Origin of the sequence: Pseudoalteromonas sp. MM1, from assembly GCF_030296835.1 — a bacterium.
Taxonomy (GTDB): Bacteria; Pseudomonadota; Gammaproteobacteria; order Enterobacterales; family Alteromonadaceae; genus Pseudoalteromonas.
Map to the genome: position 1 here is coordinate 1 of NZ_AP027922.1, position 57,671 is coordinate 57,671.

Genomic DNA, 57,671 nt, shown 5'->3' on the forward strand with positions numbered 1-57,671 from the left:
TTGATGTGCGGGAATAAAAATTATACCTCTGGGAGTTTAACTGTGTATCTGTCGGTTTGGCAAAGTTGTTTATATGTATTGCAAGATGAGTTGCCTTCGCAACAATTCAGTATGTGGGTAAGACCACTACAAGCAGAAAGTACCGAAGATACCTTAACGATTTACGCACCTAATCGCTTTGTTCTTGATTGGGTAAGAGAAAAGTATTTAAACCGTATTAATGAGTTACTGGTAGAAATTTGTGGTGATGAAGCGCCCGAGTTACGTTTTGATGTTGGTAGTAAACCACTACTAAATACTCAAGCGGCGGCGCCAAGTGTTGAAGCCCCTGCATCACCTAGTTCACAGGCTCCTGCTAAACAGCAACCTGTAGAACAAAAAGCAGCAGTAGAACCAGCGCCTAAATCAGGCTATAAATCTAATATAAAAGATAACTATACCTTTGACAGCTTTGTTGAGGGTAAATCTAACCAGCTAGCAAAAGCGGCTGCAACACAAGTTGCAGATAACCCTGGCTCTGCCTTTAACCCGGTATTTATTTACGGTGGCACAGGCTTAGGTAAAACTCACTTATTACATGCAGTAGGTAATGGCATTATGGCTAACAAGCCCGATGCTAAAATTGTTTACATGCATTCTGAGCGCTTTGTGCAAGACATGGTAAAAGCACTACAAAATAATGCCATTGAAGAATTCAAACGTTATTACCGTAGTGTAGATGCGCTAATGATTGATGATATTCAATTTTTTGCTAATAAAGAGCGCTCACAAGAAGAATTTTTTCATACTTTTAATGCATTATTAGAAGGTAATCAGCAAATTATTTTAACCTCTGACCGCTACCCAAAAGAAATAGAAGGTGTAGAAGACAGACTTAAGTCACGTTTTGGTTGGGGTTTAACAATTGCTATAGAGCCGCCAGAGCTTGAAACGCGCGTAGCTATTTTGATGAAAAAAGCGCAGCAAAGTAAAATTAATTTACCGCACGAAGTTGCCTTTTTTATCGCTAAAAAACTGCGCTCAAACGTACGTGAATTAGAAGGCGCGCTTAACCGTGTAATAGCCAATGCTAATTTTACCGGGCGTCCAATTTCTATCGACTTTGTAAAAGAAGCGCTGCGCGATTTATTGGCACTACAAGATAAACTTGTCACTATAGACAACATACAGCGCACCGTGGCCGAGTATTACAGAATTCGTGTGTCAGATCTGTTATCAAAGCGTCGTAGCCGCTCTATCGCAAGGCCGCGGCAAGTAGCTATGGCATTATCTAAAGAATTAACTAATCACAGTTTACCTGAGATTGGTGACGCATTTGGTGGACGTGACCACACCACTGTATTACATGCGTGTCGTAAGGTTAAATCACTCCGTGATGAGAGCCACGAAATAAAAGAAGATTATCAAAATTTAATAAGAACGTTGTCATCTTAGGGCTGACTTTATTATGCAAATAACCATTTCAAGAGAACAATTTTTAAAGCCATTAGTGCAAGTATCGGGTGCCATTGAGCGTAAACATACGTTACCTATATTATCTAATGTACTGTTAGTGGTAGAAAATGGGCAACTTTCAATGACAGGCACAGACCTTGAAATTGAACTCGTTGCAGGTGTTTTTGTTGGTGATGATATTGCCGATACAAAGTTAACACTACCTGCTAAAAAATTACTCGATATTTGTAAAAGCCTACCAGATGGCTCTGAGCTTACGTTGAGCTTGCAAGAGCATCAACTGCTATTAACAAGTGGTAAAAGCCGCTTTTCACTGACTACACTTGCCGCGGAAGATTTTCCTAATTTAGAGCAGTGGGATGGCGAGGTTGAGTTTCAACTAACGCGTTTAGAGTTACGTAAGTTGCTCGAAAGCACGCATTTTTCAATGGCTAACCAAGATGTACGTTACTACTTAAATGGTATGTCGTTTGAAGTTGATAACGCGGATATTAAAACAGTCGCCACCGATGGTCACCGTTTAGCAATCGCACAAAAAGAATTAAGCCAATCGTTAAATACGCAGCGCCAACTAATAATACCGCGTAAAGGTGTGCAAGAAATTATGCGCCTTATGGTTGCCGATGAAGAATTAGTTACTATTCAATTTGGCGCTAATCATATTCGTATTATTGATGTGGAATTTACTTTTACCAGCAAGCTAGTGGATGGCCGTTTCCCGGATTACCGCCGAGTATTACCGCGTGGTGGAGATAAAGTAATTACCGCTAACCGTGAATGGTTACGTAATGCGTTTCAACGTGTGTCTATTTTATCTAACGAAAAATTTAGAGGTGTGCGTTTAAACCTTGCCAATGGCTTACTTAAAATTACGGCTAATAACCCTGAGCAAGAAGAGGCTGAGGAAATAGTAGAAGTAATGTATGAGGGTGATGAGTTAGAAATTGGTTTTAACGTATCGTATGTATTAGATGTACTAAATACATTAAAAACAGAAGATGTACTATTTACATTAGCAGATTCAAATAGCAGCGCACTTATTGAAGGTGCGGGTGATGAAGAAGCTATGTACGTGGTTATGCCTATGCGATTATAAGATACCAATTATAAATGAGTTTAAGTCACTTGAGCCTCAAGTATTTTCGTAATATTGAGGCACTGACGCTAGAACCAGTCAACGGCGTTAATATAATTTATGGTGAAAACGGCAGCGGAAAAACCAGCCTTTTAGAGGCTATTTATTACCTTTCTCACGGCAAATCTTTTCGAACACCTAAACATAAAAGTATTATTCAACATCAGCAAGATCAGTTTGTAATACATGGCCGCAAAGCGCTACACGACTTGTCTATCCCTATTGGAATTAGTAAAACCCAAAGTGGTGAAACTAATTTAAAAATACAAGGCAAGGCCAGTAGAAAAATCTCTGAACTTGCACAGTTAATGCCTGTGCAGATTATTACACCTGAAAGCTATTCATTGTTTTTTGGTGGCCCAAAAGAGCGACGTAAGTTTTTAGATTTGGGTTTGTTCCACGTGGAACATGAGTTTTTTTATTTATGGCAATCGTTTAATAAAGTGCTTAAACAACGCAATGCATTATTAAAAAGCAAGCCAAAGAATTATTTTGACCAAATTAGGTTTTGGGACAAAGAATTTGTTAGACTGGCAGAACAAATAAATAAATTAAGAATGGCGTATATAAGTAGGTTTAAGCAGCAGTTTTTTGATAAAATGTGTGCAGAATTAACGCTTATACGCGATTTAGAAATCAACTTTAATGCAGGCTGGAAAGACAGTGAGTCTTTAAGTGATGCATTAGAGCAAAACTTTGAGCGAGACGCTCGCCAAGGTTTTACAAGTAAAGGCCCTCATAAGGCTGACTTTAGTTTTAGTGTCGCTGGCAATAGTGTAGAGAATACGTTCTCGCGCGGTCAATTGAAGTTATTGCTTTATGCGTTAAAAGTAACGCAAAATAGTTTAATTGAGTCAGAGACAGATAAGCAATCTATATTGCTAATAGATGATTTACCTTCAGAGTTAGGCGAAGATACAAAAGAGAAAGTGGGACAATTATTGGCTCATTGCAGTTCTCAAATTTTTATTTCTTCAATTTTGTCTGAAAGTATTTCTGCTGTGGTGGAACCCATGCAACGAGAACTACAAATGTTCCACGTGAAACATGGCAACCTAATAACAAGATAAGTGGGATTAACCATGTCTGAGAATTACGATTCGTCGAGTATTAAAGTACTTAAAGGATTAGACGCAGTAAGAAAGCGTCCTGGAATGTATATAGGGGACACCGATGATGGCACAGGCTTACACCACATGGTGTTTGAGGTCGTTGATAACTCTATCGATGAAGCCTTAGCAGGTCATTGTGATGATATTTATGTAACGATTCACTTAGACGGTTCAGTCTCTGTAAGAGATAACGGTCGTGGTATTCCAACTTCTATTCATGAAGAAGAAGGTGTGTCTGCTGCCGAAGTTATTATGACGGTACTGCATGCTGGTGGTAAGTTTGATGATAACTCTTATAAAGTATCAGGTGGCTTACACGGTGTTGGTGTATCGGTAGTAAATGCATTATCAGAAAAACTAACACTTACTATTCGTCGTGAAGGCAAATTACACGAACAAACTTACAGTATGGGCGTACCAAACGCTCCATTAGCTATTATTGGCGACGCTGACACAACGGGTACTGAACTACGTTTTTGGCCAAGTGGTGAAACATTCACAAACCTAGATTTTCATTATGATATTTTAGCTAAGCGTTTACGTGAGCTATCGTTCTTGAACTCTGGTGTAAGTATCATCTTAACTGATGAACGCGAAGAAAATAAAACCGACCACTTTAAGTATGATGGCGGTATTCAAGCGTTTGTTGAGTACTTAAACCGCAATAAAACACCTGTACATAAAGGTGTATTCCACTTTACTCACGAGCGTGAGGAAGATGGTATTAGCGTTGAAGTTTCAATGCAGTGGAACGATGGTTTCCAAGAAAACATTTACTGTTTTACAAACAACATTCCACAACGTGATGGTGGTACTCACTTAGCCGGCTTTAGATCTGCGCTAACACGTACACTTAATAACTACATGGAAAAAGAAGGCTTTAACAAAAAAGCTAAAACAACCAGTAACGCAACGGGCGATGATGCACGTGAAGGCTTAACTGCAGTTGTTAGTGTTAAAGTACCTGATCCTAAGTTCTCATCACAAACTAAAGACAAGCTAGTATCAAGCGAAGTTAAGTCTGCGGTTGAGCAAGCAATGGCTGAAAAGTTCTCTGATTTCTTACTAGAGAACCCAATGGATGCCAAAATTGTAGTTGGTAAAATTATTGATGCAGCACGAGCTCGTGAAGCGGCGCGTAAAGCCCGTGAAATGACTCGTCGTAAAGGCGCTATGGATTTAGCTGGTTTACCTGGTAAATTAGCAGACTGCCAAGAAAAAGATCCATCATTATCTGAACTATACATAGTGGAGGGTGACTCAGCTGGCGGTTCAGCCAAGCAGGGTCGTAATCGTAAAAACCAAGCAATTTTGCCACTTAAAGGTAAAATCTTAAACGTAGAGAAAGCACGCTTTGATAAAATGCTTTCTTCACAAGAAGTAGCAACGCTAATTACAGCACTAGGTTGTGGTATTGGCCGTGATGAATATGATCCAGAAAAACTACGTTACCACAGCATCATTATCATGACCGATGCGGACGTGGATGGTTCTCACATTCGTACATTGCTACTAACATTCTTCTACCGTCAAATGCCAGAAATTGTTGAGCGTGGTTACATTTACATTGCACAGCCACCACTTTACAAAGTGAAAAAAGGTAAGCAAGAGCGTTATATTAAAGATGATCCTGCACTTGTAGATTACCTAACATCACTTGCACTAAACAATGCAGCGCTTTACACAAGCGAATATGCAAGTGCAATTGAAGGTGAAGCGCTTGAGCAAATAGTACAAGATTACCAAAACACAGTTAAAGTAATTGAGCGCTTAAAACGTAAATATCCTAATACGGTAATGGAGCGTTTAATTTACCAAAGCGAGTTAAAAGTTGAAGACTTATCTAACGAAGCTAAAGTAATTGAGTGGACTAAAGAGTTAGTTGACGACTTAGTAGCACGTGATGAAGATGCAACAATTTTCCACGCTGGAACAGAGCATGATGCAGAGCGTAACTTGTACTTCCCGGTTGTGAATATTCGTCAGCACGGTGTGGATAAAGCACACGTATTACATTACGACTTTATCGCCTCGCGCGACTACCAACGCATTGCCGTTACTGGTACGAAGATCGCTAACATCTTAAAAGAAGGCGCATATGTTCAACGTGGTGAGAAAACAAAACCTGTTGATAACTTTGTGGATGCTTTGGAATGGTTGATCGCAGAATCTAAGCGCGGGATCTATATTCAGCGCTATAAAGGATTAGGTGAAATGAACCCTAGCCAACTGTGGGAAACCACAATGGATCCTAGCGCTCGTCGTATGTTACAAGTAACAATTGAAGATGCTGTAGCGGCAGATCAATTGTTTGCAACGTTAATGGGCGATCAAGTTGAGCCTCGTCGAGACTTTATCGAAACGAACGCTCTTCGCGTAGTTAACTTAGACGTGTAAAAAATTATACTTACATCTTAAAAGGAGCCTAAAGGCTCCTTTTTTATTTTAACAACCGCACAAACTGCTTAAAACCTGCGTGTGCACAAGGTATACTGAGGGTAATTTTCACGCTACTTTCAGATAGTAAAAAGCCAAATATGCAAAAATATGACGTTAAAACCTTTCAAGGTTTGATCCTGGCTTTACAGGATTATTGGGCGCAGCAAGGCTGTGTCATTATTCAACCACTTGATATGGAAGTGGGCGCAGGGACATTTCACCCGCAAACATTCTTAAAATCTATTGGCCCAGAGCCAATGTCGAGCGCATACGTACAACCGTGTCGCCGTCCTACCGATGGCCGCTATGGTGAAAACCCAAACCGCTTACAACATTACTACCAATTTCAGGTGGTACTAAAGCCATCACCAGATAACATTCAAGAGCTTTACTTAGGCTCTTTAGAAGCGATGGGCATTGATACCCTAACGCACGAAGTGCGCTTTGTAGAAGATAACTGGGAATCGCCAACATTAGGTGCATGGGGCTTAGGTTGGGAAATTTGGTTAAACGGCATGGAAGTAACGCAGTTTACTTACTTTCAGCAAGTAGGGGGCTTAGAGTGCTCTCCTGTAACCGGTGAAATTACCTACGGCCTAGAACGTTTAGCAATGTACATTCAAGGCGTAGACAGTATTTACGACCTAGTATGGGCAGACGGTCCATTAGGGCGTGTTACATACGGTGATGTATTCCATCAAAATGAAGTAGAGCAATCTACTTACAACTTTGAACACGCAAACGTAGATGACTTATTTGCACAGTTTGATAAGTGTGAAGCTGAGAGCCAAAAGCTAATTGAAGCTAACTTACCACTACCTGCGTACGAGCAAGTAATGAAAGCATCGCATGCATTTAACTTACTCGATGCGCGCCATGCAATTTCGGTTACTGAGCGTCAACGTTATATTTTACGTGTAAGAGCGTTATCAAAAGCATGTGCACAAAGTTATTACGATGCACGTGAAGCGCTTGGTTTCCCGCTGTGTAAGGATAAGTAAGCATGACAGCACAAAATTTATTAGTAGAAATTGGCACCGAAGAGCTGCCACCAAAAGCACTGCGCAAATTAGCAGAGGCCTTTGCCGCTAACTTAACAGCAGAGCTTGAAACACTAGAACTTGGGCATGAAGGCGTAAGCTGGTATGCATCGCCTCGTCGTTTAGGCTTGCAAGTAAAAGCATTAGAAGCAAAGCAGCAAGATAAAGAAGTTGAAAAACGAGGCCCTGCAACAAAAGCAGCATTCGATAGCGAAGGTAACCCAACTAAAGCAGCTATGGGTTGGGCACGTGGTTGTGGTATTGACGTAAGTGAAGCACAAACACTTGAAACCGATAAAGGTGCTTGGTTACTACATATTGCTAAAGTAGCAGGACAAGAAACCAAAACGCTAATGAGCGATGCCATTGCAAAGTCGTTAGCAAAGCTGCCAATACCAAAGCCAATGCGTTGGGGTGCGAATAAAACACAATTTATTCGTCCTGTTCATACCGTAACTATTTTATTTGGCGATGAACTAATTGAAGGTGAAATATTAGGTAAGCAAGTAACTAATCAGTTACAAGGGCACCGTTTTCATCATCCAGAAAAAGTCGCCATTAACCATGCAGACGACGTTTTTGACGTATTAAAATCTGCCTACGTTATTGCTGATTACGAACAGCGTAAAGCGCAAATCCGTGCACAAATAGAAGACGCTGCAAGCGCAGTGAATGCGGTTGTTGCAATGGATGAAGACTTATTAGAAGAAGTTACTTCACTGGTAGAGTGGCCAGTAACGTTAACGGCAACATTTGAAGAAGCATTTTTAGATGTACCAGCCGAAGCGCTAATTTACACCATGAAGGACGATCAAAAATACTTCCCGTTATTAGATCAAAACGGCAAACTTTTAAATAAGTTTTTGTTTGTATCTAACATCGAAAGTAAAGATCCAAGCGTGGTAATTTCAGGTAACGAAAAAGTAGTGCGCCCACGTTTAGCTGATGCGCAGTTCTTCTTTGAGACTGATAAAAAGAAAACTCTAGAAAGCCGCTTAGAGTCGCTAGATACCGTTTTATTCCAAAAGCAGTTAGGTACGCTTAAAGATAAATCTGTACGTATTAGCGAACTTGCAGGATATATTGCTGAGCAACTAGGTGCCGATAAAGACCTTGCAAAACGTGCTGGCCTATTAAGTAAAACAGACTTAATGACCGAAATGGTAATGGAATTTACCGACGTACAAGGTGTAATGGGTATGCATTACGCGCGCTTTGACGGTGAGGCAGAAGACGTAGCTATTGCACAAAACGAGCAATATATGCCGCGTTTTGCGGGCGACAATTTACCTACAAATCTAATCAGCTGTGCAGTAGCCATTGCTGATAAGTTTGATACGCTGGTGGGTATTTTTGGTATAGGCCAAGCACCAAAAGGCGACAAAGACCCATTTGCACTTCGTCGTGCCGCTATTGGTGCACTGCGCATCATGGTAGAAAAAGAACTTCCGCTGGATATTTTAGACTTAGTAGCAAAAGCACAAACACTGTTTGGCGAAAAACTAACTAACCTAAATGTATCAACCGACGTATTTGACTTTATGCTAGGGCGTTTCCGCGCATGGTATCAAGACGAAGGCATTGAAGTAGACGTAATTCAAGCTGTGCTTGCACGTCGTCCTACTAAACCTGTTGATTTTGATCGCCGAGTTAAAGCGGTAAGTCACTTCCGTACGTTAGAAGCCGCAGAGGCACTTGCAGCAGCTAATAAGCGTGTAGGTAATATATTAGCTAAAAATAACATTACCACCGCAGGTGATGTGAATGAGAGCTTATTAAGTGATGACGCAGAAATAGCACTTGCCTCACAAGTTGCTAAGTTTGCCACCGAACTTGCGCCGCTTTACAGCGATGGTAACTACCAAGAGGCATTGAGCCAATTAGCCGGTATTCGCCAAAGTGTTGATAACTTTTTTGACAACGTAATGGTTATGGCCGACGATGAAGCTGTAAAGCAAAATCGTCTTGCGCTATTAAGCCAGTTAAGCCGCTTATTTTTAGATATTGCAGATATATCTGTACTACAAAAATAACATAGCTTAAGCCAATAAAAAGCCAGCGTACTGCTGGCTTTTTAGTTTTAACAGAACCAAGGACACCCATTAATGATGCCAATGAAACGAATTTTAACTCTGGCTATTGCCGGCCTACTTACCGCGTGTACTAGCCAAGTGTCGATTAACGATGTATTACCACAACAAGAGCTAGATAAAACAATTTACCTAAGAGGCGACTTTACACTGTGGGATGCCGAGCCTCAGTATCAGTTTATGCCAGTGGGCGGCGCACTTTACCAAGCCGAAGTTAAATTTAGTACGCCAGGTAAAGTGTACGAATTTAAAATAGCCGATGCCGATTTTAGTGAAGGCTACAACTGTGGCTATAGCGATGCACAACCTGCAGGGCAAAAACTAACACTTGGCCAAGCAGTGCTTGCCGACTGTAATACCATTTATAATTATTTTAGCTACTCGCCAGCAATAAAAGGCACCTACATAGTAAGCATTGATTACAGTGATTATGATGAGCCGAAAGTGACGATTACTAAGAAATAGCTGTTAGTTGAGAGCTGTCAGCTTTTAGCTGCCCGAGTGTGTTTATAGATTTGTGACAAGGATGTTGTAGGTTGGGTAGAGTGAAACGAAACCCAACATGTGTGACGAATAAAGCTGTTCGATGGTTATCAAATACGTTGGGTTTCGTAAAACTCAACCCAACCTACATCAAGAATAATTTTTATTGATTTCTATAAGCAATCAATCAAATTTATGAGCTTAGTTAGTCTAATTACAGTCGTAAATCAAAAGCGTGATAAAGGATAAGTAGATTTTAAGTAGGTTGGGTAGAGTGAAACGAAACCCAACATATGCGGCGAATAAAACTGTGCTAGTGGTTATCAAATTCGTTGAGTTACGTAAACTTGTCTTGATTACAATTAACAAAACTAATCTATACTCTTATTTATCTGTTTATTTTATGGATAAAAATATGCGTTATAAGCGTATGTTAGAGGCGGGTGCATGTTATTTTTTTACGGTAAATTTAGAAGATAGATCTCAGCCTTTGCTTGTGGAAAATATAGAGTTATTACGCCGTGTATATTTAAAGGTGGCAAAAAAGCATCCAATAAAGACGATTGCAATTGTTATCATGCCCGATCACCTTCATGCTATTTGGCAATTACCTAAAGGTGATAGTAATTACGCAATGCGTTGGCGACTTATTAAATCAGGCTTTTCTCGAGAGCTGCCATCAACAGAGTTTTGTAATAAAAGTCGAATAGCCAAAGGTGAGCGCGGGATTTGGCAGCGTCGCTATTGGGAACATAAAATTAGGGATGAAGAAGACTTAAACAACCATATTAATTATATTCACTACAACCCGGTGAAACATAACCATGTTATTAAAGTGAGTGATTGGCCATTTTCAAGCTTTCATCAATACGTTAAAAATTCTAAACTAAGCCAATATTGGCATTGCAATAGTGATTCATGCACTTTGTATGATGAATAATATTTCGGTGGTATAAAACAAGTTGGGTTTCGTAAAACTCAACCCAACCTACATTTGGCTTATGTTCTTAACGATGCGTTAAATATTAAAAAAACCAACTTACTAAACCAACTTTCAAACCTTAAAGCCCTTTCTTCACCACATATCTATACGGTGATTCTTCAACATCTTTAGCCACCAGCGTGTGATCCATAAACGTACAAAAGCTTGGAATATCACGAGTGGTTGATGGGTCGTCGGCAATGATAAGCAGTGTTTCGCCGTCATTAATTTTGCGAATAGCAGCACGTATCATCATTACAGGTTCTGGGCAGCGCAGGCCCATGGCGTCTAATTGGTGATCGGGGTTATCAAAGCTCATAAAAAGTTACCTGTAAAAATAGTCGCGGCTTGGTTAGGTCGGGTAGTTTAGCGCAAATAAACCTGTGGGTTAACTATTTTGCATCTAACGAATCAGCTCAATAAAGTAAAAAACAATCTGGCTTAAATTTAATACACCCGATCACATTATTCATTTAGCTGGTGGCACAATAAAAAAAGGCGAACTGATTTGCATCAGTTCGCCTTTTTAATCACCAAGATGGTTTACATGTTTAAGCTAATAGTTAGTCTTGAACACGTTCAAATACAGTCGCTATACCTTGGCCTAAACCAATACACATAGTTGCTAAACCGTATTTTGCATTTTTATCTTCCATTAAGTGAATAAGCGAGGTGCTAATACGCGAACCCGAACAACCCAGAGGGTGACCAAGTGCGATTGCGCCGCCGTTTAAATTCACTTTTTCGTCTACCACGTCTGCTAAACCTAAGTCTTTAAGTACAGGTAGTGACTGTGCTGCAAAGGCTTCGTTAAGCTCTGCTACGTCAATGTCATCAATAGTAAGGCCAGCTTGCGCTAATGCTTTTTTACTTGCTGGTACTGGGCCGTAACCCATGATTGATGGATCGCAACCGGCAACCGCCATTGCTTTAACACGTGCACGAATTGGTAAACCTAGCTCTTTTGCTTTTTCTTCGCTCATTACTAACATGGCTGATGCGCCATCAGAAAGTGCAGAAGATGTACCCGCAGTAACCGAGCCAGAAGCTGGGTTAAATACTGGGCGAAGTTGAGATAAACCTTCAACGGTTGTTTCAGGACGAATTACTTCATCATCTTCAACTAGAATAAGTGAACCATCGGCTGCATGTCCTTCCATTGCTAAAATTTCGCGGCGGAAGCGTCCTTCAACTGTTGCAGCATGTGCACGTTGATGTGAGCGGTATGCAAATTCGTCTTGCTGCTGGCGGCTAATTCCGTGAATAGTAGCAAGGTATTCTGCAGTTAAACCCATAGAGCCAGATGCTTGTGCAATTGAAGTTGCTAAGCCTGGGTGAAAGTCGTTACCGTGAGTCATAGGAACGTGACCCATGTGCTCAACACCACCAATTAGGTAAGTGTCGCCAGCGCCTGTCATAATTGCGCGAGCAGCGTCATGCAATGCTTGCATTGACGAGCCACATAAACGGTTAACGGTTGTAGCTGGTACTGAGTGTGGAATACCTGCAAGCAGTGATGCGTTACGTGCAACGTTAAAGCCTTGCTCTAATGTTTGCTGTACACAGCCCCAATAAATATCGTCAATTGATGCAGGATCAACTGCTGGGTTGCGCTCTAATAACCCTTTCATAAGGTGAGCACTTAAATCTTCCGCACGCTTGTTTTTAAATACGCCACCCTTTGAGCGACCCATTGGTGTGCGGATACAATCTACAATTACTGGATTATTCATGATATTAACCTTCCACCTTATAGAAAACATGACCTTCTTCGGCCCATTTGCGAGTTTGCTCTGATACTTGGTAAATCGCACCTAGGTGAGCATATTTGTCTGCTGCTGCAACAAAGTTAGCTAAACCCGTTTGATCTAAGTAACGGAACGCGCCGCCTCTAAATGGAGGGAAACCAACGCCGTATACAAGGGCCATATCTGCTTCTTGAGGAGAAGCAACAATGCCTTCTTGTAAACAAAGTAGTACTTCGTTGATCATTGGGATCATACAACGGTCAATGATTTCTTGTTTATCAAATTCTTTAGGTGCATCAGTAATTGGCGCTAGTAGCTCAACTGCTGTTGCATCGGTTGATTTTTTAAGGCGACCACGACGGTCTGTTTCGTACTTGTAAAAGCCTGCTTTGTTCTTTTGACCAAAACGTTTTTCGTTAGCAAAAACAGTAACCGGATCTTTTTCTGCACGTGCCATACGCTCAGGGAAACCGTCTGCCATTACGCCAGTACAATGATAAGCCGTATCAATACCTACAACATCAAGTAGGTAAGCTGGGCCCATTGGCCAGCCAAATACGTTTTCCATTACTTTATCTACTTTTGTAAAATCAGCGCCTTCAACCACTAATTTGCTAAAGCCTGCAAAGTAAGGGAATAAAACACGGTTTACAAAAAAGCCTGGGCAATCGTTAACAACAATAGGTGACTTGCCAAGTTTAAGGGCGTAATCAACGACTGCGTTAATTGTTTTATCAGAGGTTTTTGCACCACGGATAATTTCTACTAATGGCATTTTTGGCACTGGGTTGAAAAAGTGCATACCACAGAAATTTTCTGGCTTATCGAGTGCTTCTGCAAGCAAATCAATACAAATAGTCGATGTGTTTGATGTAAGTACAGTGCCTTCAGGCATGTTCTTTTCAAGGTCGGCTAATACTGATTGCTTAACTTTAGGGTTTTCTACTACGGCTTCAACAATAATGTTGGCGTTTTGTAGGTCGGCATCGTTAAGTGTTGGCTTAATTTTGCTAAGCGTTGCCAACATTTTTTCCATTGGCATGTGGCCGCGTTTAACTTTAGCACCAAGTAGTTTAGACGCTTCACCCATACCTAAATCTAGCGCATCCTGTTGGATGTCTTTCATTACAATAGGGGTACCTTTATAAGCCGACTGGTATGCAATACCGCCACCCATGATACCTGCGCCTAATACAGCAGCTTGTTTAATTTCAACATCGCTGTGCTTAGCAAGTTTACGTGCTTTGCCTTTAATGAACTGGTCATTTAAGAAAATACCGGTTTGTGCTGCAGCTTCGTTAGTGCGTGCAAGTTTTGCAAAGTTAGCATTTTCGATTGCCATTGCTTCGGTACGATCACAGTTTGCCGCTGCTTTAATAGTACGTACTGCCATAACCGGAGCAGGATAGTGGCCTTTGGTTTTACCCATTACCATACCTTCAGCCATAGCAAAGCTCATACCTTGCTCAACACGGTTTAATTTCAGTGGCTGTAGTTTTACGTTGCGTTTTGCTTGCCAATCTAGCTTGCCAGCAATAGCTAATTCAAGTGTTGCTAGGCTTGACTCTAAAAGTTTGTCAGCACTAACTACCGCGTCAAACGCGCCTACTTTAAGGGCATCGGCTGCGCGGTTTTCAGCGCCTGAGGTAATCCAAAGCATGGCGTTATCTGCGCCGATAATGCGTGGTAAACGCACTGTGCCACCAAAACCAGGCATAATGCCTAGTTTAACTTCTGGTAAGCCCATTTTAGCTGTTTCGCTTGCAACACGATAATCGGTAGCAAGTGCCCACTCACATCCACCACCAAGTGCCAAGCCATTTATAGCGCTAAGGGTTGGGAATGGTAAATCTTCGATTGCGTCAAAAACGTCGGTTGCGTTTTTAATCCACGTTACTAACTCTTCTTCTGGTTTAGTAAATGTTGGTAAAAATTCGAAGATATCTGCACCAATAATAAAGTGATCTTTATCACTGGTAAAAATCATGCCTTTAATATCAGAATTAGACGCTAATTCTTTTAATGCGGCTGCACAATCTGAAAGAGTTTGCTGAGATAGTGTGTTTACAGAGCCTGCAACACAAAACTTAAACTCGGCGATGTTTTCCTTTAGGAAGCTAACTTCAAAGGAATCGCTTTTATATAACATTATTATTCTCCCTAGTTGACGAACTAAGACTGGTACGATGAGTTTGCATTTCGACCAGTGTGCTTGCTTTAAAATTAAAATGCAACGAAAAATTTAACTCGGTTACAAACGGTTGGTTAAAATATAGCTGGTTTGGTGCTAAGGTGTACTGGAATGTACTAAAGGTACTCATTAATTATTATGAGTGCGTAAAGTAAATGTTGTTCATACTTTATTAAAGGCACTCTCATTATTGTTTTAGTGTCTCAAACTGGAAATTATTAACCCTGACAGGTCGTTAAACCTAAAGGATATTATGAAAAAAATTTTATTAAGCGCTTTGGCAGCTGCCTTTATTCTTCCTTTTAGTTCTGCCCAAGCGAGTATAGATAATGACGCGTTTTTAGATGCTGAAAAAAAAGTGCGCTATGGAAGCTACCAAGACTTTAAAGAAGCAATAAACGGGTTAGAGCATCCGCTAAAGCCCTATGTCGAAAAAACATACTGGCAACGCCATCCCAATTTTAAATACCAAAGCGAGATAGAAGATTACCTAACCATTTATGAACATACTCCGCTGGAGTGGCCGGTTCGTAAAGCATGGCTAGAGTATCTTGAAAAAAACAATAAAAAAGCGGCCTATATTCGTAATTATCGCGAAACCTCAAATGCTGAGCTTACCTGTACTTATTTAGACTTTCAGCTTGATTTAGGGGCGCCAGAAAAAGCCATTTTTAATCAGGTTACCGACTTATGGGCGGTGGGGAAATCGCAACCGAATGAGTGCGACTCGCTATTTTCGCTTTGGCGTAAAAAAGGTTATTTAAACAGCGAGCTGGTATGGAAGCGCATAACGCTTGCAGCGCAAGGTGGCACACAAAACCTATTACCGTATTTAAAAACGCTGCTACCTAAAAATGAGCGTTACTTAGCTGACTTATATTTAAAAGTACGCCGCGACCCAAGTGCAGCGGCTGGTTTATACCGTTATAAAAATAAATCGGCTAAAGAGAGTGAAATAGCTATTTATGGCGTTAAGCGTTTGATTTGGCGCGATAAAGAGCTGGCTTTAAGAGCCTGGCAAAAGCTTGAAAAAATGTTTAATTACAGCGATGAAGAAAAAGCAGATTTATATTACTCGTTTGCTTTATCGCTTGCCTCAAGTGGGCATAAACAGGCCAGTTTTTGGCTCAATAAAGTGCCTAAAGCACGCCAAGATAAAAAGTTAATTCAATGGCAACTTGGTAATATGCTCAAAACCCAAGATTGGGAAGGTATAGCGGCCTTTTTTACGGGTAAAGACGATTTAAGTTTAGGGCAGCAATATTGGCTTGCTTATAGCTATGCTAAGCGAGGCGAGCAACAAAAAGCAGACGAAATTTGGGCTAAAGTGGCCGCTAACCGCGACTACTATGGTTTTTTAGCGGCGGCACGATTAGGGCTGCCGGTTGATTTAAATAATCAGCCTTTGGAGGTTGATCAAAAATTGGTAGATAAAGTAATAAATGCGCCGGGCTTTAAACGGGCAAAAGCACTTTACGAACTCGAGCGTTTTACCTCTGCACGGCGAGAATGGAATTACTTAACGAACACCTCTACCGATGAAGAGAAACTAGCCGCCTCAAAAGTGGCAGCGCAAAACAATTGGCACGATAACGTTATTTTCACGCTAGCTAAAATAAAAGCGTGGGATTATGTTGAGCTGCGTTTTCCGTTTGCATTTCAGGATATATTTGAGCGCTACAGTAAGCGTAGCAAAATAGATCCCGCGTGGAGTATTGCCATTGCACGGCGTGAAAGCTCGTTTGCACCCGATGCGCGTTCGCATGCAAATGCGCGTGGCTTGATGCAGCTGCTACCTAGCACGGCAGAATACGTTAACAAAGCATCAGTATCGAGTACGCGTTTGTATCAACCTAAAACCAATATACGCTTAGGTACTAGCTACTTACAGTACTTAAAAAAGAAAAACAAAGGTAACGAAATACTCGCTACGGCATCTTATAACGCAGGGTATCATCGTATTAAGCGTTGGTTACCAGATGAAGCGATACCCGCAGAGCTTTGGGTTGAGCTGATCCCCTATAGAGAAACGCGAGATTACGTAAAAAATGTGTTTGCTTACAGGCAGGTTTACCACACCCGAATGGGCCGAGAAGGAAATGTACTTGCGCCGTTACTCAAAATGAAAATGGGCGGGTAATACCAATCGGCTTAAATATTTAGTTATCTTAGCATGCTAAATAAAGGGCTAATAACTTAGCACAACGGGTATTAGCATAGGGGGATATTTACATGTTAAATATCCCCCTTTTTTGAGCGCTTTACGTTTAAGTGGTAGACTCAAAGCAAGTTAAATTTAACAGATGGATTAACAATGGATAAATTAGCCGTTTTATATGCAGAGCATATTGCCACATTACAACAACGTACGCGTACAATTTGTGACCGTGAAGGGCTCGAGGGTTTAGTTATTCACTCAGGCCAAGCTAAGCGCCAGTTTTTAGACGACATGTATTACCCATTTAAAGTTAATCCGCACTTTAAAGCATGGCTTCCTGTTATTGATAATTCGCATTGTTGGATTGTGGTAAATGGTAGTGATAAACCTAAGCTTATTTTTTACCGCCCAGTTGATTTTTGGCACAAAGTACCCGACGAGCCACGCGATTTTTGGGCTGAGTATTTTGATATAGAACTATTGCTACAGCCTGATCAAGTAGAAAAACTATTACCGTACGATAAGGCTAAATACGCTTACATGGGCGAATACTTAGAGGTAGCACAAGCGCTTGGCTTTAGTATTATGAACCCAGAACCAGTACTTAATTACTTTCATTATAACCGCGCTTATAAAACGCAGTACGAGCTTGAATGTTTACGCCAAGCTAACCGTATTGCAGTAGATGGCCACAAAGCTGCGCGCGATACGTTTTACAACGGTGGTAGCGAATTTGATATTCAGCAAGCTTACCTTATGGCTACACGCCAAAGCGAAAACGAAATGCCGTATGGCAACATAGTCGCGCTTAACGAAAACTGCGCTATTTTGCATTACACGCATTTTGAGCCAAAAGCACCACTTACTCATAATTCGTTTTTAATCGATGCTGGCGCAAACTTTAATGGGTATGCCGCAGACATAACCCGTACCTACGATTTTAAAAAGCAGGGTGAATTTGCTGAGCTAATACAAACAATGACGCAAATACAAATTGAGCTAGGCAACGCATTAAAGCCAGGTATGTTGTATGGTGATTTACACGTTGATTGTCATAACCGTATTGCGCAAATTCTTAGCGACTTCAATATTGTAAACTTACCCGCAACAGAAATTGTTGAACGTAAAATTACCTCCACGTTTTTCCCTCATGGTTTGGGTCATCACCTTGGTTTACAAGTACACGATATGGGCGGCTTTATGCGTGATGATACAGGCACCCACCAGCCATCGCCAGAAGGGCATCCATTCTTGCGTTGTACTCGTAAAATAGAGAAAAACCAAGTGTTTACTATTGAGCCTGGGCTTTATTTTATAGACTCATTATTAGGTGATTTAGCGCAAACCGACAGTAAGCAGTTTATTAACTGGGAAAAAATCGAGTCGTTAAAACCATACGGCGGTATTCGTATTGAAGATAATATTATTGTTCACGAAGACAGCCTAGAAAATATGACTCGTGATTTAGCGCTCGACTAAGCGAATAAAGACTAGCTCGACAATCCGCGCTAAAATACGCGAATGCAAAGGGGCCTTTTGGCCCCATTTTTAATTAAGCGTTTACTATGTCTGAATATAAATACCCTGCCGATGATGTATTTCATCAAGAAGAAATTAAAAAAAGCACCTTTATTGTTCATATCGCGCATACGCCAGACTTACAGGCTGCTAAAGACTTTATTAAAAGTATTGAAGAAAAGTACCCCGATGCACGCCATAATTGTTGGGCGCACGTAGCGGGTAACCCTGGCGGAAGCCATGTTTATGGCTTTTCTGATGATGGTGAGCCAAATGGTACCGCAGGAAAACCCATGCTTAATGTGCTGGTGGGCTCTGGACTTGGCGAAATTACTGCGGTTGTTACTCGTTACTTTGGCGGTATAAAACTAGGCACTGGTGGCTTAGTGCGGGCTTATGGGGGGTCGCTTAATAATGCGCTAGCGCAGCTAAAAACGGTGACTAAAGTACCGAGTATCGAGATGGTTGGTCAAAGTGAATACAGCATGCAGGGCGCTATAGAGCAGTTGTTAAAAACCAATTATCAAGTACTTAAAATAGAAAAACAATTTACTGCTAATATTGAATGGGTTATTACTATTGATAGCCGCCAAGCAAAACAGGCCATTAAAGATATTTTTGATTTAAGCCATGGCGCAGTTGAGTTAACGATCAAAGAGTAAGACAATAACTTATACCAATCCGCATAATTAAGTGATCTATTTTGAGGATGGATAAACGTGTTGATAGCAAGGCAAAAAATTCGCTATTTAGTTATTCTAAATGAGAATTTTTTAACGCAGATAGCGACACGTTTAGCCCCTGAAAATGATTAAATATTATTGCTGATTGGTATTACACACTTATATTTACTAATAATAAAAGCGATAAGCTACATGCAATTTCGTACCATCATAAAAATCCTTGGCCAACTTGTTGCGCTGTTTAGTATTACCATGGTGCCACCTGCGGTGGTGTCTTTAATTTATAAAGATGGTGGTGGTGTTCCTTTTGTATTAGCGTTTATATTTAGTGTGGTAATTGGTTTAACAGCTTACTACCCAAACAGGCATGAAAACGGTGATTTAAAAGCACGCGAAGGCTTTTTAATTGTTGTACTGTTTTGGTTGGTACTAGGGGCGTTTGCATCGTTACCGCTGATTTTTTTACAAGAACCTAATTTGTCTATGGCCGATGCAGTGTTTGAGGCCTTTTCGGGCCTTACAACCACTGGGGCCACTGTACTTACCGGAATTGAATACCTGCCCAAGTCAGTTTTATTTTATCGCCAGCAATTACAGTGGTTTGGCGGTATGGGTATCATTGTACTTGCCGTTGCTATACTGCCCATGCTTGGAGTTGGTGGCATGCAGTTATACCGAGCTGAGATCCCAGGTCCAGTAAAAGATTCTAAAATGACCCCCCGCATAGCCGATACCGCAAAGCACCTTTGGTATATATATGTATCGTTAACGGTGACATGTATGCTGGCCTATTGGGCGGCAGGTATGGAGTGGTTTGATGCTATATGTCATGCGTTTTCTACAGTAGCGATTGGCGGTTTTTCTACATACGATGCCTCAATAGGGCACTTTGATAGCCCTGTCATTAACTTTATATGTGTATTCTTTTTAATTATTGCGGCGGTTAACTTTTCTTTGCATTACGCGGCGGTAGCGAGTCGTAATATTCAGGTGTATATACGCGACCCAGAATTTAAAGTATTTTTGCTTATTCAGTTAGCGCTGGTGGTTATTTGTTTTACGGTGCTTTCATCTAACGAAATATTTGCTGATGGCGATGAAACCCTTGATCAGGCTTTATTTCAGGCCGTGTCTATGAGTACCACCGCTGGTTTTGCTACTGATAACTTTTCGGCTTGGCCGCTGTTTTTACCTATATTACTTATTTTTTCGAGCTTTATTGGTGGCTGTGCGGGTTCAACCGGTGGCGGTATGAAAGTCGTACGGGTGTTTTTACTTTATTTACAAGGCATACGTGAGCTTAATCGCTTAGTGCACCCACGTGCTATATACTCAATTAAGCTTGGTCGTAAAGCTCTGCCAGATAAAGTAGTTGAAGCTGTTTGGGGGTTTTTCTCAGCGTATGCACTGGTGTTTATTATTATAATGCTGGCGCTAATGGGAACAGGTATGGACAACATTACCGCATTCTCTGCTACGGCGGCGTGTTTAAATAACTTAGGCCCAGGCTTAGGTGATGTTGCCTCACATTATGGGGCGGTGAGCGATGGTGCCAAATGGCTTTTAACTATTGCCATGGTATTTGGCCGCTTAGAAATATTTACCTTACTCGTGTTATTTACGCCGACCTTTTGGCGTGGATAATAAGATAAAAATGATGCTTAGGAACAGGCATGCCACATTCTAATTTAGATAAATTACATCAGCTAACAACAGGGCGATTAGTTGACCTAGAAATAGTTACCCCTACTAGTAGCAAACGCGTTAAAACAGAGTTTATTGGTTTGTTGGAAAATAAGTTTATTATCTTAAATTATCCAAATTCAAAGCGTTTACCTGCAGCAAGTGATTACCTGCGTGATGGTGTAATGGTTGTGGTAAGGGCAGTGATAGAGGGCAGTGGTGGGCAAGTAATAGCGTTTAGGCAGCAGGTAATGTCGGTTGCCTCACACCCGACTAGGCTCATTTTTATTAACTACCCTAAGCAAGTGCAGTTATTTGCACTGCGTGCGCAAACACGCATACCTACCTTATTACCTGCAAAGTTAACGCTCAGTGACGATAGAGTACTTGAAGGGGTAATTAAAGACATCTCGCTTACTGGGGTGATGTTTGATGTACGTGGCGATCAAAACGATGACAATATTAAAGATATGCAATGTACGGTGACGGTTGATACCAACAAAAAAGCATTTACTGGCGAAATATGCAGTGTGAAAGAACACGCAGCGGGGGTTAATTGTGGCATTAAACTTTTAGCCAGTGAAAATGAAATGAAGGCATTTATGAAAGAGCACTTTATTGATCCCGCTATGCTTGAGTTGCCATTAGAATAAGTATTTTCGCTTAATAGCAACAAATGGCCATTTTTACTTTAATGGCAGTAATATTTTTTATAACTTTAAAAAAATAATTTTTATTTTATATAAAAATCAACGGTATAGATTGGTTTTATAAGTGAGCTATTTTAATACGTTAGCTCCTCTCACTGCTAAAATTTAGTCTCTTTTTTCGATAAATATTTACCCTTTCAATTTACGCTAAAAATTGTAGCTTTTTTACCATATATAAGTAACTGTTTTAATTAGATTTATAAACTTCATATTTTTCCTTGTTGCTAGTTTGCAACAAAATATCCTCTTAAAATTATCAAAAATAGCCAAATGCTATTCTAACCATATGAAATTATTTAACTTTTAAAACTTGGCATCCAAGTTGTAATAGTCTGGCTGTACTGAACAATAACGTGATTTAAAGTAAAACACTTAATCGCACACATATACTTGAAGGAATTATATTATGAAAAGCATTAATAAAACTTTAGCACTTATCGCCCTTGCTTCATCATCAGCTGCATTTGCAGCAACCGATTTTGATACGTTAGATGTAGATGGCAGTGGCACTATTAGCAAATCAGAAGCATCAATTGATGCAAAACTGATGAGTATGTTCTCAGAATTAGATGCTGACCAAGATGGTGAGCTATCAAAAGCAGAATTTTCAGAAGCTTAATATGTGGTAACTATCCTGAGTTGCCAATGACAACCTAAGTAGGCAAGGGAGCTTACGAAAAAGGATAACAAGGATTGTGTATACCACTTAGTGAACTTAACTAATTTGTTTATATTGAAGGATTAAATTATGAAGCATTTAAATAAAGCACTCGCATTTATGGCTATTGCCTCTTCTTCTGCTGCATTTGCAGGGACTGATTTTGACACGCTAGATGTAGATGGCAATGGCGCTATTAGCCAAGCTGAAGCATCGGTTGATGCGGACTTAATGGCTGAGTTTGTAGAGCTTGATACTGATGGAAATGGTGAGCTTTCAAAGCAAGAGTTCTCTAAATACTAGGGCGTGATGATCTTTGCCAATTGAGCGCGCTAAGCTATGCACGTTCACTTAGCAAAGAGTTATTTTCTCTAATCTAATGTGCATTAAAATTTAATAATGCACATTAGTAAAAAGCACTTTTTAGATAATTTTTTAAACCCATGGATCTTAGAAAAGGACTTCCTCTTAATTAGGATACAACTATGAAAACATTAAATACAGCACTTGCCGTTATCGTATTAGCCTCTTCATCAGCAGCATACGCAGCAGTCGACTTTGCCTCGTTTGATGCCGATGGTGATGGTGCAATTTCAAAGCAAGAAGCGCAAGTAAATTCACAGCTAGTGAAGATTTTTGACCAGTTAGATACTGACGGTAATGGTGAGATTTCTGAACAAGAGTTTTCAAAAGTACAGTAGGTCTGATTTGCATAGCAAGGAAGCTTAGCAACGTAAAAACATACTCCACTAAAGCCGCCTTAGTCAGCGGCTTTTTTACGTTTAGCTATAAAAATATAGCACTCACTTGGAATAGCTTTTCTACTACGTTGATATGCTTTTTATCGATTAAAAACATAATAACGTGGTCACCAGACATAATAACGGTATCGTCGTGGGCAATCAGTACGTCATCATTACGCACAATAGCGCCAATAGTCGTACCTGCAGGTAGTTTTATATCGGCAATAGCACGGCCAACTACTTTTGATGTGTTTTCATCGCCATGAGCAACGGCTTCAATAGCCTCTGCCGCGCCTTTACGTAACGAGTACACATTAACAATATCACCGCGGCGCACGTGTGTTAGCAGCGCAGAGATAGTTGCTTGTTGTGGTGATATAGCAATATCTATTTCACCCCCTTGTACTAAATCTACATACGCACCACGCTGAATAAGCACCATGGTTTTTTGTGCGCCCATGCGTTTTGCAAGCATGGCCGACATTATATTTGCTTCATCATCATTAGTTACTGCAATAAACACATCAACTTGCTCTATGTGTTCTTCAGATAGCAGCTCTTGGTCTGAGGCGTCACCACAAAATACCACGGTGTTATCTAACATTTCAGAGAGTTGCTCAGCGCGCTCTTTACTGCGCTCTAGTAACTTAACGCTGTGGTTTTTTTCCAATGAACGAGCAAGGCCAGCACCAATGTTACCCCCACCAGCGATCATAATTTTTTTGTAAGAACGTTCAAGCTTTTGTAGCTCGTTCATAACCGCGCGTATATGCTTAGTGGCAGCAATGAAAAATACTTCATCGTCCGCTTCTATTACCGTGGTGCCCAGTGGCTTTATAGCTTTACCTTGGCGATAAATTGCTGCTACACGGGTTTCTACATTCGGAATGTGCTCTTTTAAAGCAGAAAGCGCATAGCCTACTAATAAGCCTCCGTAATAAGCTTTTACAGCTACAAGAGAGAGCATGCCATCGGCAAATTGCAGCACTTGCAACGCGCCTGGGTAATCTATTAAACGGCGAATATATTTGGTAACGAGTGCTTCGGGGGCAATATAATGATCAACCGGAAGGTCATCGTTATGAAATAGTTTTTCGCGGTATTTTAAATATTGCTCTGATCGGATGCGGGCAATTTTAGTTGGCGTATTAAAAATACTATACGCGACTTGACATGCCACCATATTTACTTCATCTGAGCTGGTTACCGCAATAATCATGTCGGCATCTTCAGCACCTGCACGTCGCAGTACATCTGGGTGTGCACTGTGCCCTGCAACCCCTTGTAAGTCGTACTTATCTTGTAGCTCTCGTAAGCGGTTGCCGTCTATATCAACAACGGTTATTTCGTTTTGTTCGCCAACTAAGTTTTCAGCAAGCGTACCACCGACTTGTCCGGCACCGAGTATGATTATTTTCATTATTTACCCGAATTACTGTTTAATTAAAAAAATAGCCATTTACTGTTTAATAAATGGCTATTGAGTGTACGGCTATTAGGCTTTTTTAACTAGCTTAGCGTAATAAAATCCGTCGCTTTCCCCTGGTAGTAATTGTAAACCAGGGTTGGTAACTGTGTCGTTGTCGTGCAGTGGTATATGCTCAACGTCACTATTATTAGCTAAAAATTTAGCGACTTGCTGTTGGTTTTCTTGCGGCAGTACCGAACAGGTTGCGTATATCATAGTGCCGCCAGGTTTAAGTAGCGGCCAAATACTATTGAGTATATCGCTTTGTAGTGTGGCTAAATCTTCAATGTCTGATGCGCGGCGAAGCCATTTGATATCAGGGTGGCGACGTATAACACCCGTTGCTGAACACGGCACATCTAACAAAATACGATCAAACTGCTGCTCATCCCACCATGTATGAGGCTGCGAGGCGTCTGCACATTGGAGGTCTGCGCCTAAACCGATACGGGTTAAATTTTGCTTAACCCGTTCTAGGCGAGTGGCATCGCTATCAAGGGCTAATACTTCTGCATCAGCAAGTTCAAGTATATGGCAGGTTTTTCCGCCAGGTGCGGCACAAGCATCTAAAATGTATTCATCAGCTTGCGGTGCTAAAAAGCGTGCAGCTAGTTGCGCTGCGGCATCTTGCACCGAGCAGGCGCCCACATCAAACTCTGGCAGTGAGAAAACATCACGGGGCTTAGCTAGTTTAATACCATCAACAAACTGAGGGTTTAACGTGTGTTCAATATCGTTTGCCGTTAACATTTGGCTGTATTCTTGCGTGCTGTATTGAGCTTGATTGACACGTAACCACATAGGAGCTTGTTGTTGGTTTTCTTCAAGAAGCGCTTCCCAGTTATCTGGGTAGGCAGCTTGCACTTGCTTGATAAACCAATTTGGGTGGTTATATAAACACACCGGTATTTGCTTGGCTTTTTCTTCCAGCTCGCTTTGTTGGCGCTGAAAACTACGCAAAATAGCGTTGATTAAGCCTTTTAAACCTAATGCACGCATTTGACCTAAGGCATTAACGGTTTCAGAAATGGCGGCATGCGGTGGCACGCGCATATGCTGCAGCTGATAAATACCTACATACAACAAAAACTGAAAAATACGACGTTTACCCTTAAGTGGCTGCTCTACTAAATGTTGGCAGTAGTTTTCAAGGCTAGGTAGGTAGCGCAATACACCGTAACAAATTTGCTGTAGCAGCGCTTTGTCTTTAGGGGGCAGCCCTTGGCTGGCAAATGGCAGTTCTTGATTTAGCGACGCGCCTTTATCAACCACGTTATATAAAGTTTCTGCGGCAAGCGCACGTACGTTTTGAACATTACTCATTGTTTTCGCCTAATACGGTGCCAGGAGTTACCCAGTCACTACGACCATTTAAAAAGTCGCTAATTGCCATTGGTTTTTTACCTTGTGGTTGCAGCTGTGTAATACACAATGCATGTGTACCACACGCCACTACAATGCCGTTTTTATCGCTTGATAAAACTTCGCCGGCATTGCCTTTTTGCTCAACGACTGAAGCTTGGTAAATTTTTACGCTTTGCTCACCCATTTGAGTAAAGCACACAGGCCATGGATTAAACGCACGAATATTACGCTCAATTTGTACAGCACCCATCGTCCAATCAATATTCGCTTCCTCTTTTGAAAGCTTTTTAGCGTAATTTGCCAGCTCGTCGTTTTGTGGCTCAGCTATAAGCTCGCCATTGGCTAACTTATTAATGGTTTGAACAAGTGCTTCAGGGCCTAGTTCAGCCAGTTTAGTGTATAAACTGGCACTGGTTTCATCCGCAGCAATAGGGCAGCGGCTAATGTGCAGCATATCGCCTGTATCAAGCCCTTCATCCATTTGCATTATGGTTACACCGGTATCTTTATCGCCAGCCCAAATTGCACGTTGTATTGGCGCAGCACCGCGCCAGCGCGGTAAAATAGAGCCATGTACATTTAAACACCCTAAGCGTGGCGCCTCTAAAATGGCTTTTGGTAAAATTAAGCCATAAGCCACCACAATCATGATATCGGCATTTAAGCTTTTAAGCTCAGTGAGTGCGTCTTCATTTTTTAATGACTGTGGTTGAAAAACAGGTAGTTCATGTTCAAGCGCAAGCGCTTTTACTTCACTGGCTTTTAGCTTTTTACCTCGCCCAGCAGGGCGGTCTGGTTGGCTGTAAACACCAACAATTTGGTGTTCGCTTTGAATTAACGCTTGTAGGTGACGAGCGGCAAAGTCCGGCGTACCGGCAAATATAATGCGTAGTGGTTTTGTCACTGAGTTTTCCTAAGGTGCTTATTACTTCGCGGCAAATTTAGCTTCTTTTTCAAGCTTTTTGCGAATACGTTGACGCTTTAATGGCGATAGGTAATCAATAAATAGTTTACCTTGTAAGTGATCGAGCTCGTGTTGAATACAAATAGCTAATAGCTCATCTGCATCTAGTACAAATTCTTCACCATTTTCGTTAAGAGCAGCAACGGTTACGGTTTCAGCACGATCTACTTTTGCGTAAGAGTTAGGTACTGATAAACAGCCTTCTTCGCTAATTGTTGAACCATCTTTTTTAATAATTTGTGGGTTAATTAAAACCAGTGGTTCGTCGCGTTCTTCTGATACGTCGATCACCACAATACGTTGATGAATATCAACCTGTGTAGCAGCTAGCCCAATGCCGTTTTCATCGTACATTGTCTCTAGCATGTCTTTTACAATTTGGCGAACGTTGTCATCAACTTGTGCAACTTCTTTTGCTACCGTACGTAAACGCTCATCTGGAAATCTTAAAACTTCTAACCTAGCCATAGTTACCTTTTTACACTTGTGCTTAATTTAGGGTATTGTATGCTCTTATTTTAGCCATTCGCGTTCCCCTTTAACAGGTTTTGGTCAATAATAATGAAAAAACAATACAAGGAAGCCCAATGAAATCTCAATTGGCTGCAATTATGTTTGCACTAAGTACTGCTTTTCCTGCAGTCGCTGATGTTTTACAAATAAAAAAAGATGCTCCAAAACAATATGTTGTAAAAAAAGGCGATACCCTTTGGGATATTTCCGGCATTTATTTAGACGAACCATGGCTGTGGCCAGAGTTGTGGCAAATGAACCCGCAAATAGATAACCCGCATCTAATTTACCCCGGCGATGCACTCGCGTTAGTGTACGACGCCGACGGTAACCCGCGTCTAGTGATTAATAAAGCATACAGAAAGTTATCGCCGCAAGGGCGTATTACCCCAAAAGGTAACAACGCCATTACCACTTTACCACTTGAAATAATTAAACCTTATTTAAGTTATGAGCAAGCGATTAACAGTGATGAAATAGATGATAAGCCGTATATTTTAGGTGCAAACGAAAATACTAAAACGCAAACACTCGGGCATATTTTATACGTTAAGGGCGATTTAAAAGTACATAAAGCTTATGCTATTTATCACAAAGGCGAACCTTACATAGATACAAAAACCGGTGAAGAGCTAGCCACTCGCGCTACTTATGTAGGTATGGCTCGTGCATTTAGAACGGGCGATGAAAGCAATGGGGTGCCATCGTCTTTACGGGTTGAGTCAGTAAAGCAAGAGATTCAACAAGGTGATTTTTTACTCCCTGCTATGCAAGGACAAATGTTACCAGCGTACTTTAATATGCATCGCCCGAAGCAAAGTGTATCTGGCAGTGTCATTGCATCTCCGCGCCAAGTAAGAGAATTCAGCACAATGGATGTAGTGGTGCTAAACTTAGGTGCTGAGCAACAAATTGAAGTTGGTCATATCCTCGATTTAGAACGCCAATCACCCACCGTTATTGATGGCCCACGAGGACCGCGTTATCCAGAAGATTCGAGCAAATTTGAAAAGCTTTTATCTGATGCGGGTGAGTTATTTGGCAGCGAGCCAGATGAAGACACCACTACATGGACAATGCCACATGAAAAAGTAGGTGAGTTAATTGTATTTAAAGTGTATGACAAAGTGAGTTATGCATTAATAACAAAAAATCAGCACCCAATTCGCGTTGGAGATAGTGTAGTAATTCATTAAGTTGTAGCGAGTCGGTGCTCTAGGAGAGAGCATGGATCAGTCATCTGGCAAGCTAGCCCATTGGCTTGCCTTTTATATGTGTAAAGGCTTAGGTATTAAAACACTGCTAGCCTTATCACACACTCACCCCCTTGAATCATTATTTGATTTAAACCAAAGTGAATTACAACAGCTTGGGCTTACCCAAAACCAAGCTTGTAATTTACTCAATACCAATTGGCAGCAAGTAAGCTATTACGAGCAACAAATACAGCAAAATAATATAACCGTTATATGTATATTTGATGCGCTTTACCCCGCCGAGCTAAAACACATAGCCAGTGCCCCTTTACTGTTATTTTGTAAAGGCGATATATCATTGTTATCTAGCCCGCAAGTAGCCATTGTTGGCAGTAGAAATGCAACCCCTACGGGGCTAGAAATAGCCTCAGAGCTTGCTTATCAACTTACTTTAGCTGGTATTACTGTTACCTCGGGTATGGCGCGGGGTATTGATGGTGCCGCGCACAAAGGCGCATTGGCCAATAATGGCAAAACAATTGGTGTATTAGGGACTGGGGTTGATATTTACTACCCGAAACGCCATAAATTATTAACAGACCAAGTATTAGAGCATGGCTTATTAATAAGCGAGTTTTTACCGGGTACCGCCGCTAATGCGCATAACTTTCCACGCAGAAACCGTATTATATCTGGGTTGTCTTTAGGCGTAGTTATTGTAGAGGCTGAAATTAAAAGCGGCTCATTAATCACGGTCCGTTACGCTATTGAACAAAATAAAGAAGTGTTTGCAGTACCAGGCTCTATTAAAAACCCATTATCGCAAGCGAGTCATTTTTTAATAAAGCAGGGCGCTAAGTTAGTCGAAAATGTGACAGATATTTTAGATGAGGTGAGCTTTTCTTATCAAAGCGGTCTATATAATAAAGAGGAGCCTGTAAACAAACAGTCACAATGTGAGGTGCTAAATAGTATAGGGTATGAGGTAACCAGTGTTGATGAGATTGTACGTCGCGCCCAGTGGCCAATTGATAAAGTGCTGGCAAGGTTGCTCGATTTAGAGTTAGACGATGAAATAGAGCGCGTATTAGACGGGTATATAAAGCTAAGCACAGGAAGGTAATATGTTTGATATTCTCATGTATCTTTTTGAAAACTACATTCACAGCGAAGCCGATATTTATATTGAAGAAAACGAGCTTACCGATGAATTACTTCGCGCGGGCTTTAATAAAGCCGAAATTTTTAAAGCGTTAAACTGGCTTGAACAATTGGCCGATTTACAACGCAGCGATGAGTCGCCTTACTTAATTACAAAGCCTCATCAAGCAATGCGCATTTTTACCGATAGCGAATGCAAAATGTTAAACGTTGAATGCCGTGGCTTTTTGATGTTTTTAGAGCAAATAAGGGTGGTTAATAGTGTAACCCGTGAAATGGTGATGGACCGCCTTGCCGCATTAGACAAACCTTATATTTCGCTCGATGACTTAAAATGGGTGGTGCTTATGGTGTTATTTAATGTACCAGGCTCAGAAGAGGCTTATGAGCAAATGGAAGACCTTATATTTGACGAACCTACCGAACTTCTACATTAAAATTGTATGCCAAACCACTTAAACATATATGCACAGCTTGTATCTTTAAGTGGTTTGGGTATATTAGGCGAAAATTCAGCAACCCATTAGGAACCTCATGAGTAAAATCGACCATTCGCTTTTCTCGGCGGATAAACACGCCTTAGAAAAAGAATACGAAGTCTGCCCGCAATGTGGTTCTGAATTAGTGATCCGTAACTCTAAAACAGGCCCATTTTTGGGTTGTGCGAGTTACCCTAAATGCGACTTTATTCGCCCATTAGCGCATCACGATAGCAACGAAATTAAAGTTCTTGAAGATTCAGCCTGCCCACAGTGTACAAAACCGCTGGTGGTTAAAAACGGCCGTTATGGCATGTTTATTGGTTGTACAGGGTACCCACAATGTCATTACATCGCCCACGATGACGAACCTAATAATAACGATGATGTATTACCTGGGTGCCCTAAATGCAAAAAAGGGCAGTTAGTTGCACGCAGCAATAAATTTGGTAAAACGTTTTACTCATGCGATTGTTACCCAAGCTGTAAATATACGCTAAATAACAAACCAATAGCCAAGCCATGCCCTAAGTGCGATTGGCCGCTTGTTATTGAGAAAAAAATGGCCAATGGTACTGTGCTACAGTGCCCACAAAAAAGTTGCCTGCATAAACTTACCACTACTGATTAATATAAATTTCTGGAGCATATTTTGTCAGACCTTTCTACATTGCCTACGGCTATATCTTGCTTAGAGCAAGGTGAAGTTATTTTATACCCTACTGAAGCAGTTTATGGCTTAGGGTGTGATCCAGATAATCAGCAAGCTGTTGAGAAGTTGCTAGAAATAAAACAGCGTCCCGTTGAAAAGGGCCTTATTTTAATTGCCGATAATTACGGCCAATTATTAAAGTATGTTGACGATATAAAGCTGCCAATGGATAAGCGTGCTGATATTTTTTCTAGTTGGCCTGGTGCTATTACCTGGGTAATGCCTGCGGCTAAAAATACGCCTAAATGGTTAACAGGCCAGTTTGATACGATTGCAGTGCGTGTAACAAATCACCCAAGTGTTAAGCGCTTATGCCAGCAATTAGGTAAGCCTCTTGTCTCTACTAGTGCTAATTTGACCGGTCAGCCTACGGTAACAAGTATTGAACAAGCCAAGCAGCAGTTTGCAGATAAAGTAGGTTGTTATATTGATGAGCCTTTAGGGGGCAACACGCAGCCAAGCACAATTAAAGATGCCATGACCGGCAAAGTATTTAGAGGTTAATATGCAAAGCGAATTATTAGAACAAGTAAAAGCGTACTTTATGGCTTTGCAAGACACCATTTGCCAAGGTTTAGAGCAGGCCGATGGCAGTGCAAAATTTGTTGAAGATAGCTGGCAACGTGCCGAAGGCGGTGGCGGGCGCACGCGTGTTACCACTAACGGCAATGTAATTGAGCAAGGTGGCGTTAACTACTCACATGTATTTGGTGCATCGATGCCGGGCTCTGCGACCGCTCATAGGCCAGAGCTTGCAGGGCGAAGCTTTCATGCATGTGGCGTATCATTAGTTATTCATCCAAAAAACCCACATGTTCCTACAAGTCATGCCAATGTACGTTTTTTTATAGCTGAAAAAGAAGGTGAAGAACCTATTTGGTGGTTTGGCGGAGGGTTTGACTTAACGCCTTTTTACCCCGTTTTTGAAGATGTACAGCATTGGCACCAAGTCGCACACGACATTTGTGCACCATTTGGTGAACAAGTGTATCCAAAATACAAAACTTGGTGTGATGAATATTTTTACCTAAAACATCGCGACGAAACACGCGGTGTAGGTGGCTTATTTTTTGATGACTTAAATGAGCTCGGGTTTGAGCAGAGCTTTGCATTTATGCAATCGGTTGGTAATGGCTTTTTAGATGCATACTTACCTATTATTGAACGTCGTAAAAATGATGAATTCACTGAGCAGCAGCGCGATTTTCAACTATACCGCCGCGGCCGTTACGTAGAGTTTAACCTTGTGTGGGATAGAGGCACTTTATTTGGCTTACAAAGCGGTGGGCGCACAGAGTCTATATTGATGTCGATGCCGCCACTGGCGCGCTGGGAATACAATTATAAGCCCGCGCCCGACAGCGCAGAGGCTAATTTGTATCAATACTATTTACGTCCACAAGAGTGGCTAACCACTACCCCCACTGATTTGATAGCCAGAGAATGGCAGTTATAAATATTAAATTAAGGTAGGGGCTGTTTCAATCCGCAAAGGTCAACAGATCCAATAAAAGGCGCTTAACAGCGCCTTTTTGCTAAGTAGTTGCAATTAGTGCTCATTAATCATATGCGTGGCTAGTTGCCCAAAAGATTGCTTTAACCCTTCGCGCAGTAGGGGGTTGTCTACTTCTATATCGAGCGTTTTATTCATGCAATACATCCACTGATCGCGCAGGTCTTTATTTATGCTAAAAGGCATATGGCGTTTGCGCAGCATAGGTTGGCCATGCTTTTCTGTAAATAGACTTGGCCCGCCAAGCCAACCCGATAAAAATTCAAAAAAAACTTGGCGAATTCTATCTAATGGCAGAGGATGCATATCATATAATGGTTTGGCGTATTCATCGCTGGCCATTATGTCGTAGAATCGGTTAGCTATAGCACGGGTACCTACTTCTCCACCAATTATTTCATAGGGTGTTTTCTCAGGAGTGGGCGCTGGTTGCTCAGTCGCTGGTTTAGATTTTGAAAAAAGTCGTTTAATCATATTACTTATCATCGTTAATAGGCAGTGTATAGCTGCAAAGAGGTTGCTTTAAAATGGACAAATATGCGGTTTTTGGAAATCCAATAAAACATTCAAAATCCCCCGCGATACATAAACAATTTGCTGTATCTTTGGGTGAGCAAATCGACTACCGCGCAATATTAGCACCTATCGATAGCTTTGAAAAAACAGTAACCACTTTTTTTGAGCAAGGCGGGATAGGCGCAAATGTAACTATGCCATTTAAAGAGCAAGCGTATGCTATTGCTGATGAACTCACCCCGCTTGCTAAAATTGTTGGTGCGGTTAATACACTTAAAAAACGCGATGATGGTACTTTGTTAGGTGATAATACCGATGGCGTGGGCTTTGTTAATGATTTACTTGCTAATGAGGTGACAATCACCAATAAGCGTATTTTGATTATTGGTGCGGGTGGCGCAGCAAGAGGGGTAATATTACCTTTACTTGAACACAACCCTTCAGAAATCATTATTGTTAATCGCACGGTAAAAAAAGCGCAAGACTTAGCTCTGCTATTTACTGAATATGGCAAAGTAACAGGCTATGGATTTGATGATTTACCAGTAAGCGAATACTCACTTATTGTAAACTCTACATCAAGCAGTATGAATAACGAACTTCCAGCGCTTGATAAAAAACACTTTACTCGCTGTGATGTTGCTTACGATATGTTTTACTCATTAGAAAATACTGTTTTTATGAACTGGGTTGCACAGCATAATACAAATACTAAGCTGTTAGATGGTAGCGGCATGTTAGTAGGCCAAGCCGCACAGGCATTTTTTATATGGCGAAATAAAATGCCCGCCATACTTCCTGTTGTTAAAGCACTAAAACAAGGCATGCTTAAATGAATCAAGCCATACAGTTTATAGATAGACTCGAGTTTAGAGAACCTTCCCACCAACTAGTATTCTTTGCACAAGTATCGGGGATGCTGGTGGAGTGTGTTATTGAACTACGTAACTTAGATTTAAAAGATGAAAGTCACGCAACAGAATATTTTGATAAGTACCGATTTGATTATGAAGAATGTGCCGAGCAACTCATAGAAGATGAAAGCTATAACTCGGCAGGGCAGATAGAAGTGAATCTAGCCAATCTCGGCTAAATACTCATCTTTTAATTGCACATAGTTATCTGCAGATACTTTTAAAAAAGCAAGCTCTTGCTCTGTCAATGGACGAGCTTGCTTTACTGGGCTACCAACATATAAATAACCAGACTCCAATCGTTTATTTGGCGGTACTAATGATCCCCCACCAATAATAACGTCGTCCTCTACTATTACATTATCCATTACAATAGCGCCCATACCGACAAGTATACGGTTTCCAAGCGTACATCCATGCAGCATCACCTTGTGACCTACTGTCACATCATCACCAATAATAAGTGGGTAACCACCTGGGTTACTTTCAGTCGCGCGTGATAAATGAAGAACACTACCGTCTTGTATATTTGTACGTTCACCAATACGTATATAGTTAACATCACCTCGTGCTGCCACTAATGGCCATACGCTACAGTTGTCACCAATAGTAATATCGCCTACCAAAACAGACGATTCATCAACATAAACAGACGAATTAAAAGAGGGAGTCACACCTTTATAAGAACGGATAGCCATATATATACCTTTTAAATACTAGTTATAGTCGCTTGAGTGTAACAGCAACACTCAAATAGTGGCCAGAAAAGGCCTGTTTTGATTATAAAACTACCAGTTATAGAGGGTTTAGTTCACATATTGACCGAACGGTGCTTTTTTTTGGTTTTTCCTTAAAAAAGTGCTTGCGTAAAAATCTGTTCTCCCTATAATGCGACCCCACTGAGACGGGGAACGCCAACGCATAGCGAGGCAAGAGCTGCTCAGAGAGTTAAGTAAAACTTCGGTTTTAAATCATCGCAAGAAAGTTTAAAATTAAGTATTGACTCGAAAAATAAAGGATGTATTATACGCATCCCTAGCGACAACGTCGCAACGTTCTTTAACAATATAAAGCAATCATCTGTGTGGGCACTCGTACAGATTGAGTTCTAACAGCCAAGCTACTTAGGTAGTGAGGCAAACAAATTTAGAGTCTCAATTGAAACTGAGTGACCAACAGCAATAACTACTCCGGTAGGAATTGCAGCACAGTCAATTCAATATCGAAAGATATTAAATAAATTCAGAATTCATTGAGCTGTCGAAAGACAAAAAACTTTTTAATTGAAGAGTTTGATCATGGCTCAGATTGAACGCTGGCGGCAGGCCTAACACATGCAAGTCGAGCGGTAACATTTCTAGCTTGCTAGAAGATGACGAGCGGCGGACGGGTGAGTAATGCTTGGGAACATGCCTTGAGGTGGGGGACAACAGTTGGAAACGACTGCTAATACCGCATAATGTCTACGGACCAAAGGGGGCTTCGGCTCTCGCCTTTAGATTGGCCCAAGTGGGATTAGCTAGTTGGTGAGGTAATGGCTCACCAAGGCGACGATCCCTAGCTGGTTTGAGAGGATGATCAGCCACACTGGGACTGAGACACGGCCCAGACTCCTACGGGAGGCAGCAGTGGGGAATATTGCACAATGGGCGCAAGCCTGATGCAGCCATGCCGCGTGTGTGAAGAAGGCCTTCGGGTTGTAAAGCACTTTCAGTCAGGAGGAAAGGTTAGTAGTTAATACCTGCTAGCTGTGACGTTACTGACAGAAGAAGCACCGGCTAACTCCGTGCCAGCAGCCGCGGTAATACGGAGGGTGCGAGCGTTAATCGGAATTACTGGGCGTAAAGCGTACGCAGGCGGTTTGTTAAGCGAGATGTGAAAGCCCCGGGCTTAACCTGGGAACTGCATTTCGAACTGGCAAACTAGAGTGTGATAGAGGGTGGTAGAATTTCAGGTGTAGCGGTGAAATGCGTAGAGATCTGAAGGAATACCGATGGCGAAGGCAGCCACCTGGGTCAACACTGACGCTCATGTACGAAAGCGTGGGGAGCAAACAGGATTAGATACCCTGGTAGTCCACGCCGTAAACGATGTCTACTAGAAGCTCGGAACCTCGGTTCTGTTTTTCAAAGCTAACGCATTAAGTAGACCGCCTGGGGAGTACGGCCGCAAGGTTAAAACTCAAATGAATTGACGGGGGCCCGCACAAGCGGTGGAGCATGTGGTTTAATTCGATGCAACGCGAAGAACCTTACCTACACTTGACATACAGAGAACTTACTAGAGATAGTTTGGTGCCTTCGGGAACTCTGATACAGGTGCTGCATGGCTGTCGTCAGCTCGTGTTGTGAGATGTTGGGTTAAGTCCCGCAACGAGCGCAACCCCTATCCTTAGTTGCTAGCAGGTAATGCTGAGAACTCTAAGGAGACTGCCGGTGATAAACCGGAGGAAGGTGGGGACGACGTCAAGTCATCATGGCCCTTACGTGTAGGGCTACACACGTGCTACAATGGCGCATACAGAGTGCTGCGAACTCGCGAGAGTAAGCGAATCACTTAAAGTGCGTCGTAGTCCGGATTGGAGTCTGCAACTCGACTCCATGAAGTCGGAATCGCTAGTAATCGCGTATCAGAATGACGCGGTGAATACGTTCCCGGGCCTTGTACACACCGCCCGTCACACCATGGGAGTGGGTTGCTCCAGAAGTAGATAGTCTAACCCTCGGGAGGACGTTTACCACGGAGTGATTCATGACTGGGGTGAAGTCGTAACAAGGTAGCCCTAGGGGAACCTGGGGCTGGATCACCTCCTTATACGATTTAGAACTTATTTGTTCGTAGTGTCCACACAGATGATTGTTAATTGTAAAGAGAACAACACTTATTGTTTGGGTCTGTAGCTCAGTTGGTTAGAGCGCACCCCTGATAAGGGTGAGGTCGGTGGTTCAAATCCACCCAGACCCACCACTTTGCTACCATACGTTGTTATGACACTCCTCGTTTAGTGAACTAAACATTTGTCGTGTCATGCCTAGTCTGGATCAAAGTCGGATAACAAACAGTAAGACCAGCATATGTGGGGCTATAGCTCAGCTGGGAGAGCGCCTGCCTTGCACGCAGGAGGTCAGCAGTTCGATCCTGCTTAGCTCCACCACTTTACTTCTTAAAAATAAATATTCTTTATCGGGTAGCAACATCACCTGAGAATAGAGTGTGTTTAATTTTGAGAAGTTTTTGATTCTCTGCTCTTTAAAAATTTGGAAAAGCTGATAATAAAATTCGTATGAATGACATTTGTTATTTATACAGAGTTTTCAAAAGTAAAAAAGAATGATAGCAGTATCATTCAGTGCCAATTTAATCATTCGTGATTAATTGGTATCTACTTTAGTATTCAATATTAACTTCTGGCGAAGTTAAACTGTCACATAACAAAGACCCGTTTGGGTTGTATGGTTAAGTGACTAAGCGTACACGGTGGATGCCTTGGCAGTTGGAGGCGATGAAGGACGTATTAACTTGCGATAAGCCTAGTCAAGCTAGTAAAAAGCGCTTGAGACTAGGATTTCCGAATGGGGAAACCCACCTGCTTGCAGGTATCGTTAACTGAATACATAGGTTAACGAGGCGAACGCGGAGAACTGAAACATCTAAGTACCCGTAGGAAAAGAAATCAACCGAGATTCCGATAGTAGCGGCGAGCGAAATCGGAACAGCCCTTAAGCTGATTATGTGTTAATGGAAGGCTCTGGAAAGTGCCACGATACAGGGTGATAGTCCCGTACATGAAAACGCATTTTGAGTGAAATCGAGTAGGTCGGAGCACGTGAAACTTTGACTGAATATAGGTGGACCATCATCTAAGGCTAAATACTCCCAACTGACCGATAGTGAACCAGTACCGTGAGGGAAAGGCGAAAAGAACCCCTGTGAGGGGAGTGAAATAGAACCTGAAACCGTGTACGTACAAGCAGTAGGAGCCCTTCGAGGGTGACTGCGTACCTTTTGTATAATGGGTCAGCGACTTATATTTTGTAGCGAGGTTAACCGATTAGGGTAGCCGTAGGGAAACCGAGTCTTAACTGGGCGAATAGTTGCAAGGTATAGACCCGAAACCCGGTGATCTAGCCATGGGCAGGTTGAAGGTTGAGTAACATCAACTGGAGGACCGAACCCACTAACGTTGAAAAGTTAGGGGATGACCTGTGGCTAGGAGTGAAAGGCTAATCAAACCGGGAGATAGCTGGTTCTCCCCGAAATCTATTTAGGTAGAGCCTCGGACGAATACTTACGGGGGTAGAGCACTGTTAAGGCTAGGGGGTCATCCCGACTTACCAACCCTTTGCAAACTCCGAATACCGTAAAGTACTATCCGGGAGACACACGGCGGGTGCTAACGTCCGTCGTGAAGAGGGAAACAACCCAGACCGCCAGCTAAGGTCCCAAAGTCATAGTTAAGTGGGAAACGATGTGGAAAGGCCCAGACAGCCAGGAGGTTGGCTTAGAAGCAGCCATCCTTTAAAGAAAGCGTAATAGCTCACTGGTCGAGTCGGTCTGCGCGGAAGATGTAACGGGGCTAAACTATGCACCGAAGCTGCGGATTCATCTTAGGATGAGTGGTAGGGGAGCGTTCTGTAAGCCGTTGAAGGTGACCCGGGAGGGTTGCTGGAGGTATCAGAAGTGCGAATGCTGACATGAGTAACGATAATGCGGGTGAAAAACCCGCACGCCGGAAGACCAAGGGTTCCTATCCCATGTTAATCAGGGTAGGGTAAGTCGACCCCTAAGGCGAGGCCGAAAGGCGTAGTCGATGGGAAACGGATTAATATTTCCGTACTTGGTATAATTGCGATGGGGGGACGGAGAAGGCTAAGCAAGCATGGCGATGGTTGTCCATGTGAAAGTGAGTAGGCTAGTGACTTAGGTAAATCCGGGTTGCTGTTAGGCTGAGACACGAGACGAGTCACCAAGGTGATGAAGTTGCTGATGCCATACTTCCAGGAAAAGCCTCTAAGCTTCAGATTATACCGAATCGTACCCCAAACCGACACAGGTGGTCAGGTAGAGAATACTAAGGCGCTTGAGAGAACTCGGGTGAAGGAACTAGGCAAAATCGTACCGTAACTTCGGGAGAAGGTACGCTCCTATCTGTGATGAGACTTGCTCTCTAAGCGGACGGGAGCCGCAGTGACCAGGTGGCTGGGACTGTTTATTAAAAACACAGCACTGTGCAAAATCGCAAGATGACGTATACGGTGTGACACCTGCCCGGTGCCGGAAGGTTAATTGATGGGGTTAGTTTTCGGACGAAGCTCTTGATCGAAGCCCCGGTAAACGGCGGCCGTAACTATAACGGTCCTAAGGTAGCGAAATTCCTTGTCGGGTAAGTTCCGACCTGCACGAATGGTGTAACCATGGCCACGCTGTCTCCACCCGAGACTCAGTGAAATTGAAATCGCAGTGAAGATGCTGTGTACCCGCGGCTAGACGGAAAGACCCCGTGAACCTTTACTACAGCTTGGCACTGAACATTGAACCTACATGTGTAGGATAGGTGGGAGACTTAGAAGCAGAGACGCTAGTTTTTGTGGAGTCGTCCTTGAAATACCACCCTTGTAGTTTTGATGTTCTAACGTTGGCCCCTGAATCGGGGTTACGGACAGTGCCTGGTGGGTAGTTTGACTGGGGCGGTCTCCTCCCAAAGAGTAACGGAGGAGCACGAAGGTTGGCTAAGTACGGTCGGACATCGTACGGTTAGTGTAATGGTAGAAGCCAGCTTAACTGCGAGACAGACACGTCGAGCAGGTACGAAAGTAGGTCATAGTGATCCGGTGGTTCTGAATGGAAGGGCCATCGCTCAACGGATAAAAGGTACTCCGGGGATAACAGGCTGATACCGCCCAAGAGTTCATATCGACGGCGGTGTTTGGCACCTCGATGTCGGCTCATCACATCCTGGGGCTGAAGTCGGTCCCAAGGGTATGGCTGTTCGCCATTTAAAGTGGTACGCGAGCTGGGTTTAGAACGTCGTGAGACAGTTCGGTCCCTATCTGCCGTGGGCGTTTGAGAATTGAGAGGGGTTGCTCCTAGTACGAGAGGACCGGAGTGAACGAACCGCTGGTGTTCGGGTTGTCATGCCAATGGCATTGCCCGGTAGCTACGTTCGGAACTGATAAGCGCTGAAAGCATCTAAGCGCGAAGCAGGCCTCGAGATGATTTCTCACTAGACTTTTAAAGTCTCTGAAGGGCCGTTGAAGACTACAACGTTGATAGGCAGGATGTGGAAGTGGTGTGAGCCATTAAGCTAACCTGTACTAATTACCCGTGAGGCTTAACCATACAACGCCAAACGCGTTTTATGTGACAGAAACAAGCGACAGAAGTTAATAGCTAAAGTAGATAGCAACGAAGAAACTTAAAAAATATTATCAGATATTTTCCAGATTTAGTTAGTACGTAGAAATACGGACTAACACCTAATTTGCTTGGTAACCATAGCGTTTTGGACCCACCTGACCCCATGCCGAACTCAGTAGTGAAACGAAACAGCGCCGATGATAGTGTAGCATTTGCTATGTGAAAGTAGGACATTGCCAGGCTCCAAATAAGAGAAACCCGTTACAGCGATGTGACGGGTTTTTTGCTGTCTGTAAGAAAGTGAAAATATTAGTTGTCAGCCATCAGTTATCAGCTGCACAGCGTCAACCTGTACTTCGTAGCGTGGGTTGAGTATCACGAAACCCGCGGGTAAGGCTCGCCACAGAGCTCAAACCCTTTGCAATGATACCAATACGCAATAATACTTAATCATTTTGCCTAGCTATCAACACGTTTTTCCACTCTCAAAATAGAACGCTTCATTAAGTGAATTGGTATTACAGTACAAGCAGATATCTTAAGTTAACCAATTTATTAAGATGTATAAAAATAATAACTTATAGTTCAGACTATTTTGATCCACACTCTTTAACTTTGACTATAGTTATACCTCATAATAATTATTCTGCAGAATTATAAAATGTCGTTACTTTTTAATATTCAGCGCTTTTTCATATAGGTTGCTGAGTGTCTATGCGAAATAAAATATTTCAGATATTCGTTTTAATCGTGGGCTTATATCACTTACCGGCTAAATCAGGTGAGTTTGATTTTTCAGGCTACGCGCGTGTTATTGGTGGTTATTTAGATGAAAAAGATATCGAATATAGAGGTTACGACGACACTCTTAACTTTTCACCATCAAGCTTAATAGGTCTTCAAGCTGAGTATCAGTTTAATAAAAACTGGTCAGTGACAGGACAAGGGTTACTTAGATCTGATAGCACAACGGTATCTGGTGAGAGTGGACTTGAATGGCTTTATTTAACTTATACTCCTACAACCAATCTGCAGATAAAAGTCGGTAAGCTGCGCACCCCATTTTTTACAATGAGCGATTTCTCTGATGTAGGATTTGCTTATCCATGGATCAATCCGCCACAACAAGTGTACGACACGTATTTATTTAAAACATTTAATGGTATTGATGCAATTTACAAATTTGGCTCAGATGACTTTGATATCAGTATTGAAGGGTACTATGGCGAAGAGTCTGGAAGTATTGGCATAGGCCGTTTTAAAACAGGCTTTGAGGTTGATAATTTAGTGGGTGTGATAGGGAAGTTGAATATTGAAAATATAGAGTTTAGGGCTTCAAGGTATAACGGTAACATAGCGTTAGATCTTAAATCGATTAACCAACTACAAGATATTTTAGAGAATTTTAATTTTAGCCAAAGTGCAGCATCGCTGACAACGCAGGGCAGTGCACATGCAGATCAGTTTGGTGTTATTTATGATAATTTAGATTATTTTTTTAGAGGTGAGTGGGTAAAGATTAAAACACAGTTAGATATAATTCCGATTATACAAAGTTATTACTTAACCGTAGGCTATAACGATGCACCCTTTACTTATCATTTAACCTTTGCAGACAGCGATGTAGAGATTAATGCCACGCAGAATGAAATCCCTATCGGTGCTAATGTAGAGCTTGATCAGCTGGCACAGGCTTATAACAACATATTTGCAGAGTCGGCGCCTGACTCACTAAAAACATGGACACTCGGTATACGATGGGATGTGCTACCTAATCTGGCGTTAAAAGCGGAAGTATCTGCTTTAGAGGGCGATGAGGTTAGTAATTCTTTTTTTGTTATCCCTGAGGATGTTAGCTTTAATAGAAAAACGAATCTTTACCTTATTGGCTTAGATTGGGTATTTTGACGATGTATTGTAAGTTAACTTATGTGATTAGACATATAATACTGCTGTGTATTTTTACTTGGTCATTATTGTTTATTAGCGTACAAGCCTACGCGGATAATAGCCACACAAGTAATGTGATCATTGTTGTTAATACGGCCAATAAAAACTTAGCTTTGAGTAAGCAGCAAATTCGCCATATTTATATGGGCGGCGCGATAAGTCGTCAATTTAAAGCAGTAAATTTACCCGCCGGAAACCCGTTACGAATCGACTTTAATACGAAATTGGTTGGCTTAACCGAATCCAGAATTCAGGCTTATTGGGCTCAGATGAGATTTACAGGGCGTAGCAAGCCACCCGTTGAATTTAGCTCGACTAAAGAAATTATTGCGTATTTATTGAAAGAAGAAAATGCAGTTGCTTACTTACCTGCTGATATAAAAATTCCGGACGAGCTAACTGTTGTAACGCTAACGCCCTAGTAGCGCTGACTTATTTTAAAGTTAGCGCTTTAAATGCCTCTTTTGCTTGAGCTTTAGCTGCTGGAATGTGTGATATAGCTACAGGCTTTGCAAAATAATACCCTTGCATTTCATCACTGCCATTTTTAATCAGGTAGTTAGCCTGACTGGCTGTTTCTATACCCTCACTACATACCTTTAAACCTAAGCGTTTACTTAAATCGAGTATGGCCTTTAATACCGCCGCATCCTTTTCTGAACTGTCAAATTGATTAACGAACATACGGTCAATTTTGATGGTATCGATATCTATTTTTGTAAGGTAGCTTAGCGATGAATATCCCGTTCCAAAATCATCAAGGGCTATAGAGCCGCCCATTTTTTTTATTTGATTAAAGAATTCATTGGAGTTTTTAAAATTATCCAAGTAGCTTGATTCGGTTATTTCAAACTGGATATTTGCAATGTCGACGTTGTATTTAACCAATTTATTTTTTACAACATTAATAAAGTGATTATCTTTAAGATCATGGCTCGATAGGTTTAAAGAAACGAGTACATGGTTACCTATAGTTTGTTTTAATGTGGGTAAATCTTGAAATACCCTGGAGACTACCCACTGTGTGATTGCTTTTATTTTACCTGCTTGCTCTGCAATGGGTATAAACTCGCCTGGTGAAATAAAACCAAGCTCTTCACTTTGCCACCTAATAAGGGCTTCAAGGCCATTAATTTCACCATTGGCAGCTATTTTTAACTGATAGACAACTTCAAACTCATTTTGCGCAATTGCATGACTAATTAAATTAGCAACTTGAGCCATTCGCTTGCTGTTTTCTAACATTTCTTTATGAAAAACAGTGTACGACCCTTTACCTTTTTCTTTTGAGGCATACATTGCTATATCTGCATTACTAATTAATGTATTAATATCAAACCCAACCTCTTTGGCATGGGCAATCCCAATACTGACTCCGGTGGGTATATCCCATTGGTTAATAGTAAAAGGCGTTTGCATTGAGCTGATAATTTGCTCCGCAATAGTAGTAACCAGGGCGTAATTATTTATATTGCGCAGCATTATTAAAAACTCATCGCCCCCTAAGCGTGCAATAACATCGTTTTCGCGTATATGCTTTTTGATATTACTGGCTACCGCCTTTAAAAGTAGGTCGCCCGTTTCATGGCCAAGTGTATCGTTAACACCTTTAAAGCTATCTACGTCGAAAAACATGATTGCTATATCTTGCTCGTTGCTTTTACTGCGTGTTAACTCTTCTTGTAGTAAAGCCATAATAAACAGACGATTAGGTAAGCCAGTTAATATATCGTAGTTAGCTAGGTGCTCCATTGATTGCTTTTGCTTTAATAGTTGTGCGGTGTTTTTTTGATTAGTGAGTACTTGGGTGTGAATAGTGTTAAGCAAGTTATTAATATCTTTACCAAGTCGCGATACTTCGTCGCTGCCGGAGCTCTGATATTGAAGTTGGTAGTTAGTCGTTTTTTCTACTTTTTGCGTGAACTTAGAAAGTTTTAGTAGAGGGCTTAATAAATGTTGATATATCCAAAAAGAGATGATGATGGTGATCACTATACTAAAAAAAACGATTGGGGCTGCACTAAAAAATAAGCTCGCTTTGCTTTCATTTAGAGGCTTATTAAAGTCCTGAACAATTAATAAATAGCCTACAGGGAATTGCTCCTCACCAATTGTTTTTAAGGCTACTAAACCTTGGTTAGTTGTACTCACCGCATGGGGCAAACTTTGCGGCTTGATCCCTTGTAACTTGGGGGAAAACTCATCAAGCTTTAAGTAATTAGGATGAACATAGGACTGTATTAGTTGCCAATTACTATCAAATACATTTACAAACTTTATGTGCTCGTACCTATCTAACCCCAAAAGCTCAGTTGTGATAGAAAATAAGTCTATCTCTTGCGACATCACACGTAACAAATTATCTGAAATATTTGATGACATCGCATCGAGATTTTCTTCAACTGATTGGCGGTATAAATCCTCGTGCTCATTAATTGCCAAATAAAAAACAAAACTAGAGCTTAGTACGATTAAACAAGTCGTAATAATAATAAATTTGTTACGAATACTATGAAACATTTAGCCAAATCCCTTCTTACTGTCATGCTCTTTCACTAAAAGAGTTATTACTTATTGTTGTTATTTATTAATAGAAGGCTTACTCGTAGCGCTGATGTTACTTAACAAATTTGTGAGTAACAGAATGTGTTTAAATTCATAGAGTAACTATAGCTGGTTATTTTATTTTAGGCAGACTTACTTTGTTGCAATTTCATTCTTGGCTTAATAAGTGACCTGTGTAAGACTAATGCGGTTATTTATTAAATCAGGTGACATGAATGTCGAATATAAAAGCTTGGAAACTTATGAGCCTGTTTTGTTTGCTTGCAGTGCTTATGGGTTGTCAATCTAAAGAAGAGCAACTACAACAAACAATTCAAGAGTCTATTAAAAAGGCAGATGTTGAGCTTTCACAGCTTGGTACTGCGCTTGATAATGGCACGATACGTAATGCTGTATTGCTTAAAGAATATGGCAAACTCCTTAAACAGCAACAGCCAGAACTTAGTCAGGTTGTTGATGTAATTACCCTTGATGCTACAAGGCAAGGTGCACTTTACAGTGGTTTAACACAACGACTTAAAGATATTAAAGGCACTTATTTAATTCCTCCCTACGAAGACACGCTACACAGTATTGACTTACTACGTGAGGCGGCTAAGCCTACGTTGTTTTCTGATGCGTTAACTGACCCGATTAATATGCTAGCCGATATGTCTAAAGGCAGCCTTGCGCGTGTTGGTGCTATTAGCAAAGAAGCGGAGGGCGCAGGTGAAGGTAATCAGCTGGTAGGCAACCCTAATTACGGAAACTGGCAAACTAATAGTAGTGGTATTAGTTTTTGGCAGTGGTATGGGATGTACCGTATTTTAGGCGATGTATTTGACCGTGTTGAATATGGACGTTGGAGCAGCCGTCGTAAGTACAGCTATTACAACGACTACGGCCGTTACCGCTATTCAAGTCCTAAACAAATTAAAACGCAAAGTGCGTTAGAAACACGTACGCGTCAATCGTACCAACGCCAAGGCAAACAGTTTACTAGCCCTTATGCGAGCAAAAAAACGGGGGCTTCGGGCTTAAGCCGTAGTAGCTATACGCCGCCTAAAAGCCGCAGCAGTTACTCACGTTCTAGTAGCTACAGCAATAGCTCTGGATCGATACGCAATAGCGGTAGCAGAACCTCTCGTGGCGTGAGCCGTGGTAAGTAAAGAATAAGTTGGAGTTAGAAATATGTACGAATTTAATGGAATAACTATGTGGTCGCTACAAGCTTTGGCGATTGATTTTGCAATTATAGTGTTGTTATTTGTAAGCCTAAAATATATTAAAGGTTGGGTTTCAAATTTACATGCGAATGATGAAATAACAGAGCGCGATAACTTTGCGTTTGGTATTAGCTTTGCGGCAGGCTTAGTTGCTCTTGCCATTGTACTAACGGGTGTGAGTAGTGGCGCGTTTGCTGCGTCTTTACAACAAGAAGCCCTGCAAATGCTAGGCTATGGTGTATTAGCCATTATCCTGATTAAATTAGGCCACTTTTTTCAAGATAAGGTTGCGCTTCGTAAAGTCAGCCTGCACGACGAAATTGTAAAAGGTAATGTAACGGCCTCTATTATCGACTTTGGTCATGTAGTGAGTGTGGCTATTGTGATTCGCTCTGCACTTTTATGGGTAGCAACAGAGGGCTGGCACGGGCTGCCTATCGTTATTGCTGCTTTTATTATTGGCAGTGTTGCACTACTGCTTGTAAGCCAATACCGCGTACAGTTATTTAAGCGTACCAATAAGAGCGGTGATTGTTTACAGCAAGCTATTATTGATGGCAATTTAGCTGTAGGTATACGCTACGCAGGCTTTTTAGTGGGCAGTGCCTTAGCTATTACAGCAGCATCGGGTATTGCACCGTATGCGGCCGATAACATTAATGCTAGCCTGCTTTACTGGGCTATTAGTGCGATTACAAGTTTAGTGGCATTCATCATTTTGCATTTAATCACCATCAAAATAATTTTATCAGGTTGTGATATTTCAGATGAAGTTAACCGTCAGAAAAATGTGGGTGTAGGTGCTATTTCTGCTGCAGTGTCGTTCGCTGTAGGTATTACTATGGCAACTTTACTAGGCGCATAATCAGTGTCATCAACTACAACTAGCCCAAGTAAATCACGTTTACTTGGGCACGATATTTTACTAATCACTGTTATGGCCGTACTCGCTGGGTGCGGCCTTATTTATGAATACTTACTTTCGCATTACGCAGGGCGAGTACTGGGCTCTGTAGAAAGTGCTATTTATGCCATGATTGGCACCATGATAGTTGCCATGGGCTTAGGCGCATTTTTAGCCCGTTGGTTTAAAGATGCTTTTACCGCCTTTGCTTGGCTGGAAAGTATTATTGCCCTGATTGGTATGGGCTGTATTTTGGCAATAGCCGGTGTAATTGCTGTAAGTTACTCACTGCCTCATTTATTTTCTAGTATTTTTAATTTACCGCCAGATGTTGTGCTTAACGGCTATGTATTTCAAAAGCTGCAAGAGTGGTCACGCTTTTTACCTTATGTGTTTGGTTTAGTACTGGGTTTGTTTATTGGGATGGAAATACCGCTTATTGCGCGTATTCGCCAACATGTGTACGGGCGCTTTTTAGAAAACAATGCAGGCACCATTTATGGTGCCGATTATATTGGCGCCGGTATTGGTGCGGCTATTTGGGTAAGCATTATGCTGGCGATGCCTATAATGCAAGCTGCAGCGTGGACAGCGCTTTTTAATATATTGGCAGGGCTCGCCTTTTTATGGCGCTACCATACTCATGTGCGCTTTGCTAAGGCACTTTTAGTTTGTCATATAGTATTACTGGCATTGTTTGGGTTTATTTTAGTGATGGGAAGTAGCTGGATGAACAGCTTAAGTAATGTGCTTTACAAAGATAAAGTTATTTACTCACAAGCAACTAAATACCAGCATGTAGTATTAACTGAGCGCTTAAGCAAAAACCAGCCTGTGCCTATTACCGACTTGTATTTAAATGGGCGCTTGCAGTTCTCAAGTATTGATGAGCAAATATATCATTCAATGCTGGTGTATCCGGCAATGCTCGCATCAAACCGGCATGATAACGTATTAATTATTGGTGGTGGCGACGGGCTTGCCCTTAGAGATGTTTTAAAGTGGCCAGTGAGCAAGGTAACGTTAATTGATTTAGATGCACAGCTGCTTAATCTATTTGGCCATAAAGACGGTGATTTTACAGCACCTGAGTCTATAAGTAAGCGGTTATTAGCGCTAAATAAGCAATCGATGTTAGATTCGAGAGCCAATATTATTGTGGGAGATGCGTTTTTAGAGATTGAAAAGCTGCTTGATCAAGGTAAGCAATTTGACACTATTTTAATCGACTTGCCAGACCCTAATCACCCCGATTTAAACAAAATGTACAGCGACTATTTTTATAACCATGTGCGTCAATTGTTAGCCCCTGATGGCGCAATGGCAGTGCAATCAACCTCGCCTTATCATGCCAAAAAAGCATTTTTAAGTATTGCTAAAACGGTAAAAGCGGCAGGTTTTGATTATGTTGAGCAGTATCAGCAAAATATTCCTTCGTTTGGACAGTGGGGGTGGACTATTGCCACTAAAATGGGTCAACCAGCCAGTGGGCGAATTAAAAATGTAAGCGAAATGCCGGTGCCATCAAGGTGGGTAAGTAAAGAATATTTATTAGCCAGTTTTGTATTTCCTAACCAGTATTTTGAACAAGTTAAAAGTATTGAGGTCAATAGGTTAGGTTCAGGTCAGCTATATGATTACTACCGTAATGCGTGGCAGATAGAAAGCGAATTGTATAAAAATTAATAAAACATGGTTGACATAATATGTCGACCGTGCGAATCTTAACTCAGACATAATATGTCAAACAGCAAAAAGGCAGAGACATGGAATTAAATGAACTTTCAATAAAATTAGCTTCTTTTGAAACAGAAGGCGCTAACTTTGAGTCTTTCTTGATTGCCAACCCTGGTGAGCAAGATGTTTTACAAGTCATAGTTGATGGAAACGATGAACTTCCAATTTTTGTAACGCAAACACAAGAGCAGTTGTTATGTATTAGCTACTTGTTTGGCGAAGATGAAGTAAAAAGTGAATTAAGCAACGAGTTAAACGAAACACTACTACGTTTAAACGTGCCAATTCCACTGAGTGCATTTGCTAAAATCGATAACAAATACGCGATTTTTGGTGCACTGTCGGTAAATTCATCATTAGATGATATTACCCACGAACTAGTGACACTAGCAGACAACGCTATTGACGCACTAGAAGCCGTGACCTTGTATTTAAACGATTAGTAACTAGTTAGTGGAGTTAAGATTATGAGTATATTAAAAAAATTATTTACAGCAGTACGTGGCGGTGCGCGTGAAGCGGGTGAAGCAATTGTAGATGCAAACGGTATTCGTATTTTTGAACAAGAAATAGCAGATGCGCAAAATGCACTTAATCGTGCTAAAAAAAGCCTTACAGAAGTAATGGCTAAAGAAATGCAAACTAAGCGCAAAATTAGCGCGGTAGATGCATCAATTGCTGAGCACGAAGCGTATGCTGGCCAAGCACTTGAAAAAGGTAACGAAGCCCTAGCTTTAGAAATTGCAGAAAAAATTGGCGACTTTGAAGCTGAAAAAGCTGAAAACGAGCAAGTATTAGCAGGTTTCAGCAATCACATTGTAACGCTTAAGCAGCAAGTTAAAGACGCTGAAAAGTCGATTAAAGAAAACCAACGCCAGCTTACTATGGTTAAAACCACAGAAAGCGTACAGCAAGCAACAATGGCTGTTAACAGCACGCTTAATACTAATAGCTCGTCTATGACCTCGGCTCGTCAGTCGCTTGAACGTATTAAACAGCGCCAGCAAGATCGTAGCGACCAATTAGGTGCGGCAAAAGAGCTTGAAGCAGATGCAAACGGCGATGACTTAAAAGCAAAAATGGCTGAAGCAGGCATTGGCGATACAAGCCCAAAAAGCGCTGATATTTTAGCGCGCATTAAAGCCAAGCAAAACGGCTAATTGTTAGTACATTATTTATAAAAGGTAATTAAGCATAGCTTAGTTACCTTTTTTGCTTAAGGGATGCCTCATTATGTTTAATTTTTTCAAATCAAAAAAAGAGCCAGAACGTCAGCTTAACCATGCAAGTGAGCTTAAAAAGGGCGATATGTTTACCGTTATCGATTCATTTGCGTACCCGTCGTGGTTAAAAGGGCAAACGCTGCGTGTTATTGATATTCAAACCTATCAATATCAGCACAGTAGTGATACTGAGTTTGTGCTAGAGACGAACAGCGGTCAGGTAGTATTTTTACAAATTGAGCAAGATGATGGCGAGCAATGGGCTAATTTTTCAATAAAAATTCAGCGTGATGACGTAGAGCAAATATTTGGGCTAGACGAATTTGCACGTATTTTTGATGAAGAGTCGTTAACCCATATACAGGTGCAAAATACGCCAGAGCAGTTTATGCAGTTTTTAGCTAAAAGCTATCAGCAAAGTGAATCGCCTTATGTGTGTTATTTCCATAACAAAGATTTTCGTGGCCAGTCGTTACCGCGCTATGAGCAAGAAGGTGGCGAACCTTGTGAAATGATTTGTTTAGCGTCGCCGGACGAAGGGCATGGCTTAAATATTGAAATATGGGATGGCGGTGAGACTGAAGTGTCACTAACGTTAACACGCCCAATTACCGATATAGTCGACTTATTTCCAGGAGATGCGAAGTGAGTGATGCTAAAGACAAGTGGTTACGTCAAGAGCAAGCCGTGCGTGCCACGCAAATGGCATTTGATTTAAGCAGCGAAGTACAAAAGTCGATAAAAAAGCAGGCGATTGACCAAGAGCTGACGCCCTCAGATATGATCCGTAAAATTTTAGGATTAGATGTAAAGTCTAAAAAAACACGTCAACGCCTATCGTTTAATTTAAACGATGATGAAATAGCCCAATTAGCAACACGGTTTAATGTCCAAAGTGACGATAAGCGAGCTGTAAAACAGCAAGTTGCCGAGCTTTTAATTACTCATACAAAAAAAGCTAAATAGTGAATCAACGCTCTGGAAAATTAATCTTTTTTAGAGCGTGGGCTCGATAAAAACAGTGATTTCACGTTCTTTGTATTAAGCCCTTATACTAATAACTATAAAGAAGTACTGCTTTGAATATTATACTAATTACCTACCTTATTATATTTGCTTTGTTTGGCACCGCAGCCAGCTATTTTGTGCGCTTTATTTATGCGTACTGGGTAAAAAAAGAAATGCCAATGAAATACATTGTTAAAGCAGGAATTTGCGTGGTGTTAGTAGTGGTTTTATCAGCGCTAATTCCGTTATTAAATTAACGCTTAATTTAAGGTTTAATAGTGTAAAGCTATTTTATATCAAACGCTTGGCATTGCTGATTAATACACAGGGTTTGTACTTCAAGCACGGGTGAGCAATCGGTTAAACCTTGCGCTTTGTTTTGCGCTTCTTGCTGCTGTGTAATTTTGTGTGCCACTTCTTCAGCATACTCTTGCGAGGTGTTAAGTGTTGAATACACAATATACTTACTTGGTCCACCACATGCTCGTGCACCGACTTCGAGTACCTTACATTGAAAGCTTGCGGTGCAACTATTATCACTCACAATGTTATTAAGATCGTAGTTCAAGTCAGACAAATTCTGATTTTTCTCAGTACCTGATGATGTGCTTGCACAGCCGCTAAGTAATAGCATAGCGCTGGTGGCAACACTCACAATTGATAATTTAATTGCTGATGGTAAACAACTCATAACCTTGTCCTTAAAATACACTTACCGCTGAGCCTTCAAGTTTAACACATTTATTTTCAACACACTGCGTGCTTGGCGAAGTTAAATGCTGGCATGTGCTCATCATTTCATTTTGTGTGTTGTAGGTTTTTTCAAGCGTTGTTATTTGCTTAGCAAGCGAACTGACTTGCCCCTCTTTAGCTGCTTTTGTTGAGTAAACAATATAATTACTTGGCCCGCCACAAGCTTTGCTTCCTACCGGCATAACTCTACATTGTGCCGATGTATCACACTGTGTATTGGCAATGAGCGTATTAAGTTCGCTTTTTGCGGTTTTAATGTCGTTAAGTGATACTTCTTTTTCAAAGGCTTTTATTGGTTGAGATGCATCAGTAGGGTTCTTGTGCTTGTTTTCACTGCTGGTTTGTTGAGGTACATCTTTATGCGGTACTTCTTTAAGCTCGTTCACCGAATTAGTGGGTGCATCTTGCGATGTTGTTTCGAGGCATGCAGTTAAACAAAGTGGTAAAAGTAGGGCTAACAGTGGAGTACGCATAACAAACCTTGATAGTGATGAATTATTCATCACTATCATACACGGTGCATTTTTAACGGCAATAAAAACTATATTATCAAGTAATTAAAGCCGTTTAGATTTACCTTTATAAACCGCCTTGGGTAAGTTTAGTGGGGTTAAGGAGTTTTTCTAATTCACTGCGTGAAAGGTCGGTTTCTTGCTCTGCTACATCAATTATTGGGCGAGCTTCTTTGTAGGCTTGCTTCGCTATTTTGGCTGCTTTTTCGTAGCCGATCACCGGATTAAGCGCAGTCACTAAAATTGGATTTTTGGCCAGTGCTTTATCAATATTGGTTTGGTTTACTTTAAAACTTGCAATGGCTTTATCTGCCAATGCTTGTGCGCTATTAGCAAGTAGCTCAATGCTTTGTAAAATATTATGTGCAATAACCGGTAGCATTACGTTTAGCTCAAAATTACCCGCTTGGCCTGCTACAGTGATGGTTGCATCGTTACCTATAACTTGAGCGCTTACCATGGCTGCCGCTTCTGGGATCACCGGGTTTACTTTGCCTGGCATAATCGATGAGCCAGGTTGCAGTGCTTCAAGCTCTATTTCACCAAGCCCAGCAAGTGGGCCTGAATTCATCCAGCGTAGGTCGTTGGCTATTTTCATTTGTGCTACAGCGAGTACTTTTAACTGGCCTGAGAGCGCTACAATGGCATCTTGTGAGCCAATGTTGTAAAAAAAGTTACTGCTTGGTTTAAAACTTATACCCACATTTGCGCTTAAGTTTTTAGCAAATTTTGAGGCAAATTCGCCATCGGCATTAATACCGGTACCAACAGCTGTCCCGCCTTGGGCAAGCTCGCACACTCGCTCTAAGCTATGGCGAATGCCAGAGGCTGCATTATTTACTTGTGACTGCCACGCGCTGAGTGTTTGCTCAAACGTAACGGGCATAGCATCCATTAAATGCGTACGTCCTGTTTTAACTATTTTGCCCACGTCTGCTTTTTTTTGCTCTAAGCTCTGCGAGAGTTTTTCAAGTGATGGCAGTAATTCATAAACTACGTTAATTGCACTACTAAGCGCTATGGCTGTCGGCACTACATCGTTAGAGCTTTGCCCCATATTTACATCATCGTTGGGGTGAATAAGCTCATTACCAATGCGAGTTGCAAGCGTTGCGATAACTTCATTGGCGTTCATGTTAGAGCTGGTGCCCGAACCTGTTTGGAAAATATCAACAGGGAAGTGCTCGTAATGCTCGCCATCAATAATTTGTTGGCATGCTTGCTCAATAGCGTTGGCTTTACTTTTACTTAAGTGATTTAGCTCAAAGTTACTTTGTGCTGCTGCTTGTTTAATGTATGCAAGGGCTGTTACAAACTGTTTTGGCATAGTTAAGCCGCTAATAGCAAAGTTGTTAACTGCACGCTGGGTTTGCGCTTGGTATAGCGCATCACTAGGGACCTGTAATTCACCCATACTGTCCGATTCGGTTCTAAAATTGCTCATAAGTCGCTCCTTAAAAAGGGTTAAATTCGTGACTGAGTACGCGAGCTTCGCGCTCAAGTTTTAAAAATTTTTCAGTATCGTTATGTGCATAGTAAAAGCGTTTTAATGCCAATAAGGGTTTATATAATTGCTCAAGGCATTGCTTACGAATGGCATTGTGTATTAGAGGGTCGCACATTCTATTGATAATTTCATGGTAAGTGCGTAATAAATATAACTCTTGTAGTAAGGGGTTACGCTGTTTTTCAAAGCTTTTAGCAACGTTTAAAGCGGTTTCTATGTAGTGGGCTACCACCATAGGTGCGTGTAAGCCTGGACGTAAGCAGTTACAAGCAAGTTCATGATGATAAGGCTGTAATGCCTGAAAGGGAGACATAAAAAAACCGATTCAAGTTAACGATAATAGTTATCATTACATTTAATCGGTTTCAGTGTAAACAGTTATTATAAAAATTATTTGCAGCGTTTAATTGAGTATCAATTATAGCCAAGAATGAATATTTGGTCTGTTTCATGTTTTTTTAGCGCCTGTTGATTTTGGTTACAGTGAGAAAGTAAGTCGATTACAGTGGCTCTACTATCACAAGTGCTACTTGGCTTTTCGGTGCTTTTTTCTGTCACTGAGACAACGGCGTCTACAGCGGTGTAAGGGGGAGTATGCATAATTTTATCCTCGTATTTAATATTGGTAATACACCCTACTTAGGGTTGAATAAGTTAAAGCATAATACATACCATCGTATTAATTTTGTTATAGTGCTATGAATTAACTTACTTTTATAAATTATCTATAAAACTTTAATTGTTTAGTGTCATTTTTTTGCGTTAATGTTGTGCAATAAGTTTCACTATTGGTGCAAATTATGAATAAACCTTTCTCACAAGCGTGTGAAAACAATAAGGGCCCTATTTTAGAGGTGCTTAAAACGGCTTTTAATAAAACAAAAACGGTACTTGAAGTAGGCTCAGGTACGGGGCAGCACAGCGTATATTTTGCTGAGAAATTACCGCATTTACAGTGGTATACAAGTGATCGCCGTATAAACCATGAGGGCATAAATTTATGGCATAAAGAGGCAAATTTAACTAATTTGCACGCCCCTCTTGAGCTTGATTTAAATTATGCATGGCCGGTAAATAATGTGGATGCCATTTACACAGCAAATACATTTCATATTGTAAGTTGGCAGTTGGTTGAGCAATTTTTTAAAGGGGTTGCAACGCACTTAGCAAACAAAGGTGTAGTGTGTATTTATGGCCCTTTCAAATATCAAGGGCAGTTTACAAGTACAAGTAATAAAGAGTTCGATCGCTTTTTAACGCAGCGTGATTCACTTAGCGGTATTCGCGATTTTGAGGCCATAGAGCAATTAGCAAAGCACGCTGGGCTTAAGCTCATCAGTGATACAGCCATGCCAGCTAACAATCAGTTATTGGTTTTTAAACGGCAGTAAATCAGCGCACTGCGCTTTATAAATTGCCATATGTTGTTGTTCTCTGTTTAGGTAGTCGTTTATTGCTGCTCTAAAGTCGGGTTCAACAATATAGTGGCATGAGTAGGTAAAAACAGGCTCAAACCCACGAGGTATTTTATGCTCGCCTTGGGCGCCTGAGTGAAAGCAATGTAAGTTATGCTTAATCGCAAATTCAATCCCTTGGTAGTAACACAGCTCAAAATGAAGGGAATCTATTTCTTCGCTGGCGCCCCAATAGCGGCCATACAAGGTGTTCTCACCTTGTAAGCTTAGCGTTGCCGCCACTATTTTGTTGTCTTTTTTGGCAAGCATAATAATTAGCTGATCGCCCATTAACGCCTGTAATAAAGCAAAAAACTCAATATTTAAGTACCCTAAATGCCCTGAGCGTTTTAAATAAGTACGCTGATAAAACTCACAAAATAGCTGCATTGTTTCAGGACTTAGGTGCGAGCCTTGTAGCCATTCAATGGTAATATTTTGCTGGGCTATTTTAGCACGCTCTTTTTTTAGCGTTTTTCGTTTGCGTGCGGTGAGTGTATTCAAAAAATCGTCAAAGGTTTTAAAGTCCTTATTAAACCACTGAAACTGAACGCCTACGTGCTGCATTATATCGTCAGTACACAGTGCTTGAGCCTGCATCTTTGGACAAAAGTTAACATGCCAGCCAGACCATCCTTGCTCCACACTCGTTAAGTTTAATTGCCTTTTTATGTACTCGTATACGCTTTGTGTATCCTTATGTGCAATGGCAATGCGCTGACCTTCAATGGGGCTAAAAGGTACACCACATAGCCATTTAGGGTAATAGGCTAACCCGTGTTGTTCAAAGGCTTCTGCCCATGCCCAATCAAATACATATTCTCCGTAAGAGTGGCTTTTTAAATACCCAGGTGCCAGTGCGACTAATTCGCCACCTTCATAAACCGCTAAGTGCTTAGGCTGCCACCCAGTCTCGTTGTTTACACAGTGGCTGTGTTCTAATGCATATAAAAATGCATGGCGGGTAAAGGGTTCATTACCAAATAAACGCGTCCATTCGTGTACGTCTATTTGGTTAATATCACTAAACCATTGGTGGGTAAAAGTTGCCATTACTGCTTACCTTGGGCTGTATTATAGTGGGTGGTGACGTTTTAAACTAAAGTTAACACAAGCGCATTTATTTAATGCATTGTTGTTCTAATGCTCTTCAGTTTCAGCGTATTGCACTAAGCACGCGGTTAGCCTAACTAGATCTAGCGGTTTTGCAAGATGCTGATTAAAGCCAACAGCTAGAGCGTGGGCTTTATCCTCAGGCATAACATCGGCGGTCAGCGCAATAATAGGCAGCTCTTGCTCACTTTTAAATTGCCTAATGAGTGCTGTGGCTCTGTAACCATCCATTACAGGCATTTGGCAGTCCATTAAAATTAAGTCAAAGTGTTGCTCTTTTACTATATCTACTGCCGCTTCGCCATTTTCTACCATATGCGCAACAATACCCAATGAGCCTAGCATGGCTTTAATAACCATTTGATTTACAGAGTTGTCTTCTGCTACTAGCACTTTTAAGGCTGCCAATTTAATGCCCGAGTATACGAGCTCGGCTGGTTCTTGTACTGGGCTGGTGCGAAGCTCAACGTCAAATTTAAACGTAGAACCTACGTTTGGCTCACTTTGTAATGTGACGTTACCGCCCATTAACTTACTGAGCTCTTTGACCACAGTAAGGCCCAGACCTGTCCCTCCATATCGCCTTGATGTTGAGTCGTCGGCTTGGGTAAAGGCGCTAAATAGCTTAGACTGCTGAGTAGGTTTTATACCGATACCTGTATCTGTAACGGTTACGGTTATTTTTACCCTGTCTGTACTAATAAACTCTCCGGCAAAGTCTATATCAACTTTCCCTTGCTCCGTAAATTTTATAGCGTTACTGCAAAGGTTTAGAACAATTTGTTCAAAGCGTAAAGGGTCGCCTATATACCAAGTATCTACCGGAAGATGGCTTGTAACTTGCCAGCCAATGCCTTTGTTGGCTGCACTTGCCTCAAACATTGTGTTAATGCGCTTTATAATTGTGCCTAGGTCGAACGCTGTGCTTTCGAGTTTGAGCTTATGAGATTCAATTTTCGAAATATCGAGTATATCGTTAATCAGATTTAGTAAGCTTTTAGACGAAGAATTTATTTTGTCTAAGTAACCAATAAGAGTCTGCGTGTTATCTTCTTTACGCGCTAGTGATGAAAAGCCAATAACTGCATTTAATGGCGTACGTATTTCATGGCTCATATTAGCTAAAAATCGACTTTTAGCTTGATTGGCTAAATCTGATTGCTTTTTTGCTTGCGCAAGGGAGTGAGTACGCTCTGCGACTTTGCGGGTAAGGGCGATCTGCTGCTGATTAAAAAGCAGTAAAACAATTAAAATTAACGCACTAACAACTAACTGCAAGGCCATTAAAAACAGTGTCAATTGGTTATTATGTGGGGCAAGGTATTTTTCTTTTAGGGCTAAATGTGCATTCCAGGTTTGTCCTCCAAAGTTAAGCTTTAGTTTCATAATGCGGCTACCCTGAGCAATATTTAAGTTTTTACCATAATTACTATAAAAGGCAGGTTTATTTACCTCCTCATAGAGCGCAATAGAAAACATTTCCGATTGTTGCTCGTTAATTGCTTGCTCAATAATATTACTTACTAAAAACACACCTGTTGCGTACCCCTTTATAATCGCTTTTTGCTGTTGTTGTTCGTACACAGGTGCAAATAATAAGTAGGCAGGCTCAGGCTCAGATGTTTGCACTAACTGGATAATTTTAGTACTGACTGGCTGATATCTAATTGCAGGGTTAACTAGTGATGCTTTTCGATCTGGATTTGAATACACATTAAAACCAACCGCCTTTTGGTTACCATTAAAAGGGGCAA

Annotated in this window: 52 protein-coding genes, 2 tRNA genes and 3 rRNA genes (1 of these 57 running past the window's edge); 40 read left to right on the top strand and 17 right to left on the bottom strand. The window is 41.3% G+C overall.

The genetic code is table 11. The annotated features are described in order from the left end of the window. Positions 1–42 precede the first annotated feature (42 nt). From dnaA to QUE46_RS00040, 8 genes are all read left to right on the top strand, one after another. Positions 43–1,434 (top strand): chromosomal replication initiator protein DnaA, encoded by a 1,392-nt coding sequence (gene dnaA, locus QUE46_RS00005; RefSeq protein WP_004588059.1) that lies wholly within the window; start codon positions 43–45, stop codon positions 1,432–1,434. A gap of 13 nt (positions 1,435–1,447) precedes the next feature. Continuing rightward, complete coding sequence (gene dnaN, locus QUE46_RS00010) at positions 1,448–2,551, top strand: DNA polymerase III subunit beta (RefSeq protein WP_286245684.1); 1,104 nt, start codon at positions 1,448–1,450, stop codon at positions 2,549–2,551. Between the two features lie 14 nt (positions 2,552–2,565). Further along, entirely contained in the window at positions 2,566–3,660 is a 1,095-nt protein-coding gene (gene recF / locus QUE46_RS00015; RefSeq protein WP_024032132.1) for a DNA replication/repair protein RecF, read from the top strand. Between the two features lie 12 nt (positions 3,661–3,672). Beyond that, positions 3,673–6,099 carry a DNA topoisomerase (ATP-hydrolyzing) subunit B gene (gene gyrB / locus QUE46_RS00020; RefSeq protein WP_286245685.1) on the top strand — a complete coding sequence of 809 codons (2,427 nt, stop codon included), beginning with the start codon at positions 3,673–3,675 and terminating at the stop codon, positions 6,097–6,099. A gap of 140 nt (positions 6,100–6,239) precedes the next feature. Beyond that, positions 6,240–7,142 carry a glycine--tRNA ligase subunit alpha gene (gene glyQ / locus QUE46_RS00025; protein WP_004588055.1) on the top strand — a complete coding sequence of 301 codons (903 nt, stop codon included), beginning with the start codon at positions 6,240–6,242 and terminating at the stop codon, positions 7,140–7,142. 2 nt (positions 7,143–7,144) lie between these two features. Beyond that, positions 7,145–9,214 (top strand): glycine--tRNA ligase subunit beta, encoded by a 2,070-nt coding sequence (glyS, locus tag QUE46_RS00030; protein ID WP_286245686.1) that lies wholly within the window; start codon positions 7,145–7,147, stop codon positions 9,212–9,214. A gap of 72 nt (positions 9,215–9,286) precedes the next feature. Then, a complete protein-coding gene (locus QUE46_RS00035; protein WP_286245687.1) occupies positions 9,287–9,736 on the top strand; it encodes a hypothetical protein in 450 nt (149 codons plus the stop codon). A gap of 433 nt (positions 9,737–10,169) precedes the next feature. Continuing rightward, positions 10,170–10,694 carry a transposase gene (locus tag QUE46_RS00040; protein WP_286245688.1) on the top strand — a complete coding sequence of 175 codons (525 nt, stop codon included), beginning with the start codon at positions 10,170–10,172 and terminating at the stop codon, positions 10,692–10,694. Between the two features lie 121 nt (positions 10,695–10,815). Here the strand turns inward: QUE46_RS00040 and tusA are convergent, their stop codons facing one another. The 3 genes from tusA to fadB form a co-directional block, all read right to left on the bottom strand. Continuing rightward, entirely contained in the window at positions 10,816–11,055 is a 240-nt protein-coding gene (gene tusA, locus QUE46_RS00045; protein ID WP_286245689.1) for a sulfurtransferase TusA, read from the bottom strand. 244 nt (positions 11,056–11,299) lie between these two features. After that, positions 11,300–12,469 (bottom strand): acetyl-CoA C-acyltransferase FadA, encoded by a 1,170-nt coding sequence (fadA, locus tag QUE46_RS00050; RefSeq protein ID WP_055016201.1) that lies wholly within the window; start codon positions 12,467–12,469, stop codon positions 11,300–11,302. 4 nt (positions 12,470–12,473) lie between these two features. Then, on the bottom strand, positions 12,474–14,633 hold the full coding sequence (gene fadB / locus QUE46_RS00055; protein ID WP_286245690.1) for a fatty acid oxidation complex subunit alpha FadB: 2,160 nt from the start codon (positions 14,631–14,633) through the stop codon (positions 12,474–12,476). Between the two features lie 295 nt (positions 14,634–14,928). Between fadB and QUE46_RS00060 the strand changes: the two genes are divergently transcribed. The 8 genes from QUE46_RS00060 to QUE46_RS00095 all read left to right on the top strand — a co-directional run bounded on the left by QUE46_RS00060 (position 14,929) and on the right by QUE46_RS00095 (position 22,786). Further along, complete coding sequence (locus QUE46_RS00060) at positions 14,929–16,815, top strand: transglycosylase SLT domain-containing protein (protein WP_286245691.1); 1,887 nt, start codon at positions 14,929–14,931, stop codon at positions 16,813–16,815. A gap of 174 nt (positions 16,816–16,989) precedes the next feature. After that, positions 16,990–18,312, top strand: a complete 1,323-nt coding sequence (gene pepQ, locus QUE46_RS00065; protein ID WP_286245692.1) for a Xaa-Pro dipeptidase — start codon at positions 16,990–16,992, stop codon at positions 18,310–18,312. A gap of 86 nt (positions 18,313–18,398) precedes the next feature. Then, positions 18,399–19,013, top strand: coding sequence for a YigZ family protein (locus tag QUE46_RS00070; RefSeq protein ID WP_286245693.1), 615 nt, complete (start codon positions 18,399–18,401; stop codon positions 19,011–19,013). Between the two features lie 213 nt (positions 19,014–19,226). Further along, positions 19,227–20,678 (top strand): TrkH family potassium uptake protein, encoded by a 1,452-nt coding sequence (locus tag QUE46_RS00075; protein WP_286245694.1) that lies wholly within the window; start codon positions 19,227–19,229, stop codon positions 20,676–20,678. Positions 20,679–20,707: 29 nt separating this feature from the next. After that, the gene (locus QUE46_RS00080; RefSeq protein ID WP_286245695.1) at positions 20,708–21,370 is read left to right on the top strand and encodes a flagellar brake protein; all 663 of its coding nucleotides are present in this window, start codon (positions 20,708–20,710) and stop codon (positions 21,368–21,370) included. A gap of 463 nt (positions 21,371–21,833) precedes the next feature. Then, positions 21,834–22,046 carry an EF-hand domain-containing protein gene (locus QUE46_RS00085; protein ID WP_286245696.1) on the top strand — a complete coding sequence of 71 codons (213 nt, stop codon included), beginning with the start codon at positions 21,834–21,836 and terminating at the stop codon, positions 22,044–22,046. 129 nt (positions 22,047–22,175) lie between these two features. Next, on the top strand, positions 22,176–22,388 hold the full coding sequence (locus QUE46_RS00090; protein ID WP_004588042.1) for a calmodulin-like protein: 213 nt from the start codon (positions 22,176–22,178) through the stop codon (positions 22,386–22,388). 182 nt (positions 22,389–22,570) lie between these two features. Further along, on the top strand, positions 22,571–22,786 hold the full coding sequence (locus tag QUE46_RS00095; protein ID WP_004588041.1) for an EF-hand domain-containing protein: 216 nt from the start codon (positions 22,571–22,573) through the stop codon (positions 22,784–22,786). Between the two features lie 85 nt (positions 22,787–22,871). On the opposite strand, the gene trkA is transcribed toward QUE46_RS00095, so the two are convergent. The 4 genes from trkA to def all read right to left on the bottom strand — a co-directional run bounded on the left by trkA (position 22,872) and on the right by def (position 27,093). Next, positions 22,872–24,248, bottom strand: coding sequence for a Trk system potassium transporter TrkA (trkA, locus tag QUE46_RS00100; protein ID WP_286245697.1), 1,377 nt, complete (start codon positions 24,246–24,248; stop codon positions 22,872–22,874). Positions 24,249–24,323: 75 nt separating this feature from the next. Beyond that, a complete protein-coding gene (rsmB, locus tag QUE46_RS00105; protein WP_286245698.1) occupies positions 24,324–25,619 on the bottom strand; it encodes a 16S rRNA (cytosine(967)-C(5))-methyltransferase RsmB in 1,296 nt (431 codons plus the stop codon). Further along, positions 25,612–26,565 (bottom strand): methionyl-tRNA formyltransferase, encoded by a 954-nt coding sequence (fmt, locus tag QUE46_RS00110; RefSeq protein WP_286245699.1) that lies wholly within the window; start codon positions 26,563–26,565, stop codon positions 25,612–25,614. The genes rsmB and fmt overlap by 8 nt, the downstream gene beginning before the upstream one ends. A gap of 21 nt (positions 26,566–26,586) precedes the next feature. Further along, positions 26,587–27,093 carry a peptide deformylase gene (gene def, locus QUE46_RS00115; protein WP_055016188.1) on the bottom strand — a complete coding sequence of 169 codons (507 nt, stop codon included), beginning with the start codon at positions 27,091–27,093 and terminating at the stop codon, positions 26,587–26,589. A gap of 119 nt (positions 27,094–27,212) precedes the next feature. Between def and QUE46_RS00120 the strand changes: the two genes are divergently transcribed. The 6 genes from QUE46_RS00120 (at position 27,213) to hemF (ending at position 32,142) form a co-directional block, all read left to right on the top strand. Then, positions 27,213–28,334, top strand: a complete 1,122-nt coding sequence (locus QUE46_RS00120; RefSeq protein ID WP_286245700.1) for a LysM peptidoglycan-binding domain-containing protein — start codon at positions 27,213–27,215, stop codon at positions 28,332–28,334. 31 nt (positions 28,335–28,365) lie between these two features. Further along, complete coding sequence (gene dprA, locus QUE46_RS00125) at positions 28,366–29,457, top strand: DNA-processing protein DprA (protein ID WP_286245702.1); 1,092 nt, start codon at positions 28,366–28,368, stop codon at positions 29,455–29,457. Position 29,458: 1 nt separating this feature from the next. Next, positions 29,459–29,932, top strand: a complete 474-nt coding sequence (locus QUE46_RS00130; RefSeq protein WP_286245703.1) for a DUF494 family protein — start codon at positions 29,459–29,461, stop codon at positions 29,930–29,932. A gap of 97 nt (positions 29,933–30,029) precedes the next feature. Beyond that, complete coding sequence (locus QUE46_RS00135; RefSeq protein WP_286245704.1) at positions 30,030–30,605, top strand: type I DNA topoisomerase; 576 nt, start codon at positions 30,030–30,032, stop codon at positions 30,603–30,605. A 21-nt stretch (positions 30,606–30,626) separates the two neighbouring features. Next, positions 30,627–31,190 (top strand): L-threonylcarbamoyladenylate synthase, encoded by a 564-nt coding sequence (locus tag QUE46_RS00140; protein WP_286245705.1) that lies wholly within the window; start codon positions 30,627–30,629, stop codon positions 31,188–31,190. Between the two features lies 1 nt (position 31,191). Then, the gene (hemF, locus tag QUE46_RS00145; RefSeq protein WP_286245706.1) at positions 31,192–32,142 is read left to right on the top strand and encodes an oxygen-dependent coproporphyrinogen oxidase; all 951 of its coding nucleotides are present in this window, start codon (positions 31,192–31,194) and stop codon (positions 32,140–32,142) included. A 93-nt stretch (positions 32,143–32,235) separates the two neighbouring features. Here hemF and QUE46_RS00150 read toward each other — a convergent pair whose 3' ends face one another. Next, positions 32,236–32,673 carry a group II truncated hemoglobin gene (locus QUE46_RS00150; protein WP_286245707.1) on the bottom strand — a complete coding sequence of 146 codons (438 nt, stop codon included), beginning with the start codon at positions 32,671–32,673 and terminating at the stop codon, positions 32,236–32,238. A 53-nt stretch (positions 32,674–32,726) separates the two neighbouring features. Between QUE46_RS00150 and aroE the strand changes: the two genes are divergently transcribed. Both aroE and QUE46_RS00160 read left to right on the top strand, forming a co-directional pair. Further along, positions 32,727–33,551, top strand: a complete 825-nt coding sequence (aroE, locus tag QUE46_RS00155; RefSeq protein ID WP_286245708.1) for a shikimate dehydrogenase — start codon at positions 32,727–32,729, stop codon at positions 33,549–33,551. Continuing rightward, complete coding sequence (locus QUE46_RS00160; RefSeq protein ID WP_286245709.1) at positions 33,548–33,808, top strand: DUF1488 domain-containing protein; 261 nt, start codon at positions 33,548–33,550, stop codon at positions 33,806–33,808. Before aroE ends, QUE46_RS00160 begins: the two co-directional genes overlap by 4 nt. Here QUE46_RS00160 and QUE46_RS00165 read toward each other — a convergent pair. Beyond that, complete coding sequence (locus tag QUE46_RS00165; protein WP_286245710.1) at positions 33,791–34,327, bottom strand: gamma carbonic anhydrase family protein; 537 nt, start codon at positions 34,325–34,327, stop codon at positions 33,791–33,793. The two genes, QUE46_RS00160 and QUE46_RS00165, sit on opposite strands and share 18 nt — an antisense overlap. Before the next feature lie 582 nt (positions 34,328–34,909). On the opposite strand from QUE46_RS00165, the gene QUE46_RS00170 reads away from it, so the two are divergent. The 7 genes from QUE46_RS00170 to QUE46_RS00200 all read left to right on the top strand — a co-directional run bounded on the left by QUE46_RS00170 (position 34,910) and on the right by QUE46_RS00200 (position 42,358). Then, a 16S ribosomal RNA gene (locus tag QUE46_RS00170) occupies positions 34,910–36,443 on the top strand. A 76-nt stretch (positions 36,444–36,519) separates the two neighbouring features. Continuing rightward, positions 36,520–36,596 (top strand) — tRNA-Ile (locus QUE46_RS00175). Between the two features lie 111 nt (positions 36,597–36,707). Further along, a tRNA-Ala gene (locus QUE46_RS00180) sits at positions 36,708–36,783 on the top strand. Between the two features lie 300 nt (positions 36,784–37,083). Continuing rightward, a 23S ribosomal RNA gene (locus tag QUE46_RS00185) occupies positions 37,084–39,968 on the top strand. A gap of 145 nt (positions 39,969–40,113) precedes the next feature. Next, positions 40,114–40,228: ribosomal RNA gene (gene rrf, locus QUE46_RS00190) — 5S ribosomal RNA — on the top strand. Together the 16S, 23S and 5S rRNA genes with 2 tRNA genes alongside form the textbook arrangement of a ribosomal RNA operon. A 472-nt stretch (positions 40,229–40,700) precedes the next feature. Continuing rightward, entirely contained in the window at positions 40,701–41,894 is a 1,194-nt protein-coding gene (locus QUE46_RS00195; RefSeq protein ID WP_286245711.1) for a hypothetical protein, read from the top strand. Between the two features lie 23 nt (positions 41,895–41,917). Then, positions 41,918–42,358 (top strand): hypothetical protein, encoded by a 441-nt coding sequence (locus QUE46_RS00200; RefSeq protein WP_374761386.1) that lies wholly within the window; start codon positions 41,918–41,920, stop codon positions 42,356–42,358. A gap of 10 nt (positions 42,359–42,368) precedes the next feature. Here the strand turns inward: QUE46_RS00200 and QUE46_RS00205 are convergent, their stop codons facing one another. Beyond that, positions 42,369–44,456 carry a bifunctional diguanylate cyclase/phosphodiesterase gene (locus QUE46_RS00205; protein WP_286245713.1) on the bottom strand — a complete coding sequence of 696 codons (2,088 nt, stop codon included), beginning with the start codon at positions 44,454–44,456 and terminating at the stop codon, positions 42,369–42,371. 260 nt (positions 44,457–44,716) lie between these two features. Between QUE46_RS00205 and QUE46_RS00210 the strand changes: the two genes are divergently transcribed. The 8 genes from QUE46_RS00210 to QUE46_RS00245 all read left to right on the top strand — a co-directional run bounded on the left by QUE46_RS00210 (position 44,717) and on the right by QUE46_RS00245 (position 50,835). After that, a complete protein-coding gene (locus QUE46_RS00210) occupies positions 44,717–45,649 on the top strand; it encodes a CHAD domain-containing protein (protein ID WP_286245714.1) in 933 nt (310 codons plus the stop codon). A 22-nt stretch (positions 45,650–45,671) separates the two neighbouring features. Continuing rightward, positions 45,672–46,571 carry a DUF350 domain-containing protein gene (locus tag QUE46_RS00215; protein ID WP_286245715.1) on the top strand — a complete coding sequence of 300 codons (900 nt, stop codon included), beginning with the start codon at positions 45,672–45,674 and terminating at the stop codon, positions 46,569–46,571. Positions 46,572–46,574: 3 nt separating this feature from the next. Further along, positions 46,575–48,296, top strand: a complete 1,722-nt coding sequence (locus tag QUE46_RS00220; protein WP_286245716.1) for a polyamine aminopropyltransferase — start codon at positions 46,575–46,577, stop codon at positions 48,294–48,296. A gap of 80 nt (positions 48,297–48,376) precedes the next feature. After that, complete coding sequence (locus QUE46_RS00225) at positions 48,377–48,790, top strand: YjfI family protein (RefSeq protein WP_286245717.1); 414 nt, start codon at positions 48,377–48,379, stop codon at positions 48,788–48,790. 24 nt (positions 48,791–48,814) lie between these two features. After that, positions 48,815–49,507 (top strand): PspA/IM30 family protein, encoded by a 693-nt coding sequence (locus tag QUE46_RS00230; protein WP_286245718.1) that lies wholly within the window; start codon positions 48,815–48,817, stop codon positions 49,505–49,507. A gap of 73 nt (positions 49,508–49,580) precedes the next feature. Continuing rightward, positions 49,581–50,219: a DUF4178 domain-containing protein gene (locus QUE46_RS00235; RefSeq protein ID WP_286245719.1), complete on the top strand. Its 639-nt coding sequence runs from the start codon at positions 49,581–49,583 to the stop codon at positions 50,217–50,219. Then, the gene (locus QUE46_RS00240; RefSeq protein ID WP_286245720.1) at positions 50,216–50,536 is read left to right on the top strand and encodes a hypothetical protein; all 321 of its coding nucleotides are present in this window, start codon (positions 50,216–50,218) and stop codon (positions 50,534–50,536) included. Before QUE46_RS00235 ends, QUE46_RS00240 begins: the two co-directional genes overlap by 4 nt. A 113-nt stretch (positions 50,537–50,649) precedes the next feature. Continuing rightward, positions 50,650–50,835, top strand: coding sequence for a hypothetical protein (locus tag QUE46_RS00245; RefSeq protein ID WP_286245721.1), 186 nt, complete (start codon positions 50,650–50,652; stop codon positions 50,833–50,835). Positions 50,836–50,864: 29 nt separating this feature from the next. On the opposite strand, the gene QUE46_RS00250 is transcribed toward QUE46_RS00245, so the two are convergent. The 5 genes from QUE46_RS00250 to QUE46_RS00270 form a co-directional block, all read right to left on the bottom strand. Continuing rightward, entirely contained in the window at positions 50,865–51,269 is a 405-nt protein-coding gene (locus QUE46_RS00250) for a hypothetical protein (protein WP_286245722.1), read from the bottom strand. A 10-nt stretch (positions 51,270–51,279) separates the two neighbouring features. Continuing rightward, positions 51,280–51,843, bottom strand: a complete 564-nt coding sequence (locus tag QUE46_RS00255) for a hypothetical protein (protein WP_374761387.1) — start codon at positions 51,841–51,843, stop codon at positions 51,280–51,282. A 67-nt stretch (positions 51,844–51,910) separates the two neighbouring features. After that, positions 51,911–53,287, bottom strand: a complete 1,377-nt coding sequence (locus QUE46_RS00260) for a lyase family protein (RefSeq protein ID WP_286245724.1) — start codon at positions 53,285–53,287, stop codon at positions 51,911–51,913. Between the two features lie 10 nt (positions 53,288–53,297). Continuing rightward, a complete protein-coding gene (locus tag QUE46_RS00265; RefSeq protein ID WP_286245725.1) occupies positions 53,298–53,663 on the bottom strand; it encodes a hypothetical protein in 366 nt (121 codons plus the stop codon). Positions 53,664–53,764: 101 nt separating this feature from the next. After that, entirely contained in the window at positions 53,765–53,950 is a 186-nt protein-coding gene (locus tag QUE46_RS00270; protein ID WP_004589148.1) for a hypothetical protein, read from the bottom strand. Between the two features lie 200 nt (positions 53,951–54,150). Between QUE46_RS00270 and QUE46_RS00275 the strand changes: the two genes are divergently transcribed. Further along, entirely contained in the window at positions 54,151–54,741 is a 591-nt protein-coding gene (locus QUE46_RS00275; RefSeq protein ID WP_286245726.1) for a DUF938 domain-containing protein, read from the top strand. On the opposite strand, the gene QUE46_RS00280 is transcribed toward QUE46_RS00275, so the two are convergent. Next, the gene (locus QUE46_RS00280) at positions 54,718–55,857 is read right to left on the bottom strand and encodes a GNAT family N-acetyltransferase (protein ID WP_286245727.1); all 1,140 of its coding nucleotides are present in this window, start codon (positions 55,855–55,857) and stop codon (positions 54,718–54,720) included. The two genes, QUE46_RS00275 and QUE46_RS00280, sit on opposite strands and share 24 nt — an antisense overlap. A gap of 87 nt (positions 55,858–55,944) precedes the next feature. Beyond that, positions 55,945–57,671: the 3' portion of a CHASE domain-containing protein gene (locus QUE46_RS00285; RefSeq protein WP_286245728.1), read on the bottom strand. Its footprint extends 994 nt past the window's final position; the window shows 1,727 of its 2,721 coding nt (coding positions 995–2,721); its start codon lies off the right edge, out of view; its stop codon occupies positions 55,945–55,947.

Coding starts and splice junctions, on each gene's coding strand:
- dnaN (WP_286245684.1), top strand. CDS start 1,448: ATGCAAATAACCATTTCAAGAGAACAATTTTTAAAGCCATTAGTGCAA.
- recF (WP_024032132.1), top strand. CDS start 2,566: ATGAGTTTAAGTCACTTGAGCCTCAAGTATTTTCGTAATATTGAGGCA.
- gyrB (WP_286245685.1), top strand. CDS start 3,673: ATGTCTGAGAATTACGATTCGTCGAGTATTAAAGTACTTAAAGGATTA.
- glyQ (WP_004588055.1), top strand. CDS start 6,240: ATGCAAAAATATGACGTTAAAACCTTTCAAGGTTTGATCCTGGCTTTA.
- glyS (WP_286245686.1), top strand. CDS start 7,145: ATGACAGCACAAAATTTATTAGTAGAAATTGGCACCGAAGAGCTGCCA.
- QUE46_RS00035 (WP_286245687.1), top strand. CDS start 9,287: ATGATGCCAATGAAACGAATTTTAACTCTGGCTATTGCCGGCCTACTT.
- QUE46_RS00040 (WP_286245688.1), top strand. CDS start 10,170: ATGCGTTATAAGCGTATGTTAGAGGCGGGTGCATGTTATTTTTTTACG.
- tusA (WP_286245689.1), bottom strand. CDS start 11,055: ATGAGCTTTGATAACCCCGATCACCAATTAGACGCCATGGGCCTGCGC.
- fadA (WP_055016201.1), bottom strand. CDS start 12,469: ATGAATAATCCAGTAATTGTAGATTGTATCCGCACACCAATGGGTCGC.
- fadB (WP_286245690.1), bottom strand. CDS start 14,633: ATGTTATATAAAAGCGATTCCTTTGAAGTTAGCTTCCTAAAGGAAAAC.
- QUE46_RS00060 (WP_286245691.1), top strand. CDS start 14,929: ATGAAAAAAATTTTATTAAGCGCTTTGGCAGCTGCCTTTATTCTTCCT.
- pepQ (WP_286245692.1), top strand. CDS start 16,990: ATGGATAAATTAGCCGTTTTATATGCAGAGCATATTGCCACATTACAA.
- QUE46_RS00070 (WP_286245693.1), top strand. CDS start 18,399: ATGTCTGAATATAAATACCCTGCCGATGATGTATTTCATCAAGAAGAA.
- QUE46_RS00075 (WP_286245694.1), top strand. CDS start 19,227: ATGCAATTTCGTACCATCATAAAAATCCTTGGCCAACTTGTTGCGCTG.
- QUE46_RS00080 (WP_286245695.1), top strand. CDS start 20,708: ATGCCACATTCTAATTTAGATAAATTACATCAGCTAACAACAGGGCGA.
- QUE46_RS00085 (WP_286245696.1), top strand. CDS start 21,834: ATGAAAAGCATTAATAAAACTTTAGCACTTATCGCCCTTGCTTCATCA.
- QUE46_RS00090 (WP_004588042.1), top strand. CDS start 22,176: ATGAAGCATTTAAATAAAGCACTCGCATTTATGGCTATTGCCTCTTCT.
- QUE46_RS00095 (WP_004588041.1), top strand. CDS start 22,571: ATGAAAACATTAAATACAGCACTTGCCGTTATCGTATTAGCCTCTTCA.
- trkA (WP_286245697.1), bottom strand. CDS start 24,248: ATGAAAATAATCATACTCGGTGCCGGACAAGTCGGTGGTACGCTTGCT.
- rsmB (WP_286245698.1), bottom strand. CDS start 25,619: ATGAGTAATGTTCAAAACGTACGTGCGCTTGCCGCAGAAACTTTATAT.
- def (WP_055016188.1), bottom strand. CDS start 27,093: ATGGCTAGGTTAGAAGTTTTAAGATTTCCAGATGAGCGTTTACGTACG.
- QUE46_RS00120 (WP_286245700.1), top strand. CDS start 27,213: ATGAAATCTCAATTGGCTGCAATTATGTTTGCACTAAGTACTGCTTTT.
- dprA (WP_286245702.1), top strand. CDS start 28,366: ATGGATCAGTCATCTGGCAAGCTAGCCCATTGGCTTGCCTTTTATATG.
- QUE46_RS00130 (WP_286245703.1), top strand. CDS start 29,459: ATGTTTGATATTCTCATGTATCTTTTTGAAAACTACATTCACAGCGAA.
- QUE46_RS00135 (WP_286245704.1), top strand. CDS start 30,030: ATGAGTAAAATCGACCATTCGCTTTTCTCGGCGGATAAACACGCCTTA.
- hemF (WP_286245706.1), top strand. CDS start 31,192: ATGCAAAGCGAATTATTAGAACAAGTAAAAGCGTACTTTATGGCTTTG.
- QUE46_RS00150 (WP_286245707.1), bottom strand. CDS start 32,673: ATGATTAAACGACTTTTTTCAAAATCTAAACCAGCGACTGAGCAACCA.
- aroE (WP_286245708.1), top strand. CDS start 32,727: ATGGACAAATATGCGGTTTTTGGAAATCCAATAAAACATTCAAAATCC.
- QUE46_RS00160 (WP_286245709.1), top strand. CDS start 33,548: ATGAATCAAGCCATACAGTTTATAGATAGACTCGAGTTTAGAGAACCT.
- QUE46_RS00165 (WP_286245710.1), bottom strand. CDS start 34,327: ATGGCTATCCGTTCTTATAAAGGTGTGACTCCCTCTTTTAATTCGTCT.
- QUE46_RS00195 (WP_286245711.1), top strand. CDS start 40,701: ATGCGAAATAAAATATTTCAGATATTCGTTTTAATCGTGGGCTTATAT.
- QUE46_RS00205 (WP_286245713.1), bottom strand. CDS start 44,456: ATGTTTCATAGTATTCGTAACAAATTTATTATTATTACGACTTGTTTA.
- QUE46_RS00210 (WP_286245714.1), top strand. CDS start 44,717: ATGTCGAATATAAAAGCTTGGAAACTTATGAGCCTGTTTTGTTTGCTT.
- QUE46_RS00215 (WP_286245715.1), top strand. CDS start 45,672: ATGTACGAATTTAATGGAATAACTATGTGGTCGCTACAAGCTTTGGCG.
- QUE46_RS00225 (WP_286245717.1), top strand. CDS start 48,377: ATGGAATTAAATGAACTTTCAATAAAATTAGCTTCTTTTGAAACAGAA.
- QUE46_RS00230 (WP_286245718.1), top strand. CDS start 48,815: ATGAGTATATTAAAAAAATTATTTACAGCAGTACGTGGCGGTGCGCGT.
- QUE46_RS00235 (WP_286245719.1), top strand. CDS start 49,581: ATGTTTAATTTTTTCAAATCAAAAAAAGAGCCAGAACGTCAGCTTAAC.
- QUE46_RS00250 (WP_286245722.1), bottom strand. CDS start 51,269: ATGAGTTGTTTACCATCAGCAATTAAATTATCAATTGTGAGTGTTGCC.
- QUE46_RS00255 (WP_374761387.1), bottom strand. CDS start 51,843: ATGATAGTGATGAATAATTCATCACTATCAAGGTTTGTTATGCGTACT.
- QUE46_RS00260 (WP_286245724.1), bottom strand. CDS start 53,287: ATGAGCAATTTTAGAACCGAATCGGACAGTATGGGTGAATTACAGGTC.
- QUE46_RS00265 (WP_286245725.1), bottom strand. CDS start 53,663: ATGTCTCCCTTTCAGGCATTACAGCCTTATCATCATGAACTTGCTTGT.
- QUE46_RS00270 (WP_004589148.1), bottom strand. CDS start 53,950: ATGCATACTCCCCCTTACACCGCTGTAGACGCCGTTGTCTCAGTGACA.
- QUE46_RS00275 (WP_286245726.1), top strand. CDS start 54,151: ATGAATAAACCTTTCTCACAAGCGTGTGAAAACAATAAGGGCCCTATT.
- QUE46_RS00280 (WP_286245727.1), bottom strand. CDS start 55,857: ATGGCAACTTTTACCCACCAATGGTTTAGTGATATTAACCAAATAGAC.